This is a genomic window from Pseudoalteromonas sp. NEC-BIFX-2020_015 (assembly GCF_012952265.1).
In the GTDB taxonomy this organism is placed as follows: Bacteria; Pseudomonadota; Gammaproteobacteria; order Enterobacterales; family Alteromonadaceae; genus Pseudoalteromonas; species Pseudoalteromonas neustonica.
The window spans coordinates 1-57,671 of the sequence record NZ_JABCJL010000030.1 but is presented as its reverse complement, the minus strand read 5'-3'; the positions used below and the strand labels follow the sequence as shown (position 1 = coordinate 57,671).

At 39.0% G+C, this 57,671-nt stretch carries 55 protein-coding genes and 1 pseudogene (1 of these 56 running past the window's edge); 31 read left to right on the top strand and 25 right to left on the bottom strand.

The features are described from left to right. Positions 1-1,887, bottom strand: the 5' portion of a protein-coding gene (gene metG, locus HH219_RS18480) for a methionine--tRNA ligase (RefSeq protein ID WP_054206500.1). It extends 138 nt beyond the left edge of the window; only the first 1,887 of its 2,025 coding nucleotides appear in the window; it begins with the start codon at positions 1,885-1,887; its stop codon lies off the left edge, out of view. A 176-nt stretch (positions 1,888-2,063) separates the two neighbouring features. Between metG and apbC the strand changes: the two genes are divergently transcribed. From apbC to HH219_RS22430, 3 genes are all read left to right on the top strand, one after another. Beyond that, positions 2,064-3,143 carry an iron-sulfur cluster carrier protein ApbC gene (gene apbC, locus HH219_RS18475; protein ID WP_054206501.1) on the top strand — a complete coding sequence of 360 codons (1,080 nt, stop codon included), beginning with the start codon at positions 2,064-2,066 and terminating at the stop codon, positions 3,141-3,143. Between the two features lie 3 nt (positions 3,144-3,146). Then, positions 3,147-3,734 carry a dCTP deaminase gene (gene dcd / locus HH219_RS18470; RefSeq protein WP_054206502.1) on the top strand — a complete coding sequence of 196 codons (588 nt, stop codon included), beginning with the start codon at positions 3,147-3,149 and terminating at the stop codon, positions 3,732-3,734. A 150-nt stretch (positions 3,735-3,884) separates the two neighbouring features. Then, a complete protein-coding gene (locus HH219_RS22430) occupies positions 3,885-6,179 on the top strand; it encodes a GGDEF domain-containing phosphodiesterase (protein ID WP_169328288.1) in 2,295 nt (764 codons plus the stop codon). On the opposite strand, the gene HH219_RS18460 is transcribed toward HH219_RS22430, so the two are convergent. Beyond that, entirely contained in the window at positions 6,130-6,909 is a 780-nt protein-coding gene (locus HH219_RS18460; RefSeq protein ID WP_169328287.1) for a CLCA_X family protein, read from the bottom strand. The genes HH219_RS22430 and HH219_RS18460 overlap by 50 nt on opposite strands. Next, the gene (locus HH219_RS18455) at positions 6,906-7,511 is read right to left on the bottom strand and encodes a tRNA-uridine aminocarboxypropyltransferase (protein WP_054455646.1); all 606 of its coding nucleotides are present in this window, start codon (positions 7,509-7,511) and stop codon (positions 6,906-6,908) included. The genes HH219_RS18460 and HH219_RS18455 overlap by 4 nt, the downstream gene beginning before the upstream one ends. A 151-nt stretch (positions 7,512-7,662) precedes the next feature. Between HH219_RS18455 and HH219_RS18450 the strand changes: the two genes are divergently transcribed. Both HH219_RS18450 and HH219_RS18445 read left to right on the top strand, forming a co-directional pair. After that, positions 7,663-8,007 (top strand): Hpt domain-containing protein, encoded by a 345-nt coding sequence (locus tag HH219_RS18450; RefSeq protein WP_054206506.1) that lies wholly within the window; start codon positions 7,663-7,665, stop codon positions 8,005-8,007. Between the two features lie 95 nt (positions 8,008-8,102). Beyond that, positions 8,103-9,320 carry a pyridoxal phosphate-dependent aminotransferase gene (locus HH219_RS18445; RefSeq protein ID WP_054206507.1) on the top strand — a complete coding sequence of 406 codons (1,218 nt, stop codon included), beginning with the start codon at positions 8,103-8,105 and terminating at the stop codon, positions 9,318-9,320. A gap of 58 nt (positions 9,321-9,378) precedes the next feature. On the opposite strand, the gene HH219_RS18440 is transcribed toward HH219_RS18445, so the two are convergent. The 4 genes from HH219_RS18440 to HH219_RS18425 all read right to left on the bottom strand — a co-directional run bounded on the left by HH219_RS18440 (position 9,379) and on the right by HH219_RS18425 (position 12,402). After that, the gene (locus tag HH219_RS18440; protein WP_169328286.1) at positions 9,379-9,846 is read right to left on the bottom strand and encodes a glycine zipper 2TM domain-containing protein; all 468 of its coding nucleotides are present in this window, start codon (positions 9,844-9,846) and stop codon (positions 9,379-9,381) included. 113 nt (positions 9,847-9,959) lie between these two features. Beyond that, positions 9,960-10,595 (bottom strand): penicillin-binding protein activator LpoB, encoded by a 636-nt coding sequence (gene lpoB, locus HH219_RS18435; protein ID WP_054455652.1) that lies wholly within the window; start codon positions 10,593-10,595, stop codon positions 9,960-9,962. A gap of 11 nt (positions 10,596-10,606) precedes the next feature. Beyond that, positions 10,607-11,032: a YcfL family protein gene (locus HH219_RS18430; RefSeq protein WP_169328285.1), complete on the bottom strand. Its 426-nt coding sequence runs from the start codon at positions 11,030-11,032 to the stop codon at positions 10,607-10,609. Between the two features lie 8 nt (positions 11,033-11,040). After that, complete coding sequence (locus tag HH219_RS18425) at positions 11,041-12,402, bottom strand: adenine DNA methylase (RefSeq protein WP_169328284.1); 1,362 nt, start codon at positions 12,400-12,402, stop codon at positions 11,041-11,043. A 173-nt stretch (positions 12,403-12,575) separates the two neighbouring features. Here HH219_RS18425 and HH219_RS18420 point away from each other — a divergent pair, with 173 nt between their 5' ends. Genes HH219_RS18420 through HH219_RS18405 form a run of 4 tightly spaced genes read left to right on the top strand, consistent with a single transcriptional unit; the run spans position 12,576 to position 15,614 of the window. Continuing rightward, on the top strand, positions 12,576-13,031 hold the full coding sequence (locus HH219_RS18420; RefSeq protein ID WP_054206512.1) for a hypothetical protein: 456 nt from the start codon (positions 12,576-12,578) through the stop codon (positions 13,029-13,031). Positions 13,032-13,083: 52 nt separating this feature from the next. After that, a complete protein-coding gene (locus tag HH219_RS18415) occupies positions 13,084-13,923 on the top strand; it encodes a DUF692 domain-containing protein (RefSeq protein ID WP_054206513.1) in 840 nt (279 codons plus the stop codon). Then, positions 13,916-14,689 carry a DNA-binding domain-containing protein gene (locus HH219_RS18410; RefSeq protein ID WP_169328283.1) on the top strand — a complete coding sequence of 258 codons (774 nt, stop codon included), beginning with the start codon at positions 13,916-13,918 and terminating at the stop codon, positions 14,687-14,689. Before HH219_RS18415 ends, HH219_RS18410 begins: the two co-directional genes overlap by 8 nt. A 10-nt stretch (positions 14,690-14,699) precedes the next feature. Further along, the gene (locus tag HH219_RS18405; RefSeq protein ID WP_054206515.1) at positions 14,700-15,614 is read left to right on the top strand and encodes a DMT family transporter; all 915 of its coding nucleotides are present in this window, start codon (positions 14,700-14,702) and stop codon (positions 15,612-15,614) included. Here HH219_RS18405 and HH219_RS18400 read toward each other — a convergent pair. The 7 genes from HH219_RS18400 to HH219_RS18370 all read right to left on the bottom strand — a co-directional run bounded on the left by HH219_RS18400 (position 15,547) and on the right by HH219_RS18370 (position 22,196). Further along, on the bottom strand, positions 15,547-16,248 hold the full coding sequence (locus HH219_RS18400; protein WP_054206516.1) for a M15 family metallopeptidase: 702 nt from the start codon (positions 16,246-16,248) through the stop codon (positions 15,547-15,549). The two genes, HH219_RS18405 and HH219_RS18400, sit on opposite strands and share 68 nt — an antisense overlap. Continuing rightward, a complete protein-coding gene (dapE, locus tag HH219_RS18395) occupies positions 16,245-17,375 on the bottom strand; it encodes a succinyl-diaminopimelate desuccinylase (RefSeq protein ID WP_169328282.1) in 1,131 nt (376 codons plus the stop codon). The genes HH219_RS18400 and dapE overlap by 4 nt, the downstream gene beginning before the upstream one ends. Beyond that, positions 17,372-17,719, bottom strand: coding sequence for an ArsC family reductase (locus tag HH219_RS18390; protein ID WP_054206518.1), 348 nt, complete (start codon positions 17,717-17,719; stop codon positions 17,372-17,374). Before HH219_RS18390 ends, dapE begins: the two co-directional genes overlap by 4 nt. A gap of 5 nt (positions 17,720-17,724) precedes the next feature. Then, entirely contained in the window at positions 17,725-18,222 is a 498-nt protein-coding gene (locus HH219_RS18385; RefSeq protein WP_169328281.1) for a PTS glucose transporter subunit IIA, read from the bottom strand. Between the two features lie 5 nt (positions 18,223-18,227). Beyond that, on the bottom strand, positions 18,228-18,620 hold the full coding sequence (locus tag HH219_RS18380; RefSeq protein WP_169328280.1) for an ACT domain-containing protein: 393 nt from the start codon (positions 18,618-18,620) through the stop codon (positions 18,228-18,230). A 205-nt stretch (positions 18,621-18,825) separates the two neighbouring features. Further along, the gene (pta, locus tag HH219_RS18375; protein WP_054455665.1) at positions 18,826-20,979 is read right to left on the bottom strand and encodes a phosphate acetyltransferase; all 2,154 of its coding nucleotides are present in this window, start codon (positions 20,977-20,979) and stop codon (positions 18,826-18,828) included. A 2-nt stretch (positions 20,980-20,981) separates the two neighbouring features. Then, positions 20,982-22,196: an acetate kinase gene (locus HH219_RS18370; RefSeq protein WP_169328279.1), complete on the bottom strand. Its 1,215-nt coding sequence runs from the start codon at positions 22,194-22,196 to the stop codon at positions 20,982-20,984. Positions 22,197-22,576: 380 nt separating this feature from the next. Between HH219_RS18370 and yfbV the strand changes: the two genes are divergently transcribed. After that, a complete protein-coding gene (gene yfbV / locus HH219_RS18365; protein WP_169328292.1) occupies positions 22,577-23,023 on the top strand; it encodes a terminus macrodomain insulation protein YfbV in 447 nt (148 codons plus the stop codon). On the opposite strand, the gene rlmA is transcribed toward yfbV, so the two are convergent. From rlmA to xthA, 3 genes are all read right to left on the bottom strand, one after another. Next, the gene (gene rlmA / locus HH219_RS18360) at positions 23,004-23,816 is read right to left on the bottom strand and encodes a 23S rRNA (guanine(745)-N(1))-methyltransferase (protein ID WP_054206524.1); all 813 of its coding nucleotides are present in this window, start codon (positions 23,814-23,816) and stop codon (positions 23,004-23,006) included. The two genes, yfbV and rlmA, sit on opposite strands and share 20 nt — an antisense overlap. Next, positions 23,813-24,460 carry an energy-coupling factor ABC transporter permease gene (locus tag HH219_RS18355; RefSeq protein ID WP_064435982.1) on the bottom strand — a complete coding sequence of 216 codons (648 nt, stop codon included), beginning with the start codon at positions 24,458-24,460 and terminating at the stop codon, positions 23,813-23,815. Before HH219_RS18355 ends, rlmA begins: the two co-directional genes overlap by 4 nt. 87 nt (positions 24,461-24,547) lie before the next feature. Continuing rightward, positions 24,548-25,354, bottom strand: coding sequence for an exodeoxyribonuclease III (gene xthA / locus HH219_RS18350; protein WP_169328278.1), 807 nt, complete (start codon positions 25,352-25,354; stop codon positions 24,548-24,550). A 249-nt stretch (positions 25,355-25,603) separates the two neighbouring features. Here xthA and HH219_RS18345 point away from each other — a divergent pair, with 249 nt between their 5' ends. From HH219_RS18345 to rluB, 4 genes are all read left to right on the top strand, one after another. Continuing rightward, a complete protein-coding gene (locus HH219_RS18345; protein ID WP_054206526.1) occupies positions 25,604-26,035 on the top strand; it encodes a hypothetical protein in 432 nt (143 codons plus the stop codon). Positions 26,036-26,202: 167 nt separating this feature from the next. Next, on the top strand, positions 26,203-26,721 hold the full coding sequence (locus HH219_RS18340; RefSeq protein WP_054206527.1) for an EF-hand domain-containing protein: 519 nt from the start codon (positions 26,203-26,205) through the stop codon (positions 26,719-26,721). A 143-nt stretch (positions 26,722-26,864) separates the two neighbouring features. Next, entirely contained in the window at positions 26,865-27,455 is a 591-nt protein-coding gene (gene scpB / locus HH219_RS18335; RefSeq protein WP_054206528.1) for an SMC-Scp complex subunit ScpB, read from the top strand. Next, on the top strand, positions 27,452-28,321 hold the full coding sequence (gene rluB, locus HH219_RS18330; RefSeq protein ID WP_054206529.1) for a 23S rRNA pseudouridine(2605) synthase RluB: 870 nt from the start codon (positions 27,452-27,454) through the stop codon (positions 28,319-28,321). The genes scpB and rluB overlap by 4 nt, the downstream gene beginning before the upstream one ends. 282 nt (positions 28,322-28,603) lie before the next feature. Here the strand turns inward: rluB and HH219_RS18325 are convergent, their stop codons facing one another. Further along, entirely contained in the window at positions 28,604-29,347 is a 744-nt protein-coding gene (locus HH219_RS18325) for a YciK family oxidoreductase (RefSeq protein WP_054206530.1), read from the bottom strand. 253 nt (positions 29,348-29,600) lie between these two features. On the opposite strand from HH219_RS18325, the gene HH219_RS18320 reads away from it, so the two are divergent. Together HH219_RS18320 and sohB are read left to right on the top strand one after the other, a co-directional pair. After that, complete coding sequence (locus HH219_RS18320; protein ID WP_169328277.1) at positions 29,601-32,030, top strand: VolA/Pla-1 family phospholipase; 2,430 nt, start codon at positions 29,601-29,603, stop codon at positions 32,028-32,030. 114 nt (positions 32,031-32,144) lie between these two features. Then, positions 32,145-33,164 carry a protease SohB gene (gene sohB / locus HH219_RS18315; protein WP_054206532.1) on the top strand — a complete coding sequence of 340 codons (1,020 nt, stop codon included), beginning with the start codon at positions 32,145-32,147 and terminating at the stop codon, positions 33,162-33,164. A 58-nt stretch (positions 33,165-33,222) separates the two neighbouring features. Here sohB and HH219_RS18310 read toward each other — a convergent pair whose 3' ends face one another. Continuing rightward, entirely contained in the window at positions 33,223-34,554 is a 1,332-nt protein-coding gene (locus tag HH219_RS18310) for a dicarboxylate/amino acid:cation symporter (RefSeq protein WP_054206533.1), read from the bottom strand. Between the two features lie 206 nt (positions 34,555-34,760). Between HH219_RS18310 and HH219_RS18305 the strand changes: the two genes are divergently transcribed. Together HH219_RS18305 and topA are read left to right on the top strand one after the other, a co-directional pair. Beyond that, positions 34,761-38,411: a hypothetical protein gene (locus HH219_RS18305; RefSeq protein ID WP_249118556.1), complete on the top strand. Its 3,651-nt coding sequence runs from the start codon at positions 34,761-34,763 to the stop codon at positions 38,409-38,411. A 255-nt stretch (positions 38,412-38,666) separates the two neighbouring features. After that, on the top strand, positions 38,667-41,387 hold the full coding sequence (gene topA / locus HH219_RS18300) for a type I DNA topoisomerase (protein WP_054455679.1): 2,721 nt from the start codon (positions 38,667-38,669) through the stop codon (positions 41,385-41,387). Between the two features lie 119 nt (positions 41,388-41,506). On the opposite strand, the gene HH219_RS18295 is transcribed toward topA, so the two are convergent. Continuing rightward, positions 41,507-41,749, bottom strand: a complete 243-nt coding sequence (locus HH219_RS18295; protein WP_054206536.1) for a hypothetical protein — start codon at positions 41,747-41,749, stop codon at positions 41,507-41,509. Between the two features lie 240 nt (positions 41,750-41,989). Between HH219_RS18295 and HH219_RS18290 the strand changes: the two genes are divergently transcribed. Continuing rightward, a complete protein-coding gene (locus HH219_RS18290) occupies positions 41,990-42,535 on the top strand; it encodes a TIGR00645 family protein (protein WP_054206537.1) in 546 nt (181 codons plus the stop codon). 121 nt (positions 42,536-42,656) lie between these two features. Here HH219_RS18290 and HH219_RS18285 read toward each other — a convergent pair whose 3' ends face one another. Continuing rightward, positions 42,657-43,859 (bottom strand): ABC transporter permease, encoded by a 1,203-nt coding sequence (locus HH219_RS18285; protein WP_169328276.1) that lies wholly within the window; start codon positions 43,857-43,859, stop codon positions 42,657-42,659. Then, positions 43,856-44,794, bottom strand: a complete 939-nt coding sequence (locus tag HH219_RS18280) for an ATP-binding cassette domain-containing protein (protein ID WP_054206539.1) — start codon at positions 44,792-44,794, stop codon at positions 43,856-43,858. Before HH219_RS18280 ends, HH219_RS18285 begins: the two co-directional genes overlap by 4 nt. Before the next feature lie 136 nt (positions 44,795-44,930). Here HH219_RS18280 and HH219_RS18275 point away from each other — a divergent pair, with 136 nt between their 5' ends. Then, positions 44,931-46,349 carry a sigma 54-interacting transcriptional regulator gene (locus HH219_RS18275; RefSeq protein WP_054206540.1) on the top strand — a complete coding sequence of 473 codons (1,419 nt, stop codon included), beginning with the start codon at positions 44,931-44,933 and terminating at the stop codon, positions 46,347-46,349. A 145-nt stretch (positions 46,350-46,494) separates the two neighbouring features. After that, a complete protein-coding gene (gene ccoG, locus HH219_RS18270; RefSeq protein ID WP_169328275.1) occupies positions 46,495-47,877 on the top strand; it encodes a cytochrome c oxidase accessory protein CcoG in 1,383 nt (460 codons plus the stop codon). 29 nt (positions 47,878-47,906) lie between these two features. On the opposite strand, the gene HH219_RS18265 is transcribed toward ccoG, so the two are convergent. The 3 genes from HH219_RS18265 to HH219_RS18255 all read right to left on the bottom strand — a co-directional run bounded on the left by HH219_RS18265 (position 47,907) and on the right by HH219_RS18255 (position 50,341). Next, on the bottom strand, positions 47,907-48,317 hold the full coding sequence (locus tag HH219_RS18265; protein WP_169328274.1) for a hypothetical protein: 411 nt from the start codon (positions 48,315-48,317) through the stop codon (positions 47,907-47,909). A gap of 471 nt (positions 48,318-48,788) precedes the next feature. Continuing rightward, positions 48,789-49,706 (bottom strand): M14 family metallocarboxypeptidase, encoded by a 918-nt coding sequence (locus HH219_RS18260; protein ID WP_169328273.1) that lies wholly within the window; start codon positions 49,704-49,706, stop codon positions 48,789-48,791. A 65-nt stretch (positions 49,707-49,771) separates the two neighbouring features. Beyond that, entirely contained in the window at positions 49,772-50,341 is a 570-nt protein-coding gene (locus tag HH219_RS18255) for a hypothetical protein (protein WP_064435979.1), read from the bottom strand. Positions 50,342-51,265: 924 nt separating this feature from the next. On the opposite strand from HH219_RS18255, the gene HH219_RS18250 reads away from it, so the two are divergent. The 10 genes and pseudogenes from HH219_RS18250 to HH219_RS18205 form a co-directional block, all read left to right on the top strand. Next, positions 51,266-51,775 carry an excalibur calcium-binding domain-containing protein gene (locus HH219_RS18250; RefSeq protein ID WP_169328272.1) on the top strand — a complete coding sequence of 170 codons (510 nt, stop codon included), beginning with the start codon at positions 51,266-51,268 and terminating at the stop codon, positions 51,773-51,775. Positions 51,776-51,884: 109 nt separating this feature from the next. Continuing rightward, on the top strand, positions 51,885-52,274 hold the full coding sequence (locus tag HH219_RS18245; RefSeq protein WP_169328271.1) for a hypothetical protein: 390 nt from the start codon (positions 51,885-51,887) through the stop codon (positions 52,272-52,274). Positions 52,275-52,357: 83 nt separating this feature from the next. After that, a complete protein-coding gene (locus HH219_RS18240; protein WP_169328270.1) occupies positions 52,358-52,951 on the top strand; it encodes a hypothetical protein in 594 nt (197 codons plus the stop codon). A 117-nt stretch (positions 52,952-53,068) separates the two neighbouring features. After that, positions 53,069-53,644, top strand: coding sequence for a hypothetical protein (locus HH219_RS18235; protein ID WP_169328269.1), 576 nt, complete (start codon positions 53,069-53,071; stop codon positions 53,642-53,644). A 259-nt stretch (positions 53,645-53,903) separates the two neighbouring features. Then, on the top strand, positions 53,904-54,323 hold the full coding sequence (locus tag HH219_RS18230; protein ID WP_169328268.1) for a hypothetical protein: 420 nt from the start codon (positions 53,904-53,906) through the stop codon (positions 54,321-54,323). A 288-nt stretch (positions 54,324-54,611) separates the two neighbouring features. Then, a complete protein-coding gene (locus tag HH219_RS18225; RefSeq protein WP_169328267.1) occupies positions 54,612-54,974 on the top strand; it encodes a TfoX/Sxy family protein in 363 nt (120 codons plus the stop codon). A 298-nt stretch (positions 54,975-55,272) separates the two neighbouring features. Further along, a complete protein-coding gene (locus HH219_RS18220; protein ID WP_169328266.1) occupies positions 55,273-55,665 on the top strand; it encodes a hypothetical protein in 393 nt (130 codons plus the stop codon). Continuing rightward, the gene (locus tag HH219_RS18215; RefSeq protein ID WP_169328265.1) at positions 55,658-55,960 is read left to right on the top strand and encodes a hypothetical protein; all 303 of its coding nucleotides are present in this window, start codon (positions 55,658-55,660) and stop codon (positions 55,958-55,960) included. Before HH219_RS18220 ends, HH219_RS18215 begins: the two co-directional genes overlap by 8 nt. Positions 55,961-56,627: 667 nt before the next feature. Continuing rightward, positions 56,628-57,263, top strand: a complete 636-nt coding sequence (locus HH219_RS18210) for an RES family NAD+ phosphorylase (protein ID WP_169328264.1) — start codon at positions 56,628-56,630, stop codon at positions 57,261-57,263. Between the two features lie 152 nt (positions 57,264-57,415). Beyond that, a pseudogene (locus HH219_RS18205) lies at positions 57,416-57,671 on the top strand (transposase); the annotation flags it as partial.

Below are 57,671 nucleotides of genomic sequence, written 5' to 3'. Positions count from 1 at the left end.
TACAGTGAGTTTACCTTCAATGTCTTCAGGTGCGTAGGCCGATTTTATACCCGCAAACACTTGACGAGTTTCGCCGCCTAAATCAAGGGTAAGCTTTAGTAGCTTATCAGCGCCTTCTACGTGTTCTGCTTTAGCAATTTTAGCAACACGTAAATCAACTTTTGCAAAATCATCAAATTCGATTTCAGCAGCAATGGGTTCTTTTGCAAGAGGGCTGTTTGGATCTATTTTGTCTTTTGCTGCTAACAAGCTTTCTTTTGATTCTTCAACCATTTTGTTTACTTTATCCATTTCTACACGTTGCATTAACGGCTTAAATTTATTGATTGGGTGACTTATTAGCGCAGTTTGCGCGCCTTGCCATGATAGCTCGTCATTTAAAAACGCTTCTACATTACTTGCCATACCTGGTAACACTGGTTTTAAGTAAGTCATTAATACGCGGAATAAGTTAAGGCCAAGTGAGCACACTTGATGCGCTTCTTCTTGCTTGGCTTCGTCTTTGATTAATACCCATGGTGCTGCGGTATCAATAAATTGGTTGGCTTTATCAGCAAGAGACATAATTTCACGAATTGCGCGGCTGTAATCACGGTTTTCATAGTGCTGGGCTACAGTATCAGTGGCTGCTTGGAATTCGGCCAATAATTTTGGATCCATTACAGTATCACTTAATTTACCGTCAAACTTTTTAGTGATAAATCCGGCACAACGGCTGGCAATATTAACCACTTTACCCACTAAGTCTGAATTTACACGTAGGGCAAAATCTTCTAAGTTTAAGTCAAGGTCGGTAATACCGCTGTTAAGTTTTGCTGCGTAGTAATAACGTAAAAATTCAGGGTCTAAGTTATCTAAATAAGTACGCGCTTTAATAAACGTACCTTTTGATTTAGACATTTTAGCGCCATTAACCGTTACAAAACCGTGGGCGAATACATTGGTTGGCTTTCTGAATTTTGCGCCTTCAAGCATTGCTGGCCAAAATAAGCTGTGGAAGTAGATGATGTCTTTACCGATAAAGTGGTAAAGCTCAGCATCAGAGCCTTCTTGCCAAAATGCATCAAAGTCGATGCCTTGTTTATCACATAGGTTTTTAAAGCTGGCCATGTAACCAATTGGGGCATCTAGCCATACATAAAAGTATTTACCTGGCGCACCTGGAATTTCAAAACCAAAATACGGTGCATCACGGCTGATATCCCACTGTTGTAAGCCATCGGCAAACCATTCGTCTAGCTTGTTTGCCATTTCTTGTTGGATACTACCAGAGTGTAACCACTCTTTTAGCATGCCTTCAAATGCGGGTAAGTCAAAAAAGTAGTGCTCAGAATCTTTTAATACAGGCTCAGCACCTGACATAACAGAGCGCGGGTTGATTAGCTCTGTTGGGCTGTATGTTGCACCACAAGCATCACAGCTGTCACCATTTTGATCTTCAGACTTACAGGTAGGGCACGTACCCGTTACAAAACGGTCGGGTAAGAAAATGCCTTTTTCAGGGTCAAATAACTGTGAAATAGTGTGTTTTTTAATATGACCGGCGTCGTTAAGGCGATTATAAATCAGTTCACTTAATTCTTTGTTTTCTTGGCTATGAGTGCTGTGGTAGTTATCAAATTTGATATTGAAATCAGCGAAGTCACGTTGACGCTCAATACTGACATTTTTAACCATTTCTTCTGGCGTGATCCCTTGCTTTTGCGCATTGAGCATTATTGGCGTGCCATGAGCATCGTCGGCGCAAACATAATAAGCTTCGTGGCCTTGCAGTTTTTGAAAACGTGACCAAATATCAGTTTGAATATATTCCAATAAATGACCTAAATGTGTAGGGCCATTGGCATAAGGTAATGCGCTGGTAATGAGGATCTTTCGCTGTGTCATAATCATTCCGAATTGACGGTTCCAGTTAAGGAACGGATGAAAATCATAATATTATCAGCAAACCTAAAGCAAACGCCTTCAAGGCTAGCCGATTTTCATTAATTGACTGGTGTTAATGCCCTGAATGTTACATAATTCCGAGGCAATTTTCATCAAAGAAACACTATTTTATTGCTATGTTTGGACTGTCGAAACTATTCTCCTCTAAATCGGTGCAAAAACAACCGATTATTACTGCCTTAGCCGCTTATCGAAGCGCTGTTTTCGCTGTCGGCGTTGATGAAAAATTTATTAACGATGTTGAGCTGGGTAAAGATAAGTCATTGCTGATCAGCTTAACCTTGCCTTTTGCTGCGCAATCAGAAATGCCAGCAGTCGCAGCGTTTGTTAGCGAAAGGCTCAATCAGGTTGTTACAATTACAGCGTGTGTAGCATTGCCTCCCCAATGTAAATTTAAAAAAATTAAACATATTGTATTAATTGCCTCAGGCAAAGGTGGTGTCGGAAAGTCGACCACGGCGGTTAATATTGCAGGAGCGCTCAAAGCCGAAGGCGCCAAAGTGGGCATTTTAGATGCTGATATTTATGGTCCATCGATCCCGATGCTTTTGGGTTTAGTCGGCGCAGAGCCTTCTTCAAAAGACGATAAGCAATTAATGCCATTTGATGCGAATGGAATTAAGGCACAATCAATTGGTTTTTTAGTCCCTAGCGATGACGCTACTGTGTGGCGTGGCCCTATGGCGTCGGGTGCAGTTAATCAGTTGCTTAATGAAACTGCATGGGGCGAGTTGGATTATTTAATTGTTGATATGCCGCCAGGTACTGGCGATATTCAGCTAACGATGAGCCAAAAAGTACCCGCCAGTGGGACTGTTATAGTGACAACCCCACAAGATTTAGCCCTTGCTGATGCGCAAAAAGGCATTGCAATGTTTAATAAAGTTAATGTACCAGTGCTTGGCTTAATTGAAAATATGAGCCACTTTTTATGCTCACACTGTGGTGAACCAAACCATGTGTTTGGTAAAGATGGTGCAATTAAATTAGCGCAGCGTCACGGTGTTCCTGTGCTGTCACATATTCCTTTAGCGATCAATATCCGCGAATACTCAGAGCAAGGAAAATTAATTGCTCTGGATAATCAAACGACAGTCAGTAAAATTTATGCTGATACTGCGCGGTTGATTGCCAGTATGCTTTACTATCAACAACCACATCATGATTCAGTAGAAATCGTGATTACGGATGATTAAATAATGAGATTATCAGATACCCATATTAAAGAATATATTGCACAACAACGTATTATTATAGAGCCAAGCCCAACGGATGACATGATTTCAGGGGTGACGGCAGATTTACGTTTAGGTAATAAGTTTCGTGTATTTCAAGATCATACCGCAGCCTATGTTGATTTAAGTGGTCCTAAAGATCAGCTTAATAAAGCAATGGAATCGATAATGAGCGATGAAATAGTGCTAAAAGAGGGTGATGCGTTTTTTTTACACCCGGGTGAATTAGCATTAGCAATGACTTACGAAAAGGTCACGTTACCTGCTGATATCGTGGGTTGGCTTGATGGACGTTCATCGTTAGCGCGTTTGGGTTTAATGGTACATGTGACTGCACATCGTATTGATCCGGGTTGGTCAGGTAACATTGTATTAGAATTCTATAACTCAGGTAAGTTGCCACTCGCGCTGCGCCCGATGATGAAAATAGGCGCTATGAGTTTTGAGACAATGTCAGGACCTGCTGAAAACCCTTACAATACCCGTAAAGACGCGAAATACAAAGACCAAACTAGTGCTGTTGCAAGTCGCATTAGTGATGATAGTAATTAATTAAAATGAATACCAAAAAAGGCTTATCACTTGGTAAGCCTTTTTTGTTTCATTAAGATCAATGACCAATTTATTGGTAATTTTACCTAATACCACCATACTTCTATTGTAGTCAGTCGATTTTTCGCAAAATAATTGATAGCACTTGAGGTGAAAGTGAAGATAAACAACGGATTGGTTCAAATGTTAATGCTTGTGGTGGTACTAATCTTTAGTATTTATGCACCTAATAGCCATAGCGTGCCTGTGCAACGTTTATTGGATGTGCAAAATACACTTGCTATTAATAACCTAGTACATGAGGACTTTTTCAGTGATGTGAGAGGTTTATATATTCAGAAAAACCTTGCTATACGCTCCCCTATTTTTAAGAGCCAAGTGATTAAAAATCCACAATTGACTTATCTTACGTCAAACCAAAATCCGGCTTTAGAACTCGTAATAAATAATACGCTTTATAAAACGGTACAAAATAAGCCCGCTCTTCTTGGCGCTATAGTCACTATTTTGCTTTTGAACTTTGCTATTGTTGCTAGTTTGAATTTTTTACTCTATCGATTTAAATTCTTTTACCTTTTGGGTTATATCGGCTGTGCTGTACTCGCTTGTTTAGTAAGTGCGGGCTTTCAAAACCCAAATTTAGGGGATCAAACGTACACTGTATTCTCTTTGCTCTCATTGGCGTGTATGTGCCTTTATCTTGCTCATATTAGTTGTGAACAGCAGCTATTAAAGGCATATAAACAGAAACTTCACCCTACTTTAATAAGTATTAGCTGTGTGGCTATTATTTATAACTTGTTAGGTTATATAAATAGCCATTATGTGATGGCGGTTTGTTTTGCTGTAATTACAGGGCTACTTGTTCATTTGTTTTATAAATGGTGGCAGTTAAAAAAAATACATGGGGGCTTATCTCTTTTACTTTGGGGAGGCATATTTACACAAGCAGTAGCATGGTCACTCACACTCATAATGCTAACACCTCAATTTTTAGTTAATGATGTTTTTGCAATTTTTAACTCCATTATTTTAGTGGGTATTATTTTGGTAAAAGATCGTTCCCGTGTTGTGAAATATAATGAGAGTTTGACTCATGATGAAGACACAGGTTTACCTAATAAACAGCTTTTACTCAGGCGTTTGGCTACACAAGTTAAGCTTAAACAAGCGCACAGTTTAGTTTTATTTAGACCTGCTGCATTACTAAATAGCCGCGCTAACTTTGGTTATGGCCATGCAAACGAGCAAATTAAAGTTTTTATGCAAAAGTTAGCAGATCAACTTGCTGTGAATAATGCGCTTGGGATTGAATCAAAATTAAATGTGCGCCATTTTATTGCAAGGTTTGATGATGGTATTTTTGCTTTTATTATTCCGGGCTTACTTGAATTGAGTCAAATAGAGCAATTTGTGTGCGTTACCAATGGTGTATTTGCAGAAGGGGTTAATCATAACAATACACAATTAGTGGACCGCGTGGACTTTGGCGTTGCAAATTATCCATTGCATGCAAAAACGGGCAGTGAACTGATACAGCGAGGATTACAGGCTTTGAGTGTAAAACCTTTACATGGTGAACGCTGGCATATGTATAGTGCCGAAAGCTCTACAATTTCACGGCATAAACGAGCGATTGCATCAGCATTGAGAGAAGCAATTGATGAAGATCAGCTTAGCTTATATTTTCAACCTCAGATTAACCTAAAAACAGGAGAAATCCATGGTGCAGAGGCACTATTACGGTGGGAGCACCCTGTACTAGGGCATATACCGCCAGATCAATTTATTCCAATTAGTGAGTCAACGGGATTGATATCAGAATTGACCGAGTGGGTTGTCGCTGAAGCACTTAAGTGCCAAAGACTTTTAATTGAGCTTTATCCTGAACATATAATGTCGGTTAATATTTCTGCTAAAGACTTACTAAATAAAGATTTACCAGTATTATTTATTACATTAATGAATGAGTATCAGCTTGACCCTGAAAATATCATGTTAGAACTGACCGAATCAGCCACATTAGATGAAGGCATGAACATAAAAACAGCCTTAAATGATTACAGATTAATTGGTTTAAAAATTGCTATTGATGACTTTGGCACTGGTTATTCTTCATTAGCCTATTTAAGTAAAATGGGCTTTGATGAAATTAAAATAGACAAGCAATTTGTTATGAACATTGAATACTCTAAAAATGATCAAACGATTTGTCGTGCCACATGTGATATTGCAAGATCACTCGATTCATATGTGGTTGCTGAAGGCATTGAAGATAAAGCAAGCTTAAATAAACTCCAAGAATATGGTTGTCATGTTGGGCAGGGTTACTATTTTTCGCGACCTATGGCTTTTACACAGTACTTAGCTTGGTTATCAAAAAGTAGAAGTGTTTCTAAGGATGTTGAAACAGTCGTTGCCCCAATTGAAAAAAATAACTGCTAAGTGGTTCAATACAGTCATTACACATTTTCTGATCGGGGTAAATAAGTGTTGAATTAGTTATGCCTGATACGAGAAAGTGATTAACGATGTTTTTTTGATGGCTAATACAAGCCTCGAAACATCGTGCTGCAAGCTCTTCAGGCATGCTCATATAGAATTGCTGGTGCTGCTTATCAAAAACCATGCATTGATGTACATATTGATTGGCATTTTTCCCCTGATTATCTAAAAACACCCCCTTATAAAATTCACTTAATATAAGATTAATAGGGTGAGATTGAACGACACTGTGTTCAAGCCACAGTTTAGATGCAAAATGACGCGATGAGTGAAGTGGAAATAAGTGCTTAGTAATATGGTGATCAAAAGCATGAAACCATTCATGGGCAAGCGCGCCGCCGCCTGCATTTTTTGCTAAGGCTAAAGTGCGGGTACTACTATTATAATGTGCTTGGACATTTTGTTGCCCGCCATGGCCAAATGCAAAATTTAGGTTCCCTCTTAGGCCAATTGCAGTGGGTGGTATTTGTAAAATTTGTGCTAAATCTGCAAGGGCATCATAAATTAAATTGGCGCTCACTAATCGCTCTTCTTTGGTAACCCATTTACCAACCACCATGGTTTTAAATCCAAAGGTGTCACGAATTTCATTAAAGTCGACTTGATCCTCAAATCGGTAATCAGGGCCTTGACGAAAGAAACCCGCTTTTAATCGATTGGTATACGTCATATGGGTTGATAGCGAGCTTTAACATGTTCAGGCATAAACTGAGTTTGCTTTTTATTGAGTGATTCTAACATTGTGTACAGTGGCTGAGGATCTATGCTCTCAATAAGCGCTAAACTGTGTGCTACGGCTTCAAGCGTTGATAAACTGTCTAAGCGAGGAGCTTTACGAATCCTATAACGGTTTTTTGGTATTTCTTTAAAGCTTACTTTTTGAAAAGCGTTAAGAGAGGGGGTCATTTGCATAATTTTATATGCTTTTTTCCATGTTCCATCAAGCACGATAAGATGCGTGAGCGTTTTGCTAAATTGCGAGGTATTAGTTGTACTATCATCTAATAGCAACGCTGTTTTATCAGGGTATAGTAATGCTGTCGTTTGAATTGGTAGATCTAATATGCTCGTGAAGTCAGATTCACTTTCTCCGACTTTAATTTCACACTGTGTGAGGCTCAAAGAAAGTAGGCGAGCTGTATTTTTCGTCACTTTTATTTCACTAGGATGCTGTAAGATAATAACTTTTATGCTGTTTTTAAGTTGTGATATATCTTCACAAAGGCAGGTTGTTAGGCTAAATTTACAATGAGTACACAATAAACGAGACATAAAATAATCTATTTAGTAATTTGTTAGTTTGAAAACTCAGCAATTATACGCTTAATCACTTTTTTAAGTGGATTTTTTTCTCTATAAATATAAAGTAGGATTATTAACTAGTTACTTGTGATTAAAACACGAGTAAAAAAAGGATAAAAAAATGAACACGGTAATTATTGATGAAGGCGCGTTGGAAGGTATGGAGTCATTATTAGGCGAGCAGTTTGATGACACATTGATGTTTTGCTGCGCTGAATTTGAGCGCTTGGGAGGCGAGATTCTAGCCACAATCCATAGCGATGTCCCAACAGCGACTCGCCACGCCCATAGTCTAAAGTCTAATGCGGCACAGTTTGGTGCCAGTAGCTTATCTGATGTTGCACGCGATATTGAGCAAAGCTTAAATAATGGCGATTTATCTCAGGCAGTGGCGGCAACAGAACAGCTTGAAAGCCAAGTCGCAGGGGCTAAAGACAAGTTAACCCAATGGTTGCAAAGCCGTTAAAATAAAATGAATTTTTTTCAGTTTTATGATGCTAAATAGGCTGGTGTTTTGCCCCTTTACTAGGTTAGTCTAACCATTCACTAGTAGAGGTAAAAATGTCAGAAATTAAAAAGAGTCATAAATTACAAGGCGTTTGTTATGATATTCGTGGGCCGGTATTAGTTCAGGCGCGCAAAATGGAAGACGAAGGCCAAAAAGTTTTAAAATTGAATATTGGTAACCCTGCGGCATTCGGCTTTGATATGCCTGAAGATATGCACCGCGATATTATTCGTAACCTTTATTCAGCCCAAGGCTATTGTGACTCTAAAGGCCTTTACTCAGCCCGTGTGGCTATTTATCAGCACTATCAGCAACGTGGTTTGTTCAATTTAGATGTTGACAATATATACATTGGGAATGGGGTCAGTGAATTAATTCAAATGACTACCCAAGCTTTACTCAATAATGATGATGAAGTGCTGATCCCTGCGCCTGATTACCCATTATGGACTGCGTCAGTTAAGTTAGCAGGTGGCAATCCAGTTCATTATTTATGTGATGAAGAGCAAGATTGGTTTCCTGATATTGCCGATATTCGCAGTAAAATCACATCAAAAACCAAAGCGTTGGTTTTAATAAATCCAAACAACCCAACAGGTGCTGTTTACGATGATGCACTATTACAGCAGTTGATAGATGTCGCTCGTGAACATAAGTTACTGTTGTTGAGTGATGAAATTTACGAGAAAATTTTATATGACGGCATTACGCATAGCTCAATTGGCGCATTGTGTGATGATGTACCAATTATTACGTTCAACGGCTTAGCAAAAACTTACCGAGCTGCAGGCTTACGAATGGGGTGGATGGTATTAAGTGGTCGCACCGATTTGATGGATGATCTTCGTAAAGGTCTAGATATTCTTGCATCAATGCGGTTATGCGCAAATGTACCAGCACAATATGCCATTCAGCAAGCTCTAGGTGGTGTCCAGTCTATTGATAGCCTAATTGATCCTGGTGGGCGCTTATACGAGCAAAGAGATATTGCATGGCGTGGCCTAAACGCTATTGAAGGTATTTCGTGTACTAAACCAAAAGGCGCACTGTATGCGTTTGCCAAAGTAGACACCGAGCGCTTTAATATCAAAAATGATGAAAAAATGATTTTAGATTTACTCAAAGCCGAGAAAATTTTATTAGTACACGGTAGGGCATTTAATTGGCCAAACCCAGATCACTTTAGATTAGTATTTTTACCTAATAAAGATGACTTAAGTGTGGCGATGGGGAAAATGCAGCGATTTTTTAATGGTTATCGCCAAGGCTAAATGCAAAGCCTATTAAAAAAGCGAGCTAATGGGCTCGCTTTTTGGTTTTATTAGTCACTTAGAAGGCTTTATCTACGCGCACGGTGTTGTCTGATAGGTAAACTAAGCGAACATCGTCACCAGTGCTAAAGTGCATCTGATTATCTTTATCTTGAACCACCATAAATTGTTCACCGTTCTCAACACGGATCATTAACTCAACTAGGTGGTACTGCTCATAGTAGCTACTGCGTTGCTTATTATGCGCAATATTACCACCAATTACAGATCCTAAAATGGTTGCAGCTGTTCGACCGCTTCCGCCACCAAATTGGTTACCTATAACCCCCCCAAGCAATGCACCACCAAAGGTTTTCCAGCCGCTACTTTTGTCTTGTACTAACTCTTGTTGCGTGATGTTACGAACAGACTTTACTTCGCCAAATAACACTTGCTGTACAGGCACCGCTTTGTTTCGCTCATAGGCTGCAAAACTTGGGCTACTGGCAAGTAGTGTACAAATAAATGCTAAGGTTAGAGTTTTCATAACGCATTTCCCAGACTGTTTTCAAAACAAATAATTAAACAGCGATATTTATAGTGAGCAGATAGCTAATTATCAGTCGCTATAATGGCTAGTTAATAAGTTTTTGTTGATTTTTACCAACCAAATGTTGATTTTTCGCGTGTTTTACGAATTTCAGTTTCGTCAGCCCACTCTACTAAACCGCTTTTCAAATCCATCAAACGCATTGTAAATTTGTAATATACATCGGCTTTATCTTTATTCGATTTTACAATACTTGAAAGGTTACCGTACAGCATGTACTGAGCACCGACTTGTTGACCAAATGCGATGGCTGTAGATGGATTAACTAATGCGTCGTCATTTTGAAAATTAAGTTGCTCTCGAACAGCTTCTACACGGGTCATATCAACAAAGCGAAATTTACCGCTGCGGAGTAATTGTGTAGAGATTGAATCAGTAATTGATTCGCTATCAATATGCTCACTGGTTTTGTTTTTTATACGTTCAACAAAAACGATTGGGCGACTATTTGCCGTCATTGTGCCAACAACCGGTGAAGCAAGTAATGAGTCAGTCATTTGACTGGCTACTTTTTGCAGGTCGGTTGATCCAAAGTTAATATCGGTTGTTTCTACTGCTTGTGCATCGCCATAACTAACGACGGCTTTGTTTGCACAACCACTAAGCGCCAAGGCACTTAGGCCTATTAAGGCATAGCCAGAGAGTGCTTTTAAAGATGGCTTGTTAGGTGTGTTTACTGTGTTCATTATGTTTTCCTTTATTCTTTAAATTCTTGAGCTTGTGTCGATACTTCGCGCACAGCAAGTGAAAATGTAACCGCTTCTTGTGTAGGTGCAAGCCCAGGCAGTTGTATATTGGCTAAGCCAAATAAAGTAAGCGCCTGCCAAGGTGAGTGATTTCCTTTAATAACAAACCCATCGCCATCAAACCAGGTAAATTGATACTGTAAGTATTGAGACTTTTTGTATTGGCTTGAAAGTGTAACAACCACATCAGTGAGTTGATTTGTTTGGCGTGTTTTTACGTCGCTAATAACTAATCGCTTACCAAGTTGTGGGTTATTTACTTTGAGTTGTTGCTGATATTGCGCAGATGCGTCCTCTACAGCAATTCCCGATGTAGTGGGTCTGCCAGCACATGCTGTAAGTAAAGACACCGCTAATAAAGGCACTAGATATTTCATGGCTGCTCCTAAAGTTGCACTACATGGTAATTAAAATAGTTATTAATAGAGGTTAGGTAAATTAAGGTTAACCCTTGCTTACTAACCGTGAAATTTATATTTTTATGACCACTTAATTGTAAACTGTGGTCTCCTGCATTTAGTTGTGTCCGCGCGACACTTATTTGGTTTGGTAATGTTAGCCAGCTTCGTGTGTCTGCTTGCTCTGACGCCAAATTGTAAAGGTTTGCTAATATATTCCCAACATCACCGCCACTGCGAGCAAGTTCAGCACGCACTTTTTCTTTGGCTATAAGCCTTAATACTTGTCTTGAAACTCGCGCTGGTGTTTGTTCTTCAAGGGTTTTGGCTGCCAATGCTTCAATTCTGACTAATGGACTCAATGCTAACTCCTGATCACTGACACTGATATTGCTGTAACTTGGAGTAAATGCTTTATCTTTATATACAGGCATTGCTAAGCTATAAAAACGCGCATCCCCGCGTGATGTATAAATGGGCAGCCTGAGGACAAATTCATCCTTTTGTGCAACTAAACCTTGCTCCATGAGAATGACAACTTCGCCCCCATTAGTTCGACTGTTTAATTGCCCGAAGCGCTGTGTATATTGCTCATAATCTTGTTCAAATCCTTGCTGTTTAGCTAGACGCATAACATCTTGCTGTAAATATGGATTATTAGGGTTAATCTCTAAGGCTTTTTTATAATCTATATACGCATCATCAAATTGCTTATTGGATTGATAAAGTAATCCAGACAAATAAAATGTGAAGGCATTTTGATAGCCATTTTTAACATCCTTTATTAACGCATCCATACTTGGGTAATGTTGCTGTGCTTCTTTGGCAACGGCATCAAGTACATTGCCTTGTTCAGCGAGCGCGTCTATTTGTACTTTATTTGCTCGACGAACTTCAACTAACGCACCTTCAATATCTCGCTTGTATATGAAATTAAGAGCTTTATAACTATGCAGCATGCTCATTTCATAGGGAGCAGGTACATAACCTATCACCGAGTCATTCGTCAGTAATGCACTTGTTTGCTCAAGGCCTGCGCTTAATTGCAGCTTTGCAGCTTGACGCTTAGTTTCCATCTGCTGATAAATTGACTCATAATAATTTTGAGCTGTATCCTGTTCACTATTTAAATCACTTAATCGTGCGCTTTCTAATTGATTTAGTAGGTAATTGCTATGGTTTTTTCCATTACTCGGTAACAGTTTTTGTGCTTGCGCCATATTATTAGAGTTAACTGCGTGGCGCACAGGAGCCATTTGATGAGCGTAATGGCTAAAGAGATCATTAAAACCAATGCTACTGCATCCTCCTAAAATGAAACAAAAGCTAAATAAAATACTGCGCTGCACATGGCACTCCTTTTATTAATTCAATATAGATTAGCATAATCTTTTGATTGGTTAATGATAAACAATGTAAGAAATCGTAGTAACTATTTTACATTTACTGCACTAAGCTGAAATAGATCAGCGATGTGAGCGGTCTTGCTGTTTGAACAATTAAATAATCAGAGGAATAAAAAATGAAAAAATTTACTGGAGCAGCAATGGCCGTGATGGTTGCAGGTTTAGTTGGCTGTAATAGCACAGAAGCAGACACCTCAGCAGCGTCGGTTGCAAATATGAATTCAACAACAGACTTAGTGCATTGTTACGATGTAAATGTGTGTGGCGGTCACAATGACTGTAAAACGGCAGATAATGCCTGTTCTGGTCAAGCATCGTGCAAAGGCACTGGCTTTGTGGCAATGCCATCGAAAGCCTGTGGTGATGTTGGTGGTGCAATTAAAGATAAATGGGTTGGGTCTGTTGCTCAAACGGATTTAGTGCATTGTAATGACGTCAATGTGTGTGGCGGCCATAATGACTGTAAAACAGCTGATAATGCGTGTGCAGGTCAAGCATCATGTAAAGGAACTGGCTTTGTTTCAATGCCCGCTAAATCATGTGGTGATATTGGTGGCTCTGTCGATTCATAAATGGGTTGTAATAATCTAGGTGGTATTACCGCCTAGATATGAAAGGATGTATATGAAAGAGCAATTTTTAGGTTTTGGTTTGGGTTTGCGGGCACCCCATTTAGAACAAATAATTACAGAGAAACCAGCGGTAGATTGGTTTGAAGTTATTTCTGAAAACTATTTTGTAGCGGGTGGTAAACCTTGGTATTACTTAAATAAAATTCGTGAAAATTACCCCGTAGTTATGCATGGTGTTTCGATGTCGATAGGCTCAACAAATGCGTTGAACATTGATTACTTGAAATCATTAAAAGAAACAATTGCCCGTGTTGAGCCACAGTGGGTATCTGACCATTTATGTTTTACCCAAGTGGGAGATATTAATAGCCATGACTTATTACCTATGCCCTATACACAAGAATCGCTTGAGCATTTAGCATCGCGGATCCATCAAGTACAAGCGTATTTAGGAACTGAGATGATTTTTGAAAATGTCTCAAGTTATCTTACTTATAAAGAATCTCAAATGACTGAGTGGGATTTTTTAGCAGCTTTACATCATAAAACAGGTTGCCGCTACTTAATGGATGTAAATAATGTTTATGTCAGTGCACGTAATCATCAATTTGATGCGATGACGTATTTAAATGCAATACCAAAAAAAGCGATTGCACAAATCCACTTAGCAGGACACCAAGATTTTGGTAGCCACATTATAGATACGCACGATGAAGATGTGTCACCGCCGGTGTGGGATTTATTTACTCGCTATGCTCAGCAGTTAGGGCCAGTCAGCACCATGATTGAGCGCGATGATAATATCGGCACATTAGAGGCGTTGATTAAAGAGTTGGATCAGGCTCGCGAATTAGTGCAGCCTTTTTGGCAAGGTATGGCTAAAAATGAGTGATTTAGCACAATTACAGCAACACTTTATGGCGTTACTTCAAGGGACGAGTGATAAGCTTGCAGATCATATAACCGAGCAAGGTGAATTAAATACCAATCAACGTTTATCTATTTATCAAAATGCTTATAAAATTCGTTTACGTGCAGTGATAGAGCAAGATCATGAACAGTTAGGACGTTATTTAGGAGATGACCTATTTGAACTAATGGTAGAGGGATACTTGCAATCTTTTCCATCTAAATTTACGTCATTAAGAAATTTTTGCGATCAATTACCGCAATTTTTAAGTACCACGGAGCCGTTTATACAGCATCCTATATTGGCTGAAATAGCGACTTTTGAACGAATGCTATTAACTGCATTTGATGCAATGGATGCTGCGCATTTACGTGTTGAAGCACTTGAAAGCATTGCACCTGAAAACTGGCCTAGTTTGCAGTTAGTATTACAGCCTAGTGTACAATTAGTGTGTTTTAATACCAATGCGGTTGAATCATGGCAGGCACTTAAAGAGCAACAGTCACCGCCTGAACCTCAGCATCAATCATCAAAATGTTGGGTTATAGCGCGGGATTTACAGCGCCGTACACAATATGTTTATGTTGATCAACAAGAGTTCCGTTTATTATCGCTGATAAAAAAGCAGACACCTTTTGCGCAATTATGCCAATCCTGTTTAAATGAACTAGAGCCATCGCTGATCGCGGGTTTCTTAATTGAAAAAATTAACAGCTGGCTTGAAAGAGGTTGGTTAAAACAATTCTAAAGGGTAATTTTTGAAAGCAATACTTTACACACTGCTAGCTTTAATCGCTTTTGCTGCCAACTCATTGTTGTGCCGAATTGCACTTGCCAATGGGTATATAGATGCGTGGAATTTTACGGCGCTGCGCTTATTAAGTGGTGCGTTATGTTTGGGAGTCATTCTTTTGTGGCAATCAAAATCATCCCTGCGTTTAGTAAACACTGAATACGCGCCGGACAATGGCAGTTGGCGCAGTAGCATTAGTTTAGTTGTGTATGCATTGTGTTTTTCGCTTGCTTATATTGAGTTAGATACAGGCAGTGGGGCGTTAATATTATTCAGTGCTGTCCAATTAACGATGATTGGGTGGGGGATCATAAATAAAGAGCGCTTAAGTGCGATTCAATGGGCAGCATTTATGTGTGCGTTGATGGGATTTATTTATCTCATGCTCCCTTCAGCAACAGTGCCTTCAGTTTTACCTGCTGTTCTTATGTGTACAAGTGGTATTGCATGGGGGGTTTACAGTATTAGAGGTAAAGCATGCAAGTCACCACTGCGTGCTACATCGTATAATTTTTTTAGAAGCGTGTTGATACTGCCCGTATTTTTTATTGTTGGTTTCGCTAGTGTGGCACAATTGAATTGGCAGGGAATTGCGCTTGCATGCGCGTCGGGGGCATTAGCATCTGGCATCGGGTACAGTATTTGGTATATTGCATTGCCACTTTTAAAAAGCACACAAGCTGCAGTTGTACAATTATGTGTGCCAGTGATTGCAGCTATTGCAGGGGCAATATTTTTAGATGAGGTATTATCAGCGCGTTTTATTATTGCCAGCGCCTTTATATTAGGCGCTGTGATGGTATTTTTACTTGCTAAGCAACCGCAGAGCTTACATTCAACACATAGCGCTGATAAAGCATTGGCAGATGAGTCAAAATAGCGTCTTTTCCTAGTAACTCACTGTTATTTATCACATCTCTTAGTGCGGTGATATTTAAATGTTGCATTAGCGTTGTCGAATGTTTTACATGGCTGATGTGCCAAGGTTCAGGCGCAACGCCGCCTAAATCAGATTGATATGGGCGGTAAAAACCATACAGAGCGAGGTTTTTATCAAGCCAACGAGTGAGCGCTGAAAAAGGCCCACCATCTTGATACTCGTGCGCTTCTAGTTGTAATCGGTAATCAGCGGGAACGGCTGCTTTATCAAAAATATCGAGATCAGTCCCGAAATGATGCCTACTTGTACCCGGTAGCGCAGAGTAAAGCATAATAGCGTGGCATTTTTCAATGTCGGTTAGACTCGTTAGATCAACGACTTGTTGCTGTTTATTTAATACTGGGCGCTGGCCACTAAATTTTGCATTCCAAATGTGTGCTTGGCGCTCAAAACTTCGAAAACTAGAGACTATCGCAAGCTCAAAGCCAGCTTGCGCAGCGGCTGCTTGTAGTTGGTTAAAATCGACAATAATCTCTTTATGCAGTTTATGAGCGTTATGTTCACTGAGTAACAACTCGCTTTGACCGCAAGCGCAATCGCTGAGCTGCTGAGATGAGAGTTGTTGATAAATCATGTTAATAATTGCTCTAAAATTTGCTCGTAAATATCGGCCAAGGCAATAAGATCGTCAGTGCTTACACACTCGTTTACTTTATGGATAGTGTCATTACGAGGCCCAAGTTCAATCACTTTTGCGCCCGTTTGCGCTATAAAGCGCCCATCCGATGTACCACCAGTAGTTTCAAGAGCTGTATCTACACCAGTCACTGATTTAATCGCCGCAACTGTGGCATCAATTAGTGGGCCACCTTCTGTGATGAAAGGCTGGCCATTCACAATCCAATTTAACTCATAGTCAAAATCATATTCGTCAAGAATATCAATGACGCGTTGCTGTAATTGTTGATGGGTGACTTCAGTGCTAAAACGAAAATTAAACTGAATCTCTAATTCGCCAGGAATAACATTTCCAGCCCCAGTGCCGGCATTAATATTTGAAATTTGAAAACTAGTGGCAGGGAAAAACTCATTCCCAGTATCCCATACAGTTTGGCTTAATTGAGTAAGTACAGGGGCTGCAATATGGATAGGATTTAACGCCAGTTGCGGGTAGGCCACATGGCCTTGTATTCCTTTTACGGTTAAAAAGCCTGTAAGTGAACCTCGACGGCCATTTTTAACGACATCACCAAGTACATCACGTGATGAAGGTTCACCAACCAAGCACATGTCAATTTTTTCACCACGGGCTTCTAATGTGTCTATAACGCGGGTTGTGCCATTAATAAAAGGGCCTTCTTCATCAGAGGTAATCAAAAATGAAATAGAGCCTTTGTGATCTGGGTGTTTAGTTACAAATCGCTCTGTTGCAACAATCATGGCCGCTAATGAACCTTTCATATCGGCTGCGCCACGCCCATGTAACATGCCCTCTGTTATCAGGCCTGAAAAGGGAGGGTGCTGCCAGTTTTTTTCCGGTCCCGTGGGGACAACATCAGTGTGACCAGCAAAGCAAAAATGCGGAGAGCGATCTCCTTTGCGCGCCCAAGTATTAAGGGTGTCTGTAAAAAACAGTGATTCAATATTAAAACCTAGCTTTGCCAGACGTTCATTCATCATCGCTTGGCAATTAGCGTCTTCAGGGGTGACTGAGCGCTTTTGTATAAGATCTTGAGCAAGTTTAATTACGTGATCATTCATAACGCAAAAATCTCATCATATTGAGCCGCTTTATAGCCTAAGTGGTAGTTACTGTTATGGATAAGTACAGGGCGTTTGATCATAGCAGGCTGCTCAACTAAAATAGCCAAAGCGCTTTGCTTATCTAAATTTTCTTTTTGCTCATCAGATAATTGGCGATAAGTCGTGCCGCGCTTATTTACCAGATCTTGCCAATCAATATGTTGTGCAAATTCGCTCACCATTTCATGAGATATTCCGTCTTTACGGTAATCATGGAACTTAAAATCAATGTTGTGATCGGCTAAATGTTTTTTGGCTTTTTTGATGGTGTCGCAGTTGCTAATACCGTAAAGAGTGGTCATATAAATTACTTCTTAGTTATTGTTAATAAAGAGTCTACCCCAGCTGTGACATGAGATAAACCATAGTGTACAGCTCCCAACCTATTACCATTGAGTAAAATCATTGTCGCAAGTAGAGGCGTTTTGAGCTCGCGTAAGTCAAAATAAGCAAGCCGCTCACCTTTGATAATTTTACTGCCGCCTAATTGGGCAATATGGGTATGGGCAATATGGTGTTGATGTGTATCTAAATGCAGTGTTAGTAATACTTTTAAGCCATTATTTGCTTTCAAGATAAATTCACTGCCTGCATTTTTAACTTGCAATAACGTGCCGTTAAATGGTGCTAATATTTTGTGACTTGTAAGTTCAACAATGATGCCTCGCCCAAGAATGCCGTAACTAAAAAAAGGCTCAGGGTGCTCACTTAATGGGCGAACTCTACCACTGAAAGGGCTGCATATTGATATGCTGTTGGGATCTAATTGACGTTGTGGTAAATAGCTAATATCAGAGTATTTCATAGTGCTTAAAGGGATTCGTTGAGTACGTGATAGCCATCTTTTTTTAGTGCTGTAATCGCGTTTTGTATACGCTGTCGTTTAACTAAAACATAATCGGTATCGTAGGTCGATAAAGCAAAAATTGAAATGCTCGCTTTGGCTAAAACACCTGAGATATCAGCCATGATCCCTGTTAATGAAAACCCAAGTGGACCTACGACCTCTAATGCTAACCAATCGTTTTCTGCATCAAGGCTCTCAATCTCAAATGTAGTGGGGCATACGATGGATAATTCGTCGACTGTTTTAGAGATAAAATACATTGATTCTTTAAATAGCGCAGCAGGAATATCACTATTAACATCAAGGCTATGAATCGTAAAGGCTGTACTATGAAGCTGCAATGTTTGCTTTGACATTTTTAAACCCTTTGGCAGTAAGTCACTTATTAATAGTATATACCCAAGCCACCTCAAGATGCGAGCGTCGTTGGAGTTAAAAGCGATAGAGATAAGTGACAGACTGCGATTCCGAGGTATTCTAGGACTAAAATAACTCATTAACTGCGTTAAAATTAGTTACTGCAAAAAGTAAAGCACCTAATTAAGGTGCTTTACTGATGTCTCACTCGTTATTTTTAACTTGTGATGCTTGAATGGCAGTTAACGCAATTGTGTAAACAATGTCGTCAACCAACGCGCCTCTGCTTAAGTCGTTTACTGGTTTTCTCATACCTTGCAACATAGGGCCAATACTTATTAAGTCAGCGCTTCTTTGCACTGCTTTGTAGGTTGTGTTACCGGTATTTAAATCGGGGAATATAAATACCGTTGCTTTACCTGCGACAGGGCTGTTAGGGGCTTTTTTACGTGCAACGTTTTCCATAATAGCGGCGTCGTATTGTAATGGACCATCGATTATCAGATCGGGGCGTTTTTGCTTTGCAAGTGCGGTGGCTTCACGCACTTTTTCAACATCTGCGCCTGTGCCTGATGTTCCGGTGCTATAACTTATCATGGCTACACGAGGTTCAATGCCAAAAGCCGCGGCGGAGTCAGCAGATTGAATCGCAATATCAGCGAGTTGTTCGGCCGTTGGATCAGGGTTAATTGCACAGTCACCATAAACAAGTACTTGATCAGGTAATAGCATAAAAAATACCGATGAGACCAATGATGATCCCGGTGCAGTCTTAATCAACTGAAGTGCAGGGCGAATAGTATTTGCTGTGGTATTGACCGCGCCAGATACAAGGCCATCAACTTTACCGCGCTCTAACATCATGGTGCCAAGTACAACGTTATCTTGTAGTTGTTCATGTGCTACAACTTCGGTGAGGCCTTTACTTTTTCTGAGTTCAACCATTGGCGCGATATAATCATTGATCACACTATGAGGCTCAATAATTGTTACATTTTCGTTGAGTTCAACACCTTGTTGTATGGCAATGCGTTCGATTTCCTCGCGATCGCCAAGTAAAATTGTTTTTGCAATACCACGTTGACCACAAATAGCGGCAGCTTTGATAGTACGTGGCTCATTACCCTCTGGGAGCACCACGGTTTTAGCAAACTGTCGGGCTTTATCTGTCAGTAAATAGCGAAATGCTGGTGGAGACATTTTACGTGTTTTACCGACACTTTTAGCAAGGGTATCGAGCCAGTCAGAATCGATGTTGCTCGCATTATGATGCTTTACCTTATCGATTCGTTGTTCATCATCACATGGTACTTCCATATTAAAGTTATGTAGTAATAGAGATGTTCGCCAAGTATCGGCGTCAGTGATTAAAATAGGTAAGCCGGTTGCCATTGCTTGTTCGCACAAAGTCATAATACGAGGCTCAGGTCTAAATCCACCCGTGAGTAAAATAGCACCAATTTTAGTGCCGTTCATGGCTGATAAACACGCTGCAACTAATACGTCAGAGCGATCGCCGGGCGTAACTAATAACGCACCTGGCGTAAAGTGGTTGAGAATATTTGACACAGTACGCGCGCAAAAAGTGACACGGCGTAAACGTCGGTGCGCCATATCGCCTTCGTTGATTATTTCAGCTTTTAAATAAGCACATAAATCTTTTACACGAGGAGCGACTAACTCAAAGTCCCACGGTATAGAACCCAATAACATAAATGGGTGTTTTCTAAATATGGGCAGTGAGGCAAGTCTATTGAGTTCATTTTCAAGTTGTTCGGGGTTATGTGTATCCACTAAATCAGCGCGAGCTCGGCCTTCTTCGTCTAAAGGGGCGTTTACTTTATTAAAAATACAGCCCAGTACGCGGGCATGATCAACACCGCCATAGTTGCCTGCAGCAATTTCTAATCGGTCTTCAATTTGATCATTAGTATCGTTGCCTGGTGTAAGCACAAATACGATATCTGCACCTAAAGTTTGGGCAATCTCGCGATTTACTCGCCCTGCATAAGGTTGACGGCGGGTGGGCACCATACCTTCAATAATAGCGACTTCATCGCTGTTAATCGCATTTTCAAAGCGCTCTACAATCTCTTCAAGTAAGTCATCACCTTTACCATCACCAATCATTTGCTCTGCATACGCAAGCGCAAATGGAGTAGGTGGTGTGATAGGCGAACCTTGAGTAACAATTTGGGTTGACTTTTCTGGGCCTGTTTCACCAGAACGAGGCTGTGCAATGGGTTTAAAAAAGTTAACTTTGACTGCCTTTTGCTCAAGAGCACGAACCAAACCAACAGAGACAGAGGTCAATCCAACGCCTGTTGAAATGGGCACTAACATAATTCGACGAGCCATAATTAGTGCTCCTGCGCAATGGTTGCAGCATCAAGGGCAATAACCCACTCTTCATTCGTAGGCATTACGACCGCTTTGACATTTGCTGCTGTAGAGCTAATAATCCCTTGCTTTGAAAAACGCGCTGCAAGGTTTGCTGTATTGTCACAGTCTAGGCCCAAAAATGAGAGCTGCGCGATTACTTTTGCGCGAATTATATCTGAGTTTTCACCAATGCCACCTGTAAAAATCAAAGCATCTAGGCGTTGTAATGGCACCATAAAAGCTGCAATTTGTTTTGCTAATCGATAACAAAACATGTCGAGTGCGAGAATTGCTTTTTCGTTACCTGCTACAGCAGCTTCTTCGATTGTTCGGCAATCGTTGGAGAGTTCACTAATACCCAGTAAGCCACTTTGCTTATTGAGTAAATCATCGATTTGCTGTGCGCTGTAATCAAGCTGTGTGGTTAAAAAGTTAAATAGGCCAGGGTCAATATCACCACTGCGAGTTCCCATCATTAAGCCTTCGAGTGGTGTAAGTCCCATACTCGTATCAACACTTTTACCGTTTTTAATTGCGCACACCGAGCAACCATTACCTAAATGTGCACTAATAAAGTTACTATGTTCAATTGATTGATTTAATAATTTAGCTGTTTGTTCAGCAACATAAAAATGGCTTGTACCGTGAAAGCCATAACGCCTAACGCCATAATCTGTATAAAGTTTGTAGGGCAAGGCATACAGGTAAGCTGTTTTTTCCATCGTTTGGTGAAAGGCAGTATCAAAAACGGCAATTTGTGGTAAGCCTTTAAATGATGCCTGAGCCGATGAAATACCTAATAAATTTGCGTGGCCATGTAAAGGCGCAAGCGTTGCCGCTTGGGTAATGCCCTTTATTACATCGTCATCAATTAAAACTGATTGGGTGAAATGTTCCCCACCATGAACAACACGATGACCCACAGCAATTAAGTGATCAGCTAAATGATGATCGTTGATCAGCGCAACCAGCGTATCAATTGCAGCGCCGTGAGCTTGGTTTGTCTCAAGTTCAATTTGTTTTTTTACACCTTGATATTTGTACTTAATTAAGGGGGTTGAAGATCCTAAACGCTCGGCAAGACCTGAAATAATTTCTTCAGAGGTTAAAGCATCTAAAATTGCGAATTTTAAACTTGAACTGCCACAGTTAAGAACAAGAACATGGCGAGGTAGAGCTGGTTGAGAAGGCATAACAAGATCCCATTTTTGACAATATCAGTAAGTGAGCATTAAGAGTAAGAATGTAAATTAAAGCAAAGTAGTAATCGGCCGATATATTGCTATGCTTAAGTAAATACTGGCTTGCATTAAAAACGGTTTGTTTAGCTGGTTATAAAGTAAATTATTTTCGCTAAAGGCTATTTTTAATGCTAAGTAAATATAAAGTCTAATTGACTTAATGCATGGATATTTTACCTCATTTATTGTTTTAACGTTAGTGATAAGCATGATCAAAAACAAGTTTTAAGGTAAAAAGGTGGAATGGATTTTACACAGGAATGTTACCGCGAGTGTGGTACACTCAAACAGTAAATATTATATTGATAAACCAGCGATACCTAGGAGCCATGATGCAAAAGAGTGTGATGTCACAAGTTCAAACTGGTCGTGAATATGCAAAAAAATGGCCTCTTCGCAGAGAGCTGGCACCGCTATTTATCGAATTTAAAGTAATAAAAGCTACCGATCTTGCGATTACGGTAATGCCAATTATCGCTATGCTTACGTTGTTTATGCAGTTGAATTATTTAGGCAGTGATTTTTTGCCTCAAGCAATTGCAATGGCATTATTTTTTCTGTCTTTACCTTTTCAAGGCCTGCTATGGCTAGGAAAACGGGCTCAAACTCAACTTGAACCCGCGATGATGCATTGGTATAAAGAACTACATGGGAAAATGGTAGCAAATGGCTACCAAGGCCAGGTCAATAGCAAAAATCCAAAATACGCTGATTTGGCGCGTTTGCTCAACGATATGTTTGAAAAAATGGATCGTGCCTTTACGAAAGAGAATCTGTAAGGCGCTTAAATTGGCTTACATAAAACGATAAGGTGACAATTTGCTCGCCTTGTTGTTCTAGCTCAAGCCAATGCTCTGGTCTAAATTTCCATGCGAAAGGCGTCATTGTAATTAGATTTTTCACATCTTTAAACGGCAAAGCAATTTGTTGATCTAGTAAACGTTGCTCGACGAGTTCAAACCCTTCAGGTATGTCAATTGGCGTATGTGCATTTACTTCACGGTAAATCTTGTTTTTTAATTCTTTTAAGTGCCAAGGACCTGGACTTGCAACAATAAGTGCTGCTCCTGGTTTTGCTAAACGCGCTAATTCAGTATCAAATAAAGGCGCAAAAATACTGACTAACACATCAGCCGAATCATCAGCGAAGGGCGCTTGGCTAATTGATGCAACGCTAAAATTACAGTGTTTATAACGTTTGGCCGCGTATTTGATGGCTGATTTTGAAATATCTACACCATACACTTCAATATTACAGGCGTTAGCAATTGCTTGGGTATAAAAACCCTCTCCGCAGCCTAAATCTATCACTGTTTTTGGAACAAGGGTATGGACGTGGTCTGCAATAGTTGATTGTAAAAACTGATAATGCTGCGTGTTTAAAAAATCGCGTCTTGCTTGCACCATATCTAGGTTATCGCCAGGTTGCTTTGAGTTTTTTTGTTGAACGGGTAGTAGGTTTACATAACCTTCTTTGGCGAAATCAAAACTGTGGTTGTTAGTGCATTTAAGCGTGTTTGCGTTCAACTCAAGGGCGTGTTGGCACAGCGGGCATTGATAATTGAGACTCATGAGTCTAAATAATCCTTATCATAAAAAGTTTTTACCCACTGGGGGCGATAGGTGATCAGTAACGTAATAGCCATGCCATTTAGCATCGCTTCAGGAAACCAAATTATGGCACATAAATACAGGTAGTTTTCAGTTAATTCAAACCAGTTATAGCTGAGCGTGAAATAGTAAAAAAGACTAATAGAGAGTATTTTTAAGCACGCGATAATTGCTGCACAGATAAACGCACAGACAAATACGTAGACGAAAAAATGCCGAGGTAGAAGGCTATAACATAGAATAAAAAAAGCATAGCTCAATAATATTGGTAAATAGGCACTGAGTAATAAATGTATGGGTAATTGAGTAACAGTGATTTGCTTAAAAGCCACTAATAGCAAAGTAGCAAGCGAAGCACTCAGTATAGCTTGGCGCCAGCCCAAGATAAGCGTGATAGCAGTGACACCGAGTATATGTAATTCAAGGCCCGGTAATATGCCTGCTTTAATACGCCACAGCAATGCCATTACTACTGTACAAGCAAATAAACCAGTTTGACGCGCAGGTGTTGTCATCAATGCGGTATATTGCGTTTTATTGACGCTGAGTAAAAAAAGGCAGCCAACAATAAACCACGCAATAGATTGCAATTCGAGGCTTATTATTGGCATTATTTTTAGTTCAGTCATTTAGTTCAGTCATTTAGTTCAGTCATTTAGTTCAGTCATTTAGTTCAGTCATTTAGTTATGTGCTAGCTAAACGTTGACCAAATAGGTGCGTGATCTGAGGGCTTTTCAATGCCTCGTAATTCGTAATCAATACCAGCATCGATACAGCGCGCAGCTAAATCCGAGGTTGCTAAAACAACATCAATTCTCAACCCTCGGTTATCATCAAACCCTTTTGAACGGTAATCAAACCATGAATATTGCTCAATAGTGTCAGGATGAAGTTCACGGAACGTGTCTTTGAAGCCCCAATCAAGTAACGTTGCAAGCCATTGACGCTCTTCTGGCTGGAAGGAACATTTGCCTGTTTTTAGCCAACGTTTACGATTTGGCTCGCCAATACCAATATCTAACTCGGTTGGAGAAATATTGATATCACCCATAACAATGACGTCTTCATCACTGTTGTGGTTTGTATCAAGGTGGGTCATTAAGTCTTGATAAAATTGGCGTTTGTACGGAAATTTAGTTTCATGTGCAATGTTGTCGCCTTGTGGAAAGTAGCCATTCATAACGGTTAAGTCACGGCCATTTTCTTGGCTAACGGTGACGCTAATCATCCGTTTTTGCGATTCATCAGTGTCAGTTGCAAACCCTTTAAATACAGATTTAGGCTCTGCTTTACACAACATAGCAACCCCGTAATGGGCTTTTTGACCATGAAAATAAACGTGGTAACCCATTTTTTGCACATCTTCTAACGGAAAGGCTTCATCATGAACTTTAATTTCCTGCAAACCAATAATGTCAGGTTGATGTTTATCAATAATTGCTTGTAATTGGTGTAGGCGAGCGCGCAGCCCGTTAATGTTAAATGAAATAACTTTCATAAGATGGCCCTAAATAATTATCTTCTTTTAGATGAGGGCTAAATTCTATCATCAAATAGCGGATGGCACATGCGGTTATTAATAAAAATGAGCTGCTGTTTTGTTGAACAAATGATGACCAAGTATTAAGCGTTGTTAATGCTATATTAAATAAAAAATTAAATATATAATCCAGTTGATTTGTATTTTTGTGTATATATAATGCGCGCAAACCACCCGTTCATTATTTATTCATTTTAAAGGTACATCATGAAAAAACAACTTTTAGCATTGTTCGTAGCAACTGTTTCTTTCTCACATTCAGTCAGCGCGGCGCAGTATGTTTCAGCGGATCATAAAATTGAGTCTAAGTTATGCTCTATTAGTGCTAATGAAGGTTTTTCTGCAGCCAGAAAAGTGGCAGCGCAACATGGTGTAAACCTATCTCGTTTTTCAAAAAGCATTTTGTGCAATGGTGACGATATTCGTAACATTGCAAAAAAAATCAATGATAATGCTCAACAAGCGAGAGTGATCGAGGTGTTTGCTAAAAATACACAGCAAGAAACTCAGTTATGCATTACAGCTTTAAAGCAAGGGCTTGCACCCGTTAAAGAAAAAATTGGTAACTTAAATTCACTAAAATGTAATGGTGAAGTAGTAACAGATTTTGTGAAGCGTTATCAAAACGCCGCAATTTAAGTATTTGCAATGCATGCAATTTTTACATGCTTGTATGAAATGGTTGCAGTGAGGCAGGTTGGTGAATGACCTGTATTTCATTAATTTATTGATTTTTAAGGTTTTTAAAGTTGGCATTTAACTTGTTTGTATTTGATTGAAATTAATCAATTACAAGGAAATTTCTTATGAAAAAGTTAACTTTAGCATCTACTATTTTAGCAGCTCTGAGCTTATCAGCATGTTCGACATCTTCAATGCCAAAAATCGACAGTAATTTTGGTAGTTTAGATAATGACGATGATGGCTACATCTCAAAAGTAGAGGCTGATGATGACAATATTTGGGAACATTTCTCAAACATTGATACAAATATGGATGAGCAGATCAGCCGTAAAGAATTTAATAGTTATATGCAACTCAATACCGGTAAAGTTGCCAGCGATACTGAGGTTGCTGACTCTGCTTTTAAAGCCGACATTGCCAAATTTGATCCGATTGAAAACGATTTTAGTTCTTTAGATAATGACCGTAATGGTTTTATCTCTATCAGTGAAGCAAACGATGATGACATAGCAAACCACTTCGGTTATATGGATACAAACCAAGACAAACGTATAAGTCAGCAAGAGTTTATAGGTTATATTCAAACTTATGGTAGCGATGTTGCTGAAGATGAAGCACTTGAAATGATAAAAAATAGTTAATTTATTTACGCTTATTAAATCATACCAATGCCAATAGCTTCGTTATTGGCATTTTTTATGTATTTTTAACGATTGTTTTTCCTAGTTTCAGTTAGATCTGTCATAATAATGCGTTACATAAGCTTATTAGATAAAGGGTAGGTATGGCGGGTCGGCGAATTAGTGATGAGCAACTTGTTGAGATCATTGAAGCGGCGATATTTGTTGCTGGAAAACCCCTCACTAAACGGCATATAAAAGACACGGTGTTAATTGATTTAAATATTTCAATGGCACGGATCACTCACGCTGTAGAACAAATACAGCTGCATTATCAAACACGCGGAATTCGTTTGGTAGAAGTTGGGAGTGGTTTTCGATTTCAAGCGTGTGCGAGTCTAGGTCCGTGGTTAAGTAACCTGTGGCAAGAGCGTGCACCAAAATACTCTCGAGCATTATTAGAAACCCTTTCACTTATTGCATATCGACAACCGATCACTCGGGGCGAGATTGAGCAAGTACGAGGTGTGACTGTTGGCTCGGGAATTATTAAAAATCTGCTCGAGCGAGAGTGGATTAAAGTCGTTGGGCATAAAGAAGTACCGGGGCGGCCCGCTTTATATGCAACAACTAAACAATTTTTAGATTATTTTTCGTTAGCGGGTTTAGATAGCTTACCTCCGTTGCCTAAGCAGCAACAAAGCAAAATCGACCAGCTATTGAGTGATCCTTCTGTGAGAGAACTATCCGAATGAGTATACAAGGTGAAAAGTTACAAAAAGTATTGGCAAGAGCAGGTGTTGGCTCTCGTCGTGAAATGGAAAAATACATTGATGCAAATCGCGTGAGTGTAAATGGCAAAGTGGCAAAGTTAGGCGATCGCGTAGAAGAAACCGATTTGATCCGTGTTGACGGCCACACTGTTAAAATTGAAGAAAAAGCAGAACGAATTTGCCGTGTTATTATGTATAACAAGCCTGAGGGCGAATTGTGTACACGTAAAGATCCAGAAGGACGCAGAACAGTATTTGATCGTCTCCCACGTGTTGATGGCGAACGTTGGATTGCTGTGGGCCGCTTAGATATAAACACGGCGGGTTTAATGTTATTCACCAACGACGGTGAATTAGCGAATCGCCTAATGCACCCAAGTTATGAAGTTGAGCGTGAATATTCGGCACGTGTATTTGGTGAGGTAACAGCTGAAACAGTAAAAAACCTAACCAGAGGTGTTGAACTTGAAGATGGTATGGCTAAATTCCTTAATATAAAACCGCTGGGCGGTGAAGGTATTAACCGTTGGTTTAATGTTACGTTAACTGAAGGGCGTAACCGTGAAGTGCGTCGTTTATGGCAATCACAAGATGTCGAAGTATCTCGTCTTATTCGTATTCGTTACGGCAAGCTAGAGCTCGATAAACGCTTACCACAAGGTGGTTGGGCTGAATTAGATTTAGAAACAGTCAATTACTTACGTAAAACGGTAAAACTGGGCCGTGAAACGCAGACTAAATTGTCAGTTATGCCAGAAAAGCGTAAAGATAAGCGCGCCAAAATCAACCAAATTCGTAAAGCGGTTAAAAAACATAATAATCGTGTTAAGCAGACAAAACGTCGCTAATTGTTTTGTTAGCATTAAAAAAGCCGCTTAAATAGCGGCTTTTTCGATCGGGACTATTGTCCGAAGTTTAGGTTATACCAATCGTGTTAAGTTACTGACCATTTATAGCGAAAGATAAATACAGTGATAACAAGGCATAAATTTTGACATGGTGTTGTTCTCGGCAATTGCTCCTGCATTGCTCTACCTACTGCATCCATGCAGTCGTACATGAAAAATTTATAACGCAGTTAGCGCTTTATTTAACTCGCTAGAATAGTTAAATATTTAAGTTGATTGGTATTACTTAGCTTGTGCGTCTAATGATTGGCCATTCACGTCTTTTGAATCATCACTCATTAAATATAAGTACGTTGGCATTAAGTCTTCAGGGCATGCCAGTTTATCTCTGTCTTCGCCCGGATAGACACTAGCACGCATTGCAGTATGAGTAGCACCTGGATTGATACAGTTAATACGAATATTGGTTTTACCTACTTCACACGCCCACGTTTGCATCATACCTTCAACAGCAAATTTAGAGATTGCGTATGCACCCCAAAATTCACGGCCTTGGCGGCCAACACCAGATGAAGTAAAGATAATCGATGCACTTGGTGATTTTCTCAGTACTGGGAACATGTATTTAGTGATCATTGCTTGAGCCGTGACATTAACTTTCATGATGTTGTCAAACGTTGATGAACAAAAATGCTCAAGTGGCCCTAATGAACCAATAATACCGGCATTATTAAGTAAGCCATCAAGTTTACCAAACTGCTGCTCTATCGTGACACCTAAGTCTCTAAAGTTTTGTTTTGTTGCACCTTTTAAATCCATCGGTACAATTGCAGGCTTTGGACCACTTAATGCGATGATTTCATCATAAACAGCTTCAAGCTTGCTGGTGGTTTTACCTAAAAGAATCACTGTTGCGCCATGCTTTGCATAAGTAAGTGCAGCAACTCGGCCGATGCCATCGCCGGCACCAGTAATTAAGATCACTTTGTCTTGCAGGGCATTTTCAGCCGCTTTGTAAGTTTGCATAAGAAAGGTCCAAAAGAATTTATTTCAATGATTTTAACATAGCAAAACACCAAGTTATCGAATTTATTGTAAAATAAGGTGGCGAAATTTGAAACTTTACGTTAACTTTAACTGGTCTAATGTCTTGTTAATAACCTAATTACATTATTTTAACTAATATTTATCTATCACGTTTAAGAATTTAGTAAAACATTAACTACACTTATTTATTTGAACACACTATAAAAATAAGATTTTGTGCGGAGCAAACAACATGAAAAAAATGCTACTCTCACTTGCAATTACAGCTGCTTTAGCTGGTTGCGGCGGCGGTGAAACATTAGAAGACGTTAAAAAAGAGACTCCAGCAGTGATCCCCGCTGCTACAGTGAAATTTGACCCTGCCAATGGGGTGATTTCAGTCCCCAATGACTTATTAATGAGCGGCACTAAAGATGGTACGCTGAATATTCCAGGTGAGCTAGATGCCAATGGCGTATCTATTAGCAGAGCTGCCTATGCAAATCCATCAATGGCATTAGGCGCACTGGATGGCTGGTCAAGCCAAGTACCATTTAAAATCGACTTAACATTTCCACCAAGTATTAGTCTTGATGCAACCTCAGCCGGAACTCCTGGTGCTGTGCGGATATTTGAAGTCATTATGGGTGCAAGTCTTACCGATGCACAGTGCTCTGTAGCACCTGCTGGCGCAGCATGTAAGCTAGTAGGTGAACTTACCTTTGGTGTTGATTTTGTAACTAAAGGCAGTGGTGATGCAGTTGCCATTATTCCACTTAAACCATTTAAAGCCGGTAGCTCTTACATTAACGTTTTAACGACCAGTTTAAAGGATTCAGAAGGGCGTTCAATTAAGCCTTCATCAACGTATGGTTTAGTAAAACAAGAAACACCCTTAATTACACCGTCTCAACTTGCCTTACAAGGTGCAGTTAATAGTTACGAAAATGTTGTTACTTCAGGCGGTGCAATTAGTAAAGATGATATTATTTACTCTGCTGCTATGACGATTCAATCAGTAGGGCCTGTTCTTAGCACTATTAAGTCTCTTTTGGCTGCTAGTTTACAAAATCCAGCGTTGCCAAGGCCTGCAGTACAAGTACCAGAACAACCAATGTTAACCGTTGAGCAAGTGTTTGCTGCGCAAAATATTACAGGGCTTTCACCTGCTTTTGCTGGTGTGCAATATCAAAAAGGTAATGTAATGTTACCTATGTATTTATCAACCCCAACGGGTACTGCAATTACTGATTTAGCAGACACCTATTGGCAAGGCATGTGCGATAGTGCAGTAGCTGTACTTGGATATAAAGCGGCTGCAGGTGATGCTTTCCCAGCAGAACCTATAAGTGTTAATGACGGCACATGTGCTGCATTGAGTGAAGGGCGTTTACGTGATTTAGGTTTAGATACAACTAAACATTTAACTAAATATAACTCAATACCTAAAGTACAGAGTATGGCAGATGTGCCAGTGCAAGTTACTAAACCTATTTTACCCGTTATTAATATGATTAGAGCACAAATAGGGATGGGCGAACTAACAATGCCAGCTGAGGGTTGGCCTGTTGTAATTTTACAACACGGTATTACAACACAAAAAGAGTCGATGCTAGCATTGACTGCAAGCTTAGCTGTACAAGGTTTTGCGACAGTAGCAATTGACCACCCAGTGCATGGCGAGCGTGGCATAGATGTTGATGGCGATGGCGAAGATGATTTTAATGCAACCACAGGTTCTGTGCTTGCGTATATGAATCTACAGTCGTTGCTAGTAGCACGTGATAACTTAAGACAATCAGCGGCAGATTTATTGGGCTTACGTTTAGGCTTAAATTTTGTTAATGATGAATCTCTTAACACGCAAGATGTAACATACATTGGTCACTCGTTAGGCTCAATTGTCGCGCCTGCATTTGTTACACAAACAAATACACCATTGGCACCACAAGTAGATCCTTTATTTAAAGTGAACACAGTTGCTTTGGCTAGCGGCGGCGGCGGTATTGCAAGCTTCTTGCTTGAGTCCGCAAGCTTTGGTCCATTTGTACAAGGTTCTGTGTTACTTTCAGCGGGTACCGCTGAGTCTGCTGAATTTGCTGCGTACACACAAGGCCCTGCAATTTCAAACTGTGGTGAAGCCGATTATAGTCGTGCATTTACTTCATGTGCATACAAAGAATTTACTGCTGCGTTAACGGTAGCGGGTGAAACGACTAAAATAGCAAATATACAAGGTGTTATGACGCAATTTGCATTTGCTTCACAAACAGCGTTAGATAGTGGTGATCCAACAAACTATGCAAGCTCAATTGCGGCGCTTGGCACACCTATTTATATGAATGTGGTTGTGGGTGATGGCGCGCTTAACAAAGCTGATCAAGTAATTCCACCGATGACTGTGAATAACCCTATTGCAGGTTCGCTTCCTTTAGCGCGTCTAATGGGCTTAACGACGGTCGCTCAGTCGCAGCCACTAACTGAGGCACCTATGAGCTACGTTGTTAAGTTTACTAAAGGGCATCATGGTTCAGTATTGACGCCGGCCCCAGATGTAGGCGCAGGGTCGAATGCACAAGACAGCGCAGCAGCAACCACCGAGATGCAGTTACAAATAGCATCTTACTTAGCAACACGCGGAAGAGCGTTATCAATTGCTAATACAGAGATTGTTACTGACTAAGTTTTTTGTAGTTAAGTAAATCAAAAGCCACTGAAAAGTGGCTTTCTTGTGTTTGAATGGTAAGTTAGCGCGAGTTCGGTTAAATTGATGCAAATTTTTATTTGGAGAATAGAATTGGAATTTCTTTATGAGTACGGCATTTTTCTTGCCAAAACAGTGACCTTGGTTATCGCAATTGCAGCCGTGGTAATAATTTTTGTGGGGGCTGCAGTAAAACCGAAAGTAAAAAAAGGCGAAATTGATATAGAGGATATATCAGAGCAATTAGAGGATTTAAAACATAGCTTTTTAGAGCACACATTATCGGGTAAAGCGTTAAAAGCATTTCATAAAACGCAAAAAGCCGACGCTAAAAAAGCAGCTGCAAATGAAGAGACTAAGCCTCGATTATACGTAATTGATTTTAATGGCAGTGTTGATGCTAATGAAGTGGATAGTTTACGTGAAGAAATCACGGCAATCGTTGCTATTGCAGATGCAACTAAAGATAAAGTGCTAATTCGCCTTGAAAGTGGTGGTGGTGTTGTTCATGGTTATGGCTTGGCTGCATCGCAATTACAACGTCTTAAAAATAAAGGCATACACTTAACCGTAGCAATAGATAAAGTGGCAGCCAGTGGCGGTTACATGATGGCATGTGTTGCAGATGAGATAGTTGCAGCACCTTTTGCTATTGTTGGATCTATTGGTGTGATTGCGCAGATCCCAAATTTTAATAAAATATTGAAGAAAAATGATGTTGATTTTGAGCAAATAACAGCAGGCGAATTTAAGCGTACATTGACCTTATTTGGTGAAAATACGGATAAAGCGCGCGATAAATTTAAAGAGGAAATAGAGCAAACACATGGCTTATTTAAGCAGTTTGTTAGTTCGCAGCGCCCGTCATTGGATATTGATCTTGTTGCAACCGGAGAACATTGGTTTGCAACGCAAGCACTTGATAAAGGCTTGGTAGATACGATTGAAACAAGTGATGATACTTTATTAAAATATCAGGATGAGCGTCAAATTTATAAAGTAAAATACAAAGTTAAAAAGACACTCAGTGATAAACTTGCTATAGGCTTTAGTGGGGGTATTAATAAAGCGGGGGTATCCATTTACTCGCGTTTTAAAAGTTTAAACCCGTAGGTTAACCTAATAAAAAACCCGCAGTTAAGCGGGTTTTTTAGTGTTGAAAGTAAAAGTATTATTCAGCTGATTTATGGTAATCCTCTAAATCTTTAGCTGCGTTAGGGTCATTAAAGATCTTTTCATCTAATTGACCTTCTGATTTAGCAACTACGCACGTCACCATACAATCACCCGTAACATTGACCGCTGTACGTGTCATATCAAGTAATCTATCAACACCAATGATAATAGCGATACCTTCAACAGGTAAGCCAACTTGGTTAAGTACCATTGCAAGCATTATCAAACCAACGCCTGGCACGCCTGCGGTACCTACAGATGCAAGAGTTGCAGTTAGAATAACCATTAGGTAATCAGAAATAGTTAAATCAACACTAAATACCTGTGCAATAAAGACAGTCGCTACACCTTGCATAATGGCTGTGCCGTCCATGTTTATGGTGGCGCCTAACGGGATGGTAAAAGAGGCTACAGAGTTATTTGCTCCTAATTTCTTAGTTGCTGTCTCTAATGTAATTGGCATCGTAGCGCTTGAGCTCGATGTACTAAATGCAAATAAACACGCGTGTTTCATTTTCTTTAAAAAGATAATTGGGTTTAGGCCCGTTAAAAATTTTAATAATAATGTGTAGTTTATAAATGCATGAATAAAAAGCGCTGCAACCACAACACCAAAGTATTTAGCTAAGCTAACGATTAAATTTAGCTCAATTGTGGTAAATAACTTGGCCATTAAACAAAATACACCATAAGGGGCGACGTTCATTAATAATGTAACCAACTTTAAAATCACAGTGTTTAGATCTTCAAAAACAGTTGCAACTCGCTTACCCGCCGAACCGCTAAGCGCCATTGCAATACCAAATAACAATGCAAACACAATAACCTGTAGCATATTACCGCTGGCCATGGCATCAATAGGGTTGGTTGGAAACATACCAATGATCACTTGAGCGAGTGTAGGAGCTTCTTTTGCGCTGTAAGTCGCTTCTGAAGGTAAGTTTATTCCTTCACCTGGGTTTACTAATAAAGCCAAGCTAATTGCAACCGTTATTGCAATTGCAGTGGTCAGTAGATAAAGGCCGATAGATTTTCCGCCAAGGCGACCTAGTTTTTTAGGGTCACTTAAGCTGCATGTTCCACAAACGAGAGAGACAAATACTAAGGGGACGACCAACATCTTCAAACTGGCTATAAAAATTTGTCCACCAATATGAAATAAACCATCTACAAAAAAGCCCTTAATTGGCAAAGAGAATAACCCAAGAGGGATTAGATAATCGTCTTCGCCAGCTAAGATAGCCTGAAAAATAAAGCCTACAGCAACCCCCAGCAACATGCCAATCATGATGCGGGTGGTTAAACTCATTGAACGGATTTTCGACATAGTAATAATCTATTTGTTATAAATTTTCCATAGCCTACCAGCATGCAAATTTTTATACAGAAAAAATCGATAAATATGAAAAAAAAGTGTGGATCAAAAAAACAACAAAAAAATAATAAAAGTTGTGATTTAAAATCTGAATATAGGTTAACATTGGGTAAATATTTCGAATTTTATAATCAATAACAAACGCTAGGGAGAGGTCAATGCCTTTAATGCGATGGCTCAGTGTTGTGCTATTCAGTTTTCTAATCACGGCTTGTGGTGGAGGTGGTTCACTTGAAAAGGATGGTGGTGATCTTGGTGGTGGTGGAACTACACCAGACACACCAACTTATACCATTACAGTTCAAGGGTTTAATCAAGCAACGAATGAGCAATCAAACTCAGTAACTAAAGATGCACCGCTTTTTTTGCGTGCAACCGTTTTAAAAGATGGCGAAGTTGTTACGGGTAAACGTGTAACTTTTAGTCTTGCTGATGGAATCGGCTCTCTTTCACCAGCTTCAGGGAGTGCCCTTACTAATAGTGAAGGTGTTGCGCAGCTCGCACTCGAATCCGGTTCTGTAGTTGGTGCAGGTCAAGTGACTGCGACTTACCTTGTTGATGGAGAATCATATCAAGGGCTATTTGCTTTTACTTCATCAGGTGGTCAAGATACCAATGAAGAAGGCGATTTCACTTTAACTTTGCAAGGCTACTCACAAGCTAACAGTCAAGCATCAAATATTGTGACAAGTAGCGCTTCTTTAGATCTACGTGCAACTCTTCAAAAAGATGGTGTCCCAGTTGCAGGCAAGCGTATAACGTTTACTCTTGCAGACAATATTGGTTTATTAGAGCCGTCATCAGGTTCTGCGTTAACTCAAAATGATGGTGTTGCAACAATTGAACTCACCGCAGGTAAAGATGCGGGCGCAGGTAAAGTAACTGCCACATATACAATAAGTGACGATGTATTCACTGGAATATTTGAATTCCAATCGACTGGTGGGCAAGGAGACGATACTGGCGTTTCTGGTGATACAACTATTGAAGTAAAAGTGTTAGATGAAAATGGAGTTAAATTCTCAGAAGCTAATCCGGTTACAAATGATAACGTAGGAACAGTTACGGCTACCTTAAAAAAAGATGGCGTTGCACTTAGTGATCAACTAGTAACATTTAGCACTAATTTTACGGGACAAATTACTCCAGATTTAGGTACTTCTATAACTAATGTTGCAGGTGAAGCAAAAATTTCACTTGGTAGTGGTAACTTTAAAGGTGCCGGAGAAGTTATAGCTAAATACAATGACAATGGCACCGTATTAAGTAAAAATGCTGTGTTTTATTCATCGGGTGATTCAGCTCCGGTTGATCAAATTCAATATACTGTATCTGTAAAGCTCCTGACTGGGTGTAATTCGACTTGGGATGATGGCCGCGACAGTGTTAAATTAGATCCTACGCAAGCTTCAAGTGGTTGTTCAGTGACAAATAACTTATCATCCTCTGAGCTAGGTGAAATTTTAGTCGAGGTTATTGATAAACAAAATGGCGATGGTGTTAAAAACGCATTAGTTAATCTTGACACAAGTTTAGGTTCGATACTTCCTTCGTCGGGCACGGCTTTAACGGATAATTTTGGCATGGCTCTTTTAAAGTTGCAGCCAGGCAATACAGGTGGAGCGGGCACTATTACCGCACGATCTTTAGGTATTAGTTCATCAATTAACTTTGCTGTAGGAATCGCTGATTTAATTTTAGAGGTTAATAACGGGCTAAATATAGATGCATTAGGTAACGTTATCCCATTGAAAGCTGGCGGCAGCACTATCATTGAAGTAACACTGCGTGATGAAGATGGAAACTTATACTTAACGCCAACAGACGTCGAGTTTAGTTCAACATGTGTAACCAGTGGTAGCTCTGTTATTGATGCTGTAGTTAAATCTTCTAGCGGTATTGCTACTTCAACGTATCGAGCTAATGGCTGTGGTATCAACGATGATATTAATATTACCGTTGAAACAGGTGGAAAGAACTTTACAGCTACAACAATTATTCCAGTTGAAACTTCAGATGTTCAATCTATTCAGTTTATTGATGTTTCCGAAACGTTTATAGCGCTTCCTCCAGGTGAAGGTGGTCAACCAACGCAATCGGTTGTTCGATTTAAGTTGCTTGATGCTGATAATATTGCATCATCACAGCAGCGTATAGATTTTAAATTAACAGATACTTTAGGGTTCGCTAATTTAACTCTTAAAAGTGCAAATACAGATAATGATGGATTTGTTCAAACAACGGTTACTTCAGGAATCGTGCCAGGCCCACTTGTAGTGAAAGCATGTTACGTATCAAAAGATGATGTTAAAGCTTTACCTGTGGGCGACGATTTAACGTGTTGGGTTGACGATTATGAATTATGTCAACTTGAACCTACTAACGAAATTTGCCCAGATGGTGAACTACATTTAGTCCCATTATCAGAACAAATTAGCTCTGTTTCATCACAGTTGACTTTATCATCAGGCGTCGCTGATCAAAATAGTTTTGATGCAAGCCCTGTTATGTTTAATCCTAACTCACTGTATTACAATGGTATAACAACTGACGTGACGGTGTTTTTTGGTGACCAATTCAATAACTATAACGGAGATGGCGTCGAGGCGACTATCCTAGCTGAGGCCGGTGTAATTGGCTCTGCTAGTAATGAGGAAACGTGTAAGACTACGGATGCTATGTGTGTTGTTACTTGGCGCTCACAAGGCGATAGACCATTTTGGAGTTATAAATGGGGTAACCGTATCGGTGAGATTGATGGTAACTCAACGACTGAAGAAGGTATAAACCCTAAAACGAAAGAAATTAACTGTGACCCATATTTTGGTGTTGCTGCTCCATGTATTAATGGTATTAAGAGAGCAAAAAATGACCCCGATGGTGTTGTGATGGGTGGTCGTGTAAGCATTCTTGCTGTTACAAAAGGTCAAGAAAATTTCGTTGATGAAGAGTCAACGCCAGATGTCAGCCGTAGAAATGGTTTGTTTGATATTGGTGAATATTATAAAAGTTATGATTTAGCTGAAGCCTTTATGGACCATAATGAAAATTCATCATTTGATAAAGCAAATTGTAGTGATGACAGAGGTGATAGTTATGACCCCGTTACTGATTTATGTTCAGAGTTAAACTCACGCGGAGGTCATAATGAAACGTGGCGTGACCTTAACAGCAACGGCCTTTTCGATGGACCTGATGGAAAATATAATGGCTTATTATGTAGCGAGGCTGCGAATAACGCTGGAGAATGTTCAAGAGAGTTGATAGAAGTTCGTAAACAATTTGAACTAGTTATGTCTGGTGATACTCCTTATGTACGTTTCTCAGTGCTCAAGGGTAATTCACTGCATATCCCTGCAAACTGTGTTAGTTCAGCTGTAGCGACTCTAGAAATGTCTGATGTTACAGAGCGTTGTGATGTAGAGACGATAGATTTATCGATTATTAGTCAGCCAAATCCTGATTTTGATCCCAATGATCCTGATGAGACTGATCCAGAAACAATTGATGTAGGTTTAACGGGAATATCAATACGTATTCACTATACAGATGAATTTGGTAACCCTTTACCTGCAGGTACAGAAGTTACGTTATCTACAACAAATGGTGATCTGTCAATTATTGGACACAGTGAAACAATATTGAGCACAAATACTGATAAACCTCTGTACTCAGATGTTAGAATTGCAAGAGAGGCCGAAGGAAATAAAAAGCTAGACGGCATACTTACCATCAAGTTTGCTTTTGAAAATCAGTTTGGCGTTAAGAAAGTGATTGAAAAAGGGATTGCTATATTTGACGATAAATAGATTCAAGCTGTGATTTAATAATAAATGCCAACCATAAGGTTGGCATTTTTGTTTCTATTCTATATATTCCACTGCAAATAGTTAAAAACACCAAATTGCCTAAATTAAGCACAACAATTGCTTAATTAATCATTAAAAACAGAAAAGTTTGTATTAAAAGCTTGTAACAATTGGTGTTTGTAGATATACCTATAAATATTCGCGCCTGTAAAAGGGCAAAACACATTTTAAATACTTGGTTAGAAATAGGCAACTATGGGCAAATCGCTAGTAATTGTAGAGTCTCCTGCTAAGGCTAAAACAATTAATAAATATTTAGGAAATGATTTTATCGTCAAGTCTAGTATTGGACATGTACGAGATCTTCCTACCTCAGGTTCTGGCAAAACCAAAACTGCAGCTACAAAAACACCTGCGGAAGTGCGCAAAATGGCGCCTGAAGAAAAGGCCGCGTATAAAAAACAGCGTGATTATACTAACTTAGTTGCTCGAATGGGGATTGACCCTGACAAAGGCTGGCAGCCACATTACGAAGTATTACCGGGTAAAGAAAAAGTTGTTCAAGAATTACAAAAGCTCGCTGAAAATGCTGACCAAATCTATCTCGCAACGGATTTGGATAGAGAAGGGGAAGCAATTGCTTGGCACCTTCAAGAGATTATTGGCGGCGAGCCTGAGAAGTATAAACGTGTAGTATTCAATGAAATAACCAAAAATGCCATTCAGGCAGCCTTTGAGGCACCTGGAGAGCTAAACACCGACATGGTCTACGCCCAACAGACCCGTCGATTTTTAGACCGTGTAGTTGGCTTTATGGTGTCTCCATTGTTGTGGCAGAAAGTTGCTAGAGGCTTATCAGCAGGGCGTGTTCAGTCTGTTGCGGTACGTTTACTGGTTGAGCGTGAACGCGAAATTAAAGCATTTATCCCAGAAGAGTTCTGGGATATTCATGCAGATGTTAAAAATAGCGAATCAGCATTACGTTTAGAAGTATTTAAACAAGGTGATAAAGCGTTTAAGCCAGTTAGCGAAGCACAGGCGATGGCTGCGACTGCATCGCTAGAAAATGCTGAGTATAAAGTTGTAAGTGTTGAAGAGAAGCCAAGTAAGAGTCGTCCTAGTGCACCACTCATTACCTCAACAATGCAACAAGCTGCGAGTACACGCTTAGGTTATGGCGTTAAAAAGACGATGATGCTTGCCCAGCGTTTGTATGAAGCAGGTTATATCACCTATATGCGTACCGATTCGACGAATTTGTCGAAAGATGCAGTAGCAATGTGCCGTGATTACGTAACTGAGCAATTTGGTGATAAATACTTACCAAAAGAAGCAATAAATTATAGTTCTAAAGGCAATGCACAAGAAGCGCATGAGGCTATCCGACCTTCAAGCGTGAGTGTATTATCAGGCCACCTTGATGGTGTCGACCCAGATGCCAAAAAGCTTTATGAATTAATTTGGCGTCAATTTGTTGCTTGCCAAATGGTTCCTGCTGAATATGACTTAACAACATTAACCGTTGCAGCGAATGATTTTCAGCTTAGAGCGAAAGGCCGCGTACTACGCTTTGATGGTTGGACTAAAGTGCAACCTGCTATTCGTAAAAAGAATGAAGAAGATCAATCATTACCTGCGATTAAAGAAGGTGAAGTATTAAGCCTTGTTGAGCTTGATCCTAAGCAGCACTTTACTAAGCCGCCAGCACGTTTTAGTGAAGCGAGCCTAGTTAAAGAGCTTGAAAAGCGTGGCATTGGTCGTCCATCTACTTACGCGTCAATTATTTCAACGATTCAAGATCGTGGATATGTACGAGTTGAGAATCGCCGCTTTTTTGCAGAAAAAATGGGTGAGATTGTCACTGACCGTTTAGTTGAGAATTTTACTGACTTAATGAACTTCGATTTTACCGCGAAAATGGAAGGTCGTTTAGATGATATTGCTGAAGGTGAGCGCATCTGGACACAAGTACTTGATAAGTTTTATGCTGATTTTTCTACCCAACTGACTTTAGCCAGTGGCGAAGAAGATGAAGGTGGAATGCGTAAAAATGAAATGGTCGAAACCGATATTGACTGCCCAACGTGCGGCAGAAAAATGGGTATTCGCACAGCATCTACTGGTGTTTTCCTCGGGTGTACAGGTTATAACTTACCACCAAAAGAACGCTGCACGACCACTATGAACTTAGTGTCGGGTGATGAAGCGGTCGCTGCAGATGTTGAAGATGTTGAAACTGAAACATTAATGCAAATGAAGCGTTGCCCAATTTGTGAAACGGCAATGGATTCATACCTGATTGATGAAACACGCAAATTGCATGTTTGTGGTAATAACCCAGGTTGTAAAGGGCATATAGTCGAGCAGGGAACCTTTAAAATTAAAGGTTATGATGGCCCTATTATTGAGTGCGATAAATGCTCATCTGATATGCAGCTTAAATCAGGACGTTTTGGAAAATATTTTGGTTGTAGTAATGACGAGTGTAAAAACACACGTAAATTACTGCGTAGTGGAGAAGCTGCGCCACCAAAAGAAGATCCCGTACAACTGCCTGAGCTAGAATGTGAAAAATCAGAAGCATACTTTGTATTGCGAGATGGGGCTGCAGGTATTTTCTTAGCGGCAAATACGTTCCCTAAATCGCGAGAAACACGTGCACCAAAGGTCGAAGAGTTACATCGTTTTAGAGATCGTATTTCACCTAAGTTCTATTATCTAGCAGATGCACCAGCAAAAGATCCAGATGGTAACTTAGCTGTTGTACGCTATAGCAGAAAGAATAAAGAACAGTATGTAATGACTGAGGTTGAAGGTAAAGCAACTGGCTGGACTGCACATTATAACGCTGGAAAGTGGGTTGAAGAGGCAAAGAAAAAAGCCGCACCTAAAAAGAAAGCAGCAGCTAAAAAACCAGCCGCCAAAAAAGCGGTTGCAAAAAAAGCACCTGCTAAAGTGAAAAAAGACGCAGAGTAAAATGTATGTAGCGAGTGTTTAAATCAAGTACTCGTTAAACGCAAAAAAACCGGAACGCACACCCTTGTGCCGATTCCGGTTTTTTTATGTCAAATTAATGTGCAATGGCAATGTGACGATTAAATTTTTACATCAGTGACTTTGTTATAGCCTTCTGCTTCAAGTTCATCATTTACGCATTTTAAAACGTATGGTTTCAGCTCATCATTACTGATATCGTCGTCTTTAGCCCAGTTTAAACACATTTCTGTGTATTCTTTAATTGTTTCGGCTGAAGCGTCAACAGCATCGTCAGCAACAGCAAAAGTTGCAGAAACCGCAAATAATGGCGCTACCATAAGCGCTAGCAATGCTTTTTTCATTCGTTTAATCCTAAAAATGTAGTGACGATTGTTTTTGAACATTCAAAAACAAGAGTTAACCAATCAAGCAGCATGCTGTTGGTAAGTTGATTTTCAAACTAAATGAGAATAAAAGATAACGAAATATTTTTATCGTTAGGATGAAAAAGCTAACACAAAAATCAGCTGCTGATGTAGATAAGTATTTGTATCGAGGTAGAAACTCAGATAGAGTCGGGTTTTTATAAATTGATGAGTACTATGGATAATCCCAACCCAAATAAAATTCCACGCCAAGCAGGTAAAGCTGAACATCTTCTTGAAACGTTGATATTTCGTGGCCGCTGGTTATTGGCTCCATTTTTTGTTGGTTTACTCTTTGCTGTAATTTTATTGCTCATTAAATTTTTCAAATTACTGTATTTAATGGGTGTATCAACATTCACAGCAACAAGCCAAGAATTGTTAGTGGGTATTTTAACCCTAGTTGATACGGCATTATTAGCGGGGTTACTATTGATCATTACCTTCAGTGGTTATGAAAACTTTGTATCGAAGTTAAATATTGAAAATCATGAAGACCGCCCTGCATGGATGGGGAAAGTTGGTTTTTCTGGTTTGAAGATGAAATTAATCAGTGCGATTGTCGCTATTTCAGCTGTTGAGCTCCTTAAAGTTTTTATAATTTCGTCAACTTACACCAGCGAACAACTTATGTTAAAGGTATTAATACATGTGACATTCGTGGTCTCAGGTGTATTGTTTGCTCTGACCGACTATATAAATAGTAAAACTCATAGCCATTAACGAAGATTATGGTTAGACAGGCTGCTTATTAACAGCCTGTCTAGGGTCTTATGTAGAGTACTGCAAATATCAAAAAAGAAAAGTATCAAAAAGAAAAAGTTAAAATAAATTAGACCTTAGATTATTTAAAAATAGCTGACCACATTGCTTTTAAACTAGGTTCTTTACCGTACATATTCATCCCCATTTTGAAAATACGAGCGGCAACTATTCGTAAGTAATAAAAACAGCCAATGCTAAGTACGAGTGAGAGTAGAGGTTGCCACAGTGGTAACTCAACTAGCGACATACGTACAGGCATAACAGCAAAAGCAGTGATTGGTAAATAACTTAATATCACTGTCAGTATGCTATTCGGGGCGTCCATTACAAAAAAGGCGATTACAATAGGTGCAATAGGCAGCATCATTAATGCACTTTTACTACTGTGGTTAGGATCGTCTATCCCAGCGGCAATTGCCGCCATAAAGGCCGCGCAAATAGCAAGACCAGCAATCGCAAAGGCAAAAAACCATGGCAATAACGCCCAATTCACAAAGTGCAGATCAATCGCTTGTTGTTTTATCACCACAGTAAAAAATAGCATTGAAAGTACAATGGATAGCAAAGTGCTGACCATTGTTTTTACGGCTAATAATATTTGCCCTGTTAATTTACCGTCAATCCATGTTTGCGGTGTCATGGTTGCCATAATTTGTTCTGTAACGCGGTTCTGTTTTTCACCAGTGATACTCACAAAAAGCTGGCCAAACACACCAAACATCGCTATAAAAAGCAAAATTAATACACCAAACGCAGTGTAAGTTTGACTTTTATCTGCTTGGTTTTTTAGTAATTCATCTAAAACCTGGTGCTCTATAAGTACTTGTGTACGTAAACCTAGTTGTTGCTCTTGAGTTAAATTGAGTTTATTAAATTGCGCATGCTGTAGCTCAGTGCTTAATAAACTGCTTAGTTGTAATTGCCAGCTTGCTTTTTCTGCGGTGATAAGTGAGACCCGCCCATCAGGTGAGTTAAAACGAATAACGGCATCATACTCTTTAGTTTCATTTAAGTTTTTGATCACATCATCAAGATCGTTCACGGGTATAAAGTTAAAGTTGCTCTGTTGGCTATTGCCCGCATTGAGAGTGAAATCGGTATCAGTTGCGATAGTGTAACTTTGTTCAAGTTGCTGATTATTTGCTGCAAAGAAATAAATAACGCCAGCGATGACAAGCATGATCAGTTTTGAAATAATTTCTTGTTTTAATTTAAAAAAGTGCAAAAACTCCCATTTTGCCACGGTCCAAATTTGGGTGTTTTTTAATGACTGTGCTTTCATAGTTGAGCTCCTTGCTTTAACTTTTTATTATGCTCAGAGACGGCATTTAGATAAAGGCTGTGTAATGACTGGGCCTGATTTTTTAATTCAACTATATCGCCGAGTACTAATAACGACGGCAAAAGAGTGTTCAGTGATTGCTCTTCTAAAAGGGTGATTTGCAATTGTTGTGCTTTTATTTGTTCAACACTGTACTTATCTTTTAGTTCATTTACCGCTAATTCATCAAGCGGCTCGGCAAACTGTACTTTTATAACCCTTGCTTGTTGCGTGGTTAAAATGTTGGTTAAATCACCATATAACACGCTTTGGCCTTGGTTGAGTAATAAAACCCGATCCGCAAGCTTTTCAACCATCGCCATTTGATGCGCACTTAAAATAACGGTCATACCTTGTTGCTTTAATTGCGCTAAAAATTCGACCACCAACTCTTGATTGATAGGGTCTAATCCAGAAAATGGTTCATCTAAAATAACCCATTTTGGCTCATGTAAAATAGCGCTGATGAGCTGAACTTTTTGCTGATTACCTTTAGAAAGAGACTTTAATGGATCATTAATACGTGATGATAAGCTAAATTTATCTAACCAATATTCACAGCGTTTATTAAAGTCATTATTTGATACACCATGGAGACTTGCAAAAAATTGTAAATTTTGTTTGAGTGTTTTTTCAGGATAAAGACCGCGATCCTCAGGTAAATAGCCAAGTAGGTGGGCAGGGATTTGACTATAGCTTTGAGAGCCATCAATTAATTTAATACAGCCACTATCAGCGTGTGTAAATCCGACGAGCATTTTTACTAACGATGATTTACCGGCTCCGTTAGGGCCTAACAATGCAAATATTTCACCTTGATTTACCTCAAAGGATAAATTATTTACCGCGGTCACTGTGTGATAGTGTTTGTTAAGTTGTTGAACCTGAAGTGACATATGATCCCTCTATTTTTGTTGTTTTAACTAGTTTAAATGTTTGTACTGGCCGATGTAATTATTTGTTAAATAATTAATGTAACTAAAGATGTAAATTTGCCATAATGCTCGCGATATTTCACGAATTTGGTGTGCAATGATAAAGCAATTTTTAAATGATCCTACATTACTTCTCAATGCGGTAGGTGAAGGCATATATGGTTTCGATCTCAGTGGCAATGCCGTGTTTATAAACCCAGCTGCAGAGAGAATGACAGGCTGGCAAGCCGCTGAGCTACTAGGGAAAAAAATACATCAATATCATCATCACAGCCACGCTGACGGGCGGCCTTACCCCGCGGATGAATGCCAAATATATTGCACCATGTTTGATGGTAAACACCGTCATGTAAAGGACGAAGTTTTTTGGCGTAAAGATGGCAGTAATTTTCCGGTTGAATACACGTCAACACCGGTTTATAAAAATGACCAACTGATTGGTGCGGTCGCGATATTTCGTGATGTATCCAAGCAGCATCAAACCGAACACGCGCTACGTCAAGCGTTAACCCAAGTTAAAGATTTAAGTGAGCAACTTAAAGACGAAAATAATTACTTAATTGCACAGCTTAACGAAGATTGGCAAGATTCTGGATTAGTTGGACACAGTCATATTTTTCAAAACATGCTTGAACAAATTAAACTTGTAGCGCAAACCACTAGTACAGTGCTGATTTTAGGTGAAAATGGCACTGGTAAAGAGCTTGTTGCGCGTAACTTACATCGCCTCAGCGAACGCTCAAACCAGTCGTTTATAAAGGTTAACTGCGCAGCATTTACACCAAGTTTGCTCGAATCAGAGTTATTCGGACATGAAAAAGGGGCTTTTACAGGCGCAAATGAGCGTCGTAAAGGGCGATTTGAGTTGGCAGATAAAGGGACTTTATTTTTAGACGAAATAGGGGAGTTACCGCCCGAAGCGCAAAGTAAATTACTGCGCGTATTACAAGAGCATGAATTCGAACGGGTAGGCTCTAGCCATACAATTAAAGTTGATATTCGCATTGTCGCAGCAACCAATCGCGATCTTTGGCAAATGGTACAGCAAGGTGCGTTTAGAATGGATCTTTATTATCGTTTAAATGTATTCCCAATTAAAGTGCCTGCATTAAAAGAGCGCAAAGAAGATATTCCATTATTATGTACCAACTTAATTGCGCAATTGAATAAACGCCTTGGTAAGCAACTGAAGGGGTTAAGTAAAAAAGCTATTAGCCAGCTGCAAGCTTATGATTGGCCTGGTAATATTCGTGAGCTACAAAATGTACTCGAACGTGAAGCTATTCTTAGCAAACAGCCTATTTTACATTTAAGTCAACCTTTGAGCATGCCACCGAACACGGCATTTAACATCAGCTTAACCCTCGATGAGGCACAAAAGAGTCATATAGTGTCTGTACTTGAACTATCAAATTGGAAGATATCAGGTGCACACGGAGCAGCTACTAAGCTTGGGCTACATGAAAGTACGTTACGATCTAAAATGAGAAAATTGGGAATTGAAAGGGATTCGTGATATTTAACGTTTTTCGTTTTATTTAACGAGTTAAAAGCTAGCCATTTAAATTTAAATCAATAATATCATGAGCTTAAATTAAGTTTCAGTTTGGTCTGAAAGTTGCAAATACTAGCTTAGTCACCGTCACCATGAAGTAAGTATTATGAAGTTTGATATTAAAGAAGAAGATATGATCATCAAGCCCTACAAAAATGAAGGGCCAATTTATATTCGTGAGCAAAAAGGGTTTTTCCAACGTATTCGCCGCGACCTTGGCTGGCTGTTGATGCTCACGTTTATTGCTATTCCGTGGATCCCTTACAATGGGCAACAGGCGGTTTTATTCGATGTAGCAACACAAAAGTTTACCATTTTTGGTTTAACGCTCTTACCTCAAGACTTTATGATATTAGCGCTGCTATTTATGGTTGCAGCGTTTGCGTTGTTTTTTGTAACTAATTGGTTAGGAAGAGTTTGGTGTGGTTACACATGCCCGCAAACTATTTGGATGTTGTTGTTTTCTTGGGTTGAAGAACGAATTGAAGGCAGCCGAAATCAACGAATTCAGCTTGATAAAGCGCCTTGGGGGGTCACTAAAACACGTAAAAAAATAACCAAACACAGCGCATGGTTAGTTATTTCAGTGCTCACAGCAACGTCATTTATGGCTTACTTTATACCAGCAAAAACACTTTACGCTGACATGTTCTTTTTTGAATGGTCAGGTATTACTAGTTTTTGGGTTTTTCTGTTTGCATTTTGCACCTATGGTAATGCAGGCTTTTTACGTGAAAAAATGTGTACAGTTGCGTGCCCTTATTCGCGTTTTCAATCAGTTATGTTTGACAAAGATACACTTGTCGTCACTTATGATAACGAGCGTGGTGAAAGCCGTGGACCGCGCAAACGTAAGGTTGACCCAAAAACTGTTGGCCTAGGAGATTGTGTTGACTGTAACTTATGTGTAGAAGTGTGCCCAGCCGGTATTGATATTCGAAATGGCTTGCAATATGAATGCATTAATTGTGGTTTATGTATTGACGCTTGCGACGATACAATGACTAAATTCGGGTATCAAAAAGGTTTGATCAAATACGCCAGCGAGCAACAAATGGCAGGAAAACACACAAATCCATTTAGGTTAAAATTGATAGGTTACGGCGCTTTAACTGCACTGTTAACGCTTGCTATGGTGGCATGGTTAGCGCAAAGAACCCCCATAGAAGCATCGGTATTACGTGATCGTAACGCTTTATACCGAGTTAACTATGAAGGACTGGTTGAAAACCCATACACGCTAACAATTATTAATAAAACACAGCAACCACTTCATTATACAATTGATTTAAAAGGGTTTGATATTGCAAAATTACAAAGCCCTGCGTTGATACTCGTTGAACCAGGCTTACTTAAACGTGTGCCGGTAACTATAATTGCAGATGGCTACGATGTAGATAAAAAAGTTACTAAATTAGAGTTTGTAATTACAGCGAAGGAAGATCCAAGTATTACCATTACAACACCAAGCTTATTTTACCGCAATTAAATATGTGGATTGCTAACGTAGTTGATTTATCAACACGTTAGCAACTTCAATTGTTCATTTATATGTTCTTTAGCCTGATATAAATCAGCAAACAAACGACTTTTAATATCAATCATCAAGCCTGCATTATTCATAATACGTTGCATTTGATTAACCACTAAAGACGAGCCTAAAATATAGGCGCTAGCAATACAGTTTCTCTGCATCATTTGTTTTGCTAAATGTGTAAATTGTTCCTCAGCCTCAGGCGTTGCTGCACATGCCGTGTATGAGTTACAGATATACGCCCAAGGTCTTCCTGCAAAAGGTTTAATGTGTTCAAAAATGCTGTTACTAAATTGACAGACTAGGTTTGCGTTAATATTGCCGTGAAAATGTCCGATAATAATGCTGTGATCACGTTCTAAAACGACTCTACCGTATTTGTTTTTAAATTCCATTTGCTTCCTTGTAAAAATAAAAGAGCGTGAATTTTAAACAAATATATAATTTAGTCTAGGGCGTGTTGACCTTTCGTGATTGATTTTACAGCCGTATGTTAGGTATTTAGGCAAGGCAGCGCCTATGGTGTGTGGTCGTTCCCCATAAATAGGCGATAACGCAGTATAAATGCCAAACATGCGCTGCCCAAAGGGTTCTTCCTAGGGGCGATTAACTCTTTGTTACTTACACCGATGTAGGTAAGGGGCGTGAGCAGGACGCGGAAGCTTTGCTCGATTTTTACTTATTCTCACATGGATGTGAGCCAGTAGAATAACGCAGGAGCAGTTATCGAGCCCACTCGATTCCAAACCTCGCGCCGCGATTAAATCGCCCCTAGATTGAACAAACGTCAATCCACAAAGGTCAACACGCCCTAGTAAAAAGCAGACCCGAAACTTATTCAGTAGATGGATCTGCTTTAAATACGATTATTGTTGTGAAGCTATATAATCAAGCGCACCGGCAATCGCAGCAACTTGTGCAAGAATACATTCTTCATCCGTTGCTGTTGGGCTATCTGGGTATACCTCAGTTGTTGTTACAAACTTTGCATCGCTAAAGCCCATGCATAAACCAAGCTCGCGTGCCGCATAGTTGATAACGCCAAATTGCTCTTGCGGCACGCCTATTAATTGGTTATTTTCATCACTGGGTGCAATGTGTGTTATCTTTGTAACGTTTTCAATAATAGCCTTTTGAAATTCTGCCGCAGGTTTCGTTGAATCAGCAACTAAATAAAAACCATCAGGAATATTCCAATTAGTATTAATTTTACCATCGCGCGCAGCAAGTGCAGGGCGAAACTCACTGTTATCGGTGTCGGTTGTTTCGTGTAGATCAATATGTGCAACTAGCTCAACACCAAGCCCAGCAATGTAAGCCATCACATTTGCAGATTCAGGGGCAGGGCTATTAGCATAAAAAGAACGGTTAGGATCAATGGCAGCTGGATTCCAGCGGTTTATTGTTTCATAGCCCCACGGGCTGATACAGGGCGTTACCACAAGGTTAAAATGCTCACTGTAATGTCTACCTAATGTTTTAATAAACCGAATTGCACCATGCACACCGCTGGTTTCATAGCCATGCACACCACCTGTTACTAATACGGTTGGTTTATTGTTTTGCCAATTACGAGATTTAATAGCAAAGAGGGGGTAATTAGCGTCTTGATAAACAAGTTCACCATATTGTTCAACATCACACTCATCTGTAAGTTCATTTATTAATGACACAACATCATTGTGGTAGCTACGCTTAATGTTTTGAGAATCGAACCATTGTTGTTTCTCATCATCATTCCATGAAATGTTAGCTGTTCCAATTGGATAAATAGTATCGCTCATAAAACCTTCATTAGTAACAATAAAAAAGACAGCTTATCGATGGATTCTTCACTTCGCAACTAACTCTAAGCAATAGCGGTATATAAATTTACATATTGTCGTTTATGAACACTAAATAAATAGTCGCGAAGGTGATCTTTCCCTTCATGAATATGAGTTATTTTAGCTGCGATACCTTGCTTATTTTGTCTAACGGGTTCAATGCTAATAATGATGTGTTTTTTATTTGGCAGATAAAACTGCATTCTGTGATGAGTAATTAAAGGCACTTTATTGCTGATTGGTTTTAAAAAGATCCCGGTGCTAGATATTGACTCAATTTTAAACCCATCACTTTGTATATTTAAATTGTCTAAGCGCCAACTTCGTTGTGTACCAGTGGTGTCAATAACTTCAGGTGAGCTAAGTATCGGGGTTAACAACCCTGATTCATCAGTTTTAAATTCTAAAGGAAACCACAACTGATAGTGACCGACCTCAGCGAGTAAAGTCAACTTAGCATTAATAAATAGATTCGCTATTTTAGCCGGAATATCACTTTGCACAGTCAGGCGTTGATTTGCAGGTAATTGCTGCTTGGCTTGGCCTTTAAATAAGTTTGATAAAAACTGTTGTTCATCATTAGAAAAGTCCACGCAGTACCTCCTGTACATAAAATAGCAACTTGTTATAAATAACGACTTATTACCCTAATTCAGGCTTTAATAAGTCGGCATGTTTAAAATGTTGTTATATTTTTCAATACAATACGACAGTGTTTAACAGGGCTCGTGTAAGCTTAAAATTCAGCTGGCTAAGTAAACACTGTCACCAAAGCATGTTTAATTAACGGCGTACAAAATAAAAACTTGAATTTTATTTGAAAACATAAAATTATCGGAATAGCCATTACTCACTCATCATAAAGCAAATTAATGGGATGCAAAGAATAACGGTGAAATAGAAGTGAGGGGAAATATAATTGGTCGGTATGGAGAGATTCGAACTCTCGACCCCTGCCACCCCATGTTAACGCGCTAAGCTCAGTTAAGCTATTGATTTTAATTGTTTATTTTTGTTTTTGCTGTGTATAAAAACAGTGCTTTAAGTGCGTTCTTTGCAAAATTAGTATTTAACGAAATCAATATGTTACATTTAATTTTACCACAGCAAAAACCCATTTAAACTAAGTTTATTACCGATTCTGCTGATGGCCTTTTTTCCTAAATTTTCGAGAACTATAGTTTATCTGTCGTATACTATTGATTGTTTATTTTTTCAATTATCGCAAATATAAGGACATATACATGAAGCGCTTTGTAACATTGATTTTTATCACCACATTTTCAATTTCCTCATGCTTTGCTCAGAACATGTGGAATGGCCTTGTTGTCGAGCCAGAGTACAGATGTTCACCCTATGATAAAAAAGCCCAATACCCTTATTCTCAGAGTGTAGAAGATGACATTGTGCAGAGTATGGGAGGTTTAGTGTACGGACCATATATTGGACGGTATTTTGATAATGACAGTATGACAGTATGACAGTATGACAGTATGACAGTATGACAGTATGACAGTATGACAGATATAGAACATATAGTTGCAGCATCAGAAGGCCATGATAGTGGCCTATGTAATGCAGATGAAAATAAAAGAATACAGTTTGCAACGGATCTTTTAAACCTAACTCTTGCGGCACCTAAGATCAATCGATGCAGTACTGGAGGGAAGTGTGGTTTTGACCCTTCAGAATGGTTGCCTGAAAAAAATAAATGCTGGTTTGCCAATAGAATTGTTGAAATAAAAACAAAATATGAGCTTAGTGTAGATAGAGAAGAAGCTAATACCCTAGAAGCTGTATTATCTAAATGTGATAGCTTTGAAATGATTTTTTATCCTTATGAAGGGTCGGCGGGTCAAACAGATGTTCCAGTAATAGTTGATGCGCTCACGCTATATGATACTAATAAAAACGGAAAAATTACCTGTTCCGAAGCAAGAGCTCACGGCATTGCACCAGTTTATTCTGATCATCCTGCGTATGAGTACATGAGTGATCGTGATGGTGATGGAAAAGTATGTGAATAAATTTGTAAGTTTATTTATGGCTTTCGATATATGTAATAGCGCATATCTGAACTTACAGTTTTGATTAATAGTAAAATGTTGTGTTGCTCCTCACTGTAAGGTTGATAAATTGAAAGAATTAAAAGATGTATATCCAGGGGAAGCTGCTTTAAATTTGGACAAGGTTAGAAAATATAAGCAAATGTATATATCTGGCTCTGACTTTCCTTCACCTGAATTGGTATGTATTGGCAACTATTATGTAGTGCGAGATGGAAACCATCGTGTTTGTGCTTGGGCTGAGTGCTTTAAGAGCAACTCTCAAATTAAGCCAATATCTTTTGTTTTAAGTAAAGCTGAGAAGCCAACTGAGACGGCTGAAAAACAGTTTATGGCATTCGCTCAATATTATGGGCAAGGTATTGGTGGTTTTCAAAAAATACCACAAATACCTGAAAGTGTGTATTATGAAGAGCATGGCAAAATGATGCATAAAATAAATATATGGAAAGATAATTAAATGACATTAAAACAGTTGATTACGCTTAAGTGTACATTATAACCCACTATTTTTGTCTGCTCAACGCGGTGTTATGGTGATATATGAATATTGAAGATTTTGAAAATTGGTCTAAATATTATCAACTCCAGCTTGATGGCGTTAGTTTTGAGTCTAATGGAAGACGACGAGTTGCAATGGGGCTGTTGCATTTGAGTTTAGAGCACCATCAATCAATTCTGAATTTAGCTAAATGTAATTTTTTTGGTTCGTCCTTTGCTCTTCTTCGTTGCCAGTTTGAAGCGCTGTTAAGAGGGATGTGGTTTCTTCGATGTGCTACTGACACTGATATAATAAAGTTTATCGATGGTAAGAACTTAGATCTAAAGGTTAATACACTGATAAGCGATGTTGAGACCACGGAAGGCTATAAAAATGATGCTTTGAAGCGTTACAAAACCGAGAAATGGAAAGCTATGAATGATTATACTCATGGTGGATCCTTCCAAGTTTCTGCTCGCACTCAAGGCGATGAAGTTTCAGTGCGTAACCTTTTGGGGCATTCTTTATGGATATTGACAGAATCAAGTAAATTGTCATTGCTATCTATCCTTGATTTTTGTCTTATTATAGAACAGCCAAAACTATCAGATACACTTTCTACAAAGTATTTTGAAATCATTGAAAAGTCACCATAACAAGTCAATCGATTCAGATTCGCTAAACATGTTATGCCATTTACGGAGTAAATCACTAGTCATATTTGGCTCACTTATTATTTGGCGTTATATTGCTATTTGTAGATAGGAGTTTTAATGAGAGAAATATCCCCAGTTGAGAATATGTCTGCAGATGAGTTTTTGCAAGTAGCCCATCCAGTACAACAAGATATTGTCGGTGTAATACGGAAAGAAAAACGTGCAGGAGAGAGGAAACTGCCTTCAACATCACTTATTGATCAATCAGCAGTCTTAGATGTTAATTTCAGGAAGGAGTTAATTGATAAAATTGCTTCATTAGTAGATGAAAACTTGTTTGGTCGTTCAGAAATGTGCCAACAATTCTCGATGTTACTCGAACTTTCCTTAAACCACTTGGGTGTTTACGCAAAGACTGTTAGTGGTAAAGCAAGTTATAAAAATGATTTTTCTTGGTTACATTTTTGGGTGATAACAAAAGATGAAATTATTGACGCTAATACAGATAGCATGGAAGAGAATCCTGCAGTACCAGAAGGTTTAACCCCTTTTCCTTACTGGGGGGTAAAAGACAAATTACCAGCAGATAGAAAGTTGAAAGTTAAAAGTAATAGAAAAGTATTAAATGATACTGATGTAACTAATATTTGGTGGCCTGAACTAAAGTTATGGCTATCTCAATATAAAAAGTAAATTTAAGCTGAACAAAAACAGTGTGCCATGTTTCTTTCCTCAACAAGTTTGGCACACAATTTTAGTCCGCTCAATATGGGCATTGAGGCTGTAGAGTTGCTCTTTTTTAAGAAAAACAGCCTGTTTTATGGGTTCCAAATGCATTGCCTAGTGTTTTAAAAACGGTTAGAGTTAATTACAGGAGCTCGTTTTTTAATTGAATTTGGCTGTTAGAGTTATTCTACAGCCTCGTTAGGTTACACGGAGGTTTTATCACAACATGAACGTTTTTCTTCTTATCGCGGGCACTTTGAGTGCTATCGTTGCGATACTACATTTAGGCTGTATTTATTTTGGAGCGCCTTGGTATCGTTTATTCGGTGCAGGTGAACATATGGCAATACTAGCCGAGAGAGGTAGTATAAAACCCACGCTTATAACTGCTGCAATTTTTATTATTCTATCTTTTTGGTCGCTTTATGCCTTTTCTGCGGCAGGTGTTATTTTTCGGTTATCCTTTATACGCATTGCTCTCATTATTATTACTTCAATTTATTTAGTTCGTGGGATCGCTGGTTTCTTCTTTATAAATTCCCCTATGGGGCGCTCACCTGAATTTTGGATTTGGAGTTCAGTAATTTGCTTATCTTTTGGTATTGTTCATTTGATTGGGCTAAAACAACAGTGGTCAAGCTTATGAGTAAAGTGTAACCTAACAAACTAATAAATAAGGACAAAAAACAGTTGGCTGTTTTCGTTCCTCAACATTTTAGCCAACAATTTTTTGCCCATTATTAGGGCGTTGTGGCTGTAGAATTACTCTTTTTTAAGAAAAACAGCCTGTTTTATGGGTTCCAAAAATGCATTACCTAATGCTTTAAAAACGCTTAGAGTTAATCACAGGAGCTCGTTTTTTAATTGAATTTGGCTGTTGGAGTTACTCTATAGCTTGGTTATATTTACAATGATGAAGGGTGCTTAACCAACTATGGCTTTTGATCGAGGTTTAGAGGAACGACTTTATGAGCATTTTAGTAATCGTTATGATTTAGCGGTAAGAAAAATGTTTGGAGGTTTATGTTTTTCACTTTCTGATCACATGTGTTGTGTAATTATTGGTGATAAGCTTATGGCTCGTGTTGGACCAGAAAATTATTCTGATTGTTTAACAAAACCTTATACTACTGAAATGGATTTTACGGGGAAACCAGTAAAAGGTTTAATATATATTTTACCTGATGGTTTTGAGTCTGATTCCGGTTTAGCGCATTGGGTCAATATTTGTATTAATTTCGTAGATTCTTTACCACCTAAGCAACCCAAGAAAAGTAAATATAACAAGTTACTATAGTGTCACCGTCCGCTATTGGCACTTTTGCGAAGTTCAGCTGTGAGCGATAACCGGACACTGAAAAAGTTAAACTTATTCCTATTTTGATGAGTTGTCTCCTAATTTTTCCTGATAACATTATTAACCACCGCTTTGGGGCAAAATAACATGCTTAATTCCTAGCTGTTTTAATTGTCTGTTTACAAAGGTAATTATTGGTGAAATTATCAGGGTATGTAATACACGCCGCTTTGGTGTGTTATAAACCACCAAAATGGTGTTCAATAAGCTGTTATAAGTTTCAATCAACTGGAAGCATATGAGTAAGATTTCACCTGAATTACTAGCAAAAAGAATAGCAGAAGCAGATGTTGAGCTTTTTGTAACCATGGAAAAAATGGAAAAGGAAAGAAAAAAAGAGAAATGGTTTTATGTTGCTATCACAACAACCATTGCAAGTATTGCTGGATTAGCATTACTAATCTCTAATATTTATCCGGATATTGGTAAAGTGTCTTTATCACTTATATCAACATTAATAGGCATAAGCTTAACGGCAATATCATATTTTCAGCATAAAAAAGAAAATAGAAAAGCAATGTCTAAAATTCTTAATACATATGAAAATGCTAGTAAGTCAGAGAAAGAAGAAGGAGAAGCATATAGACAGCATCTCATCGATTCCTTAAAAAAGGAGTCTGACGATGTTTAGTACTCAGCCTAATCTATTTATCTATGTATCGTTAATTTTTGGGGTTTTATTTGTATGCTTCTCGCTTTATAAATCTAAAAAACTTCCAATACTTACGGATATTTTTATGGTTATTCTATCTGTAGCAGCTGCATTTTCAGGTATTGATTTATGCTATTTGGTTTTAGAGGGAAGTAAAGGCTTAGGTGATTTTACTGACCAAAAGTTAGTCATAGTTCTAGGTGGTGTTGCTGTTTTTTGGGTTTCACTTTTAAGTATTATTAATTCATGCAAACAGATTAAAACCACACAATAAGTATAAAACTTATAACAAGACCTTTAAACGGACAAAAAACAGTTTGCTGTTCTCACTTCGTTCAACATTTTAGCAAACAATTTTTTGCCGCTTAAGGTGGCGTTGTGGCTGTAGAATTACTCTTTTTTAAGAAAAACAGCCCGTTTTGTGGGTCCTAAATGCATTGCCTAGTGCTTTAAAAACGCTTAGAGTTAATTATAGGGGCTCATTTTTTAATTGAATTTGGCTGTTAGAGTTATTCTACAGCCTCGTTATGTATCTAGAGAAACTATCGAGTATGTCAGTAACAATTAATGAAGGTGAACTCATTGAAGAGCATGGAGATGTATTTGAAGAGCTATTCGATGCTGACATTGAGTCTTAGTTCTCTGCGGATATAGCTTGTTGTGAAAATTGTTATGACGATTTTATAAAGGCTTGGCCACTAGCGTTAAATGCGAACGATGGTGAGTTTCAATGTCAATCAATTGATTTAAGATCATTTTATAGTGGTTCAAGGCGTATAAGACAGTGTTATACAGAAGATGAATTTAATGTACTAATCAAACTGGTTAATTGCCCACGTTGTGATGAAGTCTTATCCGGAAACTTCTGGCCATATGAGTTACCTTTTAAATATGAAGTAGATCAGTTAGGTTTTGAAGAGTCGATAAATGAAATAGTTGAGTTGTCGGAAACAACCCCTTTTTTACTTCTATCAAACCACTTTGCAAATGATACTTTTGAATTATTAAAAAAAGTAGCTCACTCAACGGATTCACTTTTCATTGAACATTCATTGTTTCGAGCGAGAGTGGCAAATCAAATCGAAGAGTTGAATTTCGAGCAGTTTGCTTTTCCACCTAAAAAATTCATCCAAGAAGGTCGGTATAATCATGCAGGCCAACAAGTGTTATACACAGCAAGCGACCTAGAAACATGCTTCAGAGAAGTTAGAAAAGTTCTTTGCTACATAGCTGAGTTTAAATTAAAAAAAGAAATTAAAATTTTGGATTTAAGTTTTCCTGATGAATCACATTCTGATTTTGAATCCGAATTGTCTGCTTTAGTTTTTTCATCATTAATGAGTCGAGAGCTGGATACAGAGGGTTATCACAAACCATGTTATGTTTTCTCAAGGTTCATTGCCGATTGTGCAAAACTAGCTGGTTTCGACGCTATAAAATATCCATCAACAAGAATTGTTGGTAATAATTTCAATTTAGTTATTATAAGTAATCTAATTATAGAAGAATCCATAGAGTTTCTTAATGTAAGTTTAAAGGACTCAAATAAAATATATTCACTTGAAATTGATACATAATAAGTCCTTAAAGTCGGATTCGTAATAGTTGGCTCGGTTCCGCTTCGCTTCACATTATAGCCAACAAACAAAGATGACACCCATCCTAAAGTTTGCATTTTTCATGTTTTTTACTAGCTTTAGGTTAGTATTAAAAATAAACAGGGTGTTCTATGGCTATTGCAAGAAAGCGTCAAGTAAGTTTGGTTGATACAAAGTATTATCACTGTATTTCACGTTGCGTTCGTCGTGCTTTCTTGTGCGGTGAAGATCGTTTCACAGGCCAATCTTTTGAGCATCGTAGAGGCTGGGTTGAAGATAAGCTGATTGAATTAGCCAAGGTATTTTGCATTGATGTATGTGCTTATGCTGTTATGAGCAACCACACGCACCTAGTGTTGTATGTTGATGATAAAAAAGCGAATCGGC

Bases quoted from the DNA above. Each gene is read 5' to 3' on its own strand.
- HH219_RS18240 (WP_169328270.1), top strand. From the start codon at position 52,358: ATGAATATTGAAGATTTTGAAAATTGGTCTAAATATTATCAACTCCAG.
- xthA (WP_169328278.1), bottom strand. From the start codon at position 25,354: ATGAAAGTTATTTCATTTAACATTAACGGGCTGCGCGCTCGCCTACAC.
- HH219_RS18450 (WP_054206506.1), top strand. From the start codon at position 7,663: ATGAACACGGTAATTATTGATGAAGGCGCGTTGGAAGGTATGGAGTCA.
- HH219_RS18420 (WP_054206512.1), top strand. From the start codon at position 12,576: ATGAAAAAATTTACTGGAGCAGCAATGGCCGTGATGGTTGCAGGTTTA.
- HH219_RS18260 (WP_169328273.1), bottom strand. From the start codon at position 49,706: ATGAGCGATACTATTTATCCAATTGGAACAGCTAACATTTCATGGAAT.
- HH219_RS18415 (WP_054206513.1), top strand. From the start codon at position 13,084: ATGAAAGAGCAATTTTTAGGTTTTGGTTTGGGTTTGCGGGCACCCCAT.
- HH219_RS18280 (WP_054206539.1), bottom strand. From the start codon at position 44,794: ATGTCACTTCAGGTTCAACAACTTAACAAACACTATCACACAGTGACC.
- ccoG (WP_169328275.1), top strand. From the start codon at position 46,495: ATGAAGTTTGATATTAAAGAAGAAGATATGATCATCAAGCCCTACAAA.
- HH219_RS18305 (WP_249118556.1), top strand. From the start codon at position 34,761: ATGCCTTTAATGCGATGGCTCAGTGTTGTGCTATTCAGTTTTCTAATC.
- HH219_RS18235 (WP_169328269.1), top strand. From the start codon at position 53,069: ATGAGAGAAATATCCCCAGTTGAGAATATGTCTGCAGATGAGTTTTTG.
- HH219_RS18430 (WP_169328285.1), bottom strand. From the start codon at position 11,032: ATGAAATATCTAGTGCCTTTATTAGCGGTGTCTTTACTTACAGCATGT.
- HH219_RS18455 (WP_054455646.1), bottom strand. From the start codon at position 7,511: ATGTCTCGTTTATTGTGTACTCATTGTAAATTTAGCCTAACAACCTGC.
- HH219_RS18220 (WP_169328266.1), top strand. From the start codon at position 55,273: ATGAGTAAGATTTCACCTGAATTACTAGCAAAAAGAATAGCAGAAGCA.
- HH219_RS18340 (WP_054206527.1), top strand. From the start codon at position 26,203: ATGAAAAAGTTAACTTTAGCATCTACTATTTTAGCAGCTCTGAGCTTA.
- rlmA (WP_054206524.1), bottom strand. From the start codon at position 23,816: ATGAGTCTCAATTATCAATGCCCGCTGTGCCAACACGCCCTTGAGTTG.
- HH219_RS18460 (WP_169328287.1), bottom strand. From the start codon at position 6,909: ATGACGTATACCAATCGATTAAAAGCGGGTTTCTTTCGTCAAGGCCCT.
- HH219_RS18325 (WP_054206530.1), bottom strand. From the start codon at position 29,347: ATGCAAACTTACAAAGCGGCTGAAAATGCCCTGCAAGACAAAGTGATC.
- rluB (WP_054206529.1), top strand. From the start codon at position 27,452: ATGAGTATACAAGGTGAAAAGTTACAAAAAGTATTGGCAAGAGCAGGT.
- dapE (WP_169328282.1), bottom strand. From the start codon at position 17,375: ATGAATGATCACGTAATTAAACTTGCTCAAGATCTTATACAAAAGCGC.
- HH219_RS18400 (WP_054206516.1), bottom strand. From the start codon at position 16,248: ATGATTTATCAACAACTCTCATCTCAGCAGCTCAGCGATTGCGCTTGC.
- scpB (WP_054206528.1), top strand. From the start codon at position 26,865: ATGGCGGGTCGGCGAATTAGTGATGAGCAACTTGTTGAGATCATTGAA.
- HH219_RS18445 (WP_054206507.1), top strand. From the start codon at position 8,103: ATGTCAGAAATTAAAAAGAGTCATAAATTACAAGGCGTTTGTTATGAT.
- HH219_RS18410 (WP_169328283.1), top strand. From the start codon at position 13,916: ATGAGTGATTTAGCACAATTACAGCAACACTTTATGGCGTTACTTCAA.
- HH219_RS18440 (WP_169328286.1), bottom strand. From the start codon at position 9,846: ATGAAAACTCTAACCTTAGCATTTATTTGTACACTACTTGCCAGTAGC.
- HH219_RS18385 (WP_169328281.1), bottom strand. From the start codon at position 18,222: ATGAAATACTCTGATATTAGCTATTTACCACAACGTCAATTAGATCCC.
- HH219_RS18320 (WP_169328277.1), top strand. From the start codon at position 29,601: ATGAAAAAAATGCTACTCTCACTTGCAATTACAGCTGCTTTAGCTGGT.
- lpoB (WP_054455652.1), bottom strand. From the start codon at position 10,595: ATGAACACAGTAAACACACCTAACAAGCCATCTTTAAAAGCACTCTCT.
- HH219_RS18290 (WP_054206537.1), top strand. From the start codon at position 41,990: ATGGATAATCCCAACCCAAATAAAATTCCACGCCAAGCAGGTAAAGCT.
- HH219_RS18265 (WP_169328274.1), bottom strand. From the start codon at position 48,317: ATGGAATTTAAAAACAAATACGGTAGAGTCGTTTTAGAACGTGATCAC.
- HH219_RS18390 (WP_054206518.1), bottom strand. From the start codon at position 17,719: ATGACCACTCTTTACGGTATTAGCAACTGCGACACCATCAAAAAAGCC.
- HH219_RS18370 (WP_169328279.1), bottom strand. From the start codon at position 22,196: ATGCCTTCTCAACCAGCTCTACCTCGCCATGTTCTTGTTCTTAACTGT.
- HH219_RS18275 (WP_054206540.1), top strand. From the start codon at position 44,931: ATGATAAAGCAATTTTTAAATGATCCTACATTACTTCTCAATGCGGTA.
- HH219_RS18230 (WP_169328268.1), top strand. From the start codon at position 53,904: ATGAACGTTTTTCTTCTTATCGCGGGCACTTTGAGTGCTATCGTTGCG.
- HH219_RS18225 (WP_169328267.1), top strand. From the start codon at position 54,612: ATGGCTTTTGATCGAGGTTTAGAGGAACGACTTTATGAGCATTTTAGT.
- pta (WP_054455665.1), bottom strand. From the start codon at position 20,979: ATGGCTCGTCGAATTATGTTAGTGCCCATTTCAACAGGCGTTGGATTG.
- HH219_RS18295 (WP_054206536.1), bottom strand. From the start codon at position 41,749: ATGAAAAAAGCATTGCTAGCGCTTATGGTAGCGCCATTATTTGCGGTT.
- HH219_RS18310 (WP_054206533.1), bottom strand. From the start codon at position 34,554: ATGTCGAAAATCCGTTCAATGAGTTTAACCACCCGCATCATGATTGGC.
- dcd (WP_054206502.1), top strand. From the start codon at position 3,147: ATGAGATTATCAGATACCCATATTAAAGAATATATTGCACAACAACGT.
- HH219_RS18345 (WP_054206526.1), top strand. From the start codon at position 25,604: ATGAAAAAACAACTTTTAGCATTGTTCGTAGCAACTGTTTCTTTCTCA.
- HH219_RS18250 (WP_169328272.1), top strand. From the start codon at position 51,266: ATGACAGATATAGAACATATAGTTGCAGCATCAGAAGGCCATGATAGT.
- yfbV (WP_169328292.1), top strand. From the start codon at position 22,577: ATGCAAAAGAGTGTGATGTCACAAGTTCAAACTGGTCGTGAATATGCA.
- topA (WP_054455679.1), top strand. From the start codon at position 38,667: ATGGGCAAATCGCTAGTAATTGTAGAGTCTCCTGCTAAGGCTAAAACA.
- apbC (WP_054206501.1), top strand. From the start codon at position 2,064: ATGTTTGGACTGTCGAAACTATTCTCCTCTAAATCGGTGCAAAAACAA.
- HH219_RS18215 (WP_169328265.1), top strand. From the start codon at position 55,658: ATGTTTAGTACTCAGCCTAATCTATTTATCTATGTATCGTTAATTTTT.
- HH219_RS18380 (WP_169328280.1), bottom strand. From the start codon at position 18,620: ATGTCAAAGCAAACATTGCAGCTTCATAGTACAGCCTTTACGATTCAT.
- HH219_RS18285 (WP_169328276.1), bottom strand. From the start codon at position 43,859: ATGAAAGCACAGTCATTAAAAAACACCCAAATTTGGACCGTGGCAAAA.